Origin of the sequence: Yersinia ruckeri ATCC 29473, assembly GCF_000754815.1 — a bacterium.
GTDB classification, from domain to species: domain Bacteria; phylum Pseudomonadota; class Gammaproteobacteria; order Enterobacterales; family Enterobacteriaceae; genus Yersinia; species Yersinia ruckeri.
Genome location: NZ_KN150747.1, coordinates 741326 through 798996 on the forward strand (window position 1 = coordinate 741326; position 57671 = coordinate 798996).

Sequence of the window (57671 nt, forward strand, 5' to 3'; positions counted from 1 at the left end):
TCTCAATCACAGGCTAACAGGATACAATTAACGCATTCGTTTCATTATCCTTAAGCCTAGAAGAGCGCCGCTATGAAAAATGTAAATCCTAGTCAAACCGCTGCCTGGAAAGCGTTAGAACAACACTTTGAACAGATGAAAGAGGTGCAAATCCGCGATCTGTTTGCCAAGGACAAGCAGCGTTTTGAGAAATTCTCAGCAACTTTCGATGACCAAATGCTGGTGGATTTCTCAAAAAACCGCATTACCACTGAAACCATGGAAAAATTGCAGGCGCTGGCGAAAGAAACTGATCTGGCTGGTGCGATTAACTCAATGTTTTCCGGTGAAAAAATTAACCGAACCGAAGATCGCGCAGTATTGCACGTTGCTTTGCGTAACCGCAGTAACACCCCCATTCTGGTTGATGGTAAAGATGTCATGCCAGAAGTGAATGCGGTGCTGGCCAAGATGAAACAGTTCTGCGATCGCGTGATTGGCGGTGAGTGGAAAGGGTATACAGGCAAAGCTATTACCGATGTTGTGAACATTGGTATTGGTGGCTCAGATCTCGGCCCTTACATGGTGACGGAAGCACTGCGTCCGTACAAAAATCATCTGAATATGCATTTTGTTTCCAACGTTGACGGCACTCATATGGCCGAGGCGCTGAAACCGCTAAACCCGGAAACCACGTTGTTCCTGGTGGCGTCTAAGACCTTTACCACTCAAGAAACCATGACCAACGCCCACAGCGCCCGTGACTGGTTCCTGGCGACGGCGCAGGATGAAGCGCACGTGGCGAAACATTTCGCTGCACTGTCCACCAATAGTAAAGCCGTTGGCGAGTTTGGTATTGATACTGCGAATATGTTCGAGTTCTGGGATTGGGTCGGTGGACGTTATTCCCTGTGGTCGGCTATTGGCCTGTCGATCGCGCTGTCTGTCGGTTTCGATAACTTTGAGCAACTGCTGAGCGGCGCACATGCGATGGATCGCCACTTTGCCGAAACGCCAGCAGAGAAAAACCTGCCGGTTCTACTGGCGCTGATTGGTATCTGGTATAACAATTTCTTTGGCGCTGAAACTGAAGCTATTCTGCCATACGACCAATATATGCATCGTTTCCCAGCTTACTTCCAGCAGGGCAACATGGAATCCAACGGTAAATATGTTGATCGCAATGGTCATCCGGTTGACTATCAGACTGGCCCGATTATTTGGGGTGAGCCGGGCACCAATGGTCAGCATGCGTTCTATCAGCTGATTCATCAGGGGACGAAACTGGTTCCTTGTGATTTCATCGCGCCAGCAATTAGCCACAATCCATTGAGTGACCACCACGCCAAATTACTGTCTAACTTCTTTGCGCAAACAGAGGCTCTGGCCTTCGGTAAATCACTGGCTGAAGTGGAAGCTGAGTTCGCGGCGGCAGGTAAAACGGCTGAACAAGTGGCTCACGTAGCACCGTTTAAAGTATTTGAAGGCAATCGTCCAACTAACTCCATCTTGCTACGTGAAATTACACCGTTCAGCCTGGGGATGTTAATTGCTCTGTATGAGCATAAAATATTTACCCAGGGAGCCATTCTGAATATCTTCACCTTTGACCAATGGGGTGTCGAGTTGGGTAAACAACTGGCAAACCGTATCTTGCCAGAACTGGCTGATGACGCGGCAGTGACCAGTCATGACAGTTCTACCAATGCGTTGATTAATCGGTTCAAAAACTGGCGTTAAGTCAGGGGAGTTTGCACTCTCTGAATCATGATTATAATTGGCCTCTTACTGGTGTAAGGGGCCTTTTTTCGGTCTGAAAGTAGAAATTTCGTGATGACTTCAGGCTGTTTTTCCTTGTTTTGTGGGAGTCTCTATGGCTAAAAATTCGCGCTCGCAATGGATAGCAAAAAATCTACAACGATTATTAAATGTGGGCTTAATTGCTCTGGCTGCTATTCTGGTGGTCTTTCTGGTTAAAGAAACCTTTCATTTGGGGCAGGTTTTGTTTACCAATAATCAGGAAACCTCTTCCTACAAATTGATTGAAGGGATTGTGATTTACTTCCTTTACTTTGAGTTTATCGCCCTGATAGTGAAGTATTTCGAATCGGGTTATCACTTCCCGCTGCGCTATTTTATCTATATTGGTATTACCGCGATTATTCGACTGATTATTGTCGATCACGAAAATCCGATTGATACGCTGATTTATTCCGCTTCTATCCTACTGCTGGTGGTGACGTTATATCTGGCAAATACCGAACGTTTGAAACGCGAATAAAATAAAAAAGGCGGCCATAAAGGCCGCCGTAAAGACACATTACCAAGAGGCAAGACGAACAAAGTAAGCAGTGGCATGCTTTGTAACCTACAGGTGCAGTCCTCCGACACAGACATCTGCACCTGCAAAACGATTCCTGTTAACCTTTCACTCCACCGGCAGTCAAGCCGCCGACCAACCAGCGTTGTGCCAGCAGAAATACCGCGGTGATAGGAATGGCAGACAAAACGGCCGCCGCCGCGAAGTCGCCCCACAGGTAATTCTGTGGGTTGAGATATTGCTGCATTCCTACCGCCAGAGTGTAGCTATTGACATCCCGTAGCAGCAAGGAGGCTACCGGTACCTCGGTAATAGCCGCAATGAACGACAGGATAAACACCACCGCCAGAATGGGCACTGACAACGGCAGCAGTACCAAGCGGAAGGCTTGCCACGGCGTGGCTCCATCCAGTGCGGCGGCTTCTTCCAGTGAGTTATCGATGGTTTCGAAATAACCCTTGATGGTCCAAACGTGCAGGGCAATCCCACCCATATAGGCAAAGATGACACCACCATGGGTATTCAGGCCGATAAACGGCATGTATTGACCAAGGCGATCAAACAGGGCGTACAAGGCGACCAATGACAATACTGCCGGGAACATCTGGAAAATCAGCATGCTTTTCAGCAAGGTGCTTTTCCCTTTAAAGCGCATACGGGCAAAGGCGTAGGCGCAGGTAGTAGACAGGGAAACAATACCGATGGCGGTGATGACCGCGATTTTGATCGAGTTCCACAACCACAGCATGACCGGGAACGGCGGTGGTGTCACGCTGCCATCCGCGTGAGTCACGCTCATGCCGAGCGCCAGTTTCCAGTGCTCCCACGAGATCTGATCCGGAATCAGGCTACCCGTTGCAAAGTTGCCAGGCCGCAGTGAAATGGCAATCACCATCAGCAGCGGGAACATAATCAGCGCGATAAAGCACAGCATCAAGAAATGCGTGAGTAATAGACGCAAACGTTGGGATTTAGGTTTAACCATAGCCATCTGCCTCTCCTCCTTAGTCAAAATTCATTTTGCTGGCTTTCAAATTGAGGATTGCCAGGGCACCCACCAAGATGAAAATCAGCGTAGCAATCGCTGCTGCGAGGCCAAAGTCTTGTCCACCGCCGCCTTCAAAAGCAATGCGATAGGTATAGTTGACCAGTAAGTCGGTATATCCCGCAGGGGTGGTTGTGCCGATCATATCCGGCCCGCCGTTGGTTAATAACTGGATCAGTACGAAGTTGTTAAAGTTAAAGGCAAAGCTGGCAATCATCAGCGGTATTAACGGCTTAATCAGCAACGGGAAAGTGATCAGGAAGAAATTCTGGAAAGTGCCCGCGCCATCCATTGCCGATGCTTCATACAAATCGTCGGGAATCGCCTTCAGTAGTCCCATGCACAAGATCATCATGTAGGGATAACCCAACCAGGTATTGACGATTAAAATCATACTCTTGGCCGTCAGAGGATCGTTGAACCACTCCGGTTTGATACCAAAGATGTGATTTAACATCAGGTTGATTTCGCCAAAGCTTTGGTTGAATAATCCTTTGAAAATCAGGATAGAAATAAATGATGGCACCGCATAGGGCAGGATCAACATGACGCGGTAAATGGCTTTGCCTTTTAGCGCTTCCCATTGCACGACACAGGCCAGAACCATGCCTACGGCAACAGTAAAGGTTACGCTCAATACCGAGAAAATAATGGTCCAGATAAAGATGGAAATAAACGGCTTTTGAATGCCTTCATCGTGCAGTACTCGCAGGAAATTTTTCCAGCCAATGGTGACGGTAAAACCGGGGCTGAGTTTCTCGTTTTCCCACTGTCCATCAGCATTGACCGCCTGATAAAAACCGACATCGACATTGGGTCGATATTTAACGCCGGTCTGTTGATTAGTCAGTTCTTTGCCATCGGCGGCTAACAGATACAACGGGCTGGTACCGGCGAATTGGCGCAGTGAACTCATCCGCAGTTCACCGCCGTCTGGCAGTACGGCAACCAGTTGATTCAGCGCCTGTCGATTTTGGGTTATAACCCGCAGGGTTGCGCGTTCTGTCGAAATGTCAGCGCTGGCGGGTTCGAGCTTGATTTTTTGTCCTGCCAGCATATCAAAGCTGAAAGGCTCGGAAATAAGCGGTTGTGGGCTATCTGGCGCAGTGAGCTGTAAACGCCATTTATCACCATCAGGATAGAGACCGAAAGTGTAGGTTTTACCGGTCTGAAATTGGCGATCCATCAGGACTGACTGGGCGCGTTCAAATGTTAGCTGGTTAGTGCTGCTGTAGTTGGTAAAAGCAATGGCGATGGTGCAAATCAGCGGGAACAGGACAAACAGTCCCATACCGGCCACACCGGGATAAACGTAGCGCCAGGCGTAAGCACGGCGGTTGGCAAACACGTACAGCCCAAGACTAACCAGAATCAGCGTCACTATGGCAAAAAGGTATTCGCCTCGAGAATACATTAATACGATGAGATAACAGGTAAGCAGACTGAGTAGGCCGATCGCCAGCCATTTCAACGCTTCACTTTGCCACCAGGCGACTTTCTTTTTGCGTCCATAACTCTCGGTTTGGGATAACTGCATAACGGGTCCCTTTTGTGACTATTTTGGCTATTCTGTGGCAGCTACAGTACTGCAATCTGACGTGACTATTGGGTTGAGGGCACGGAATACCGTGCCCTTTCAACAGGCAGAACCGTTACTTGGTAATACGGGTTGCGGCATCGTTTAATGCCGCTTCCACGGTTTGGCGACCATTAATAGCGTTCAATACCGCACTACGAGTGGCATACCAGAATGCCGCCATTTGCGGGATATTTGGCATGATTTCGCCTTTGGTGGCGTTAGCCATGGTTGCGGCGATCTTCGGATCTTTCGCCAACTGCTCCTGGAAGGATTTCAGCGCCACGGCACCCAGCGGCTTGTCTTTATTCACGTCAGCCAAGCCTTGGTCGGTCAGCAGATAGTTTTCAAGGAATTCAGTGGCTAGCTCTTTATTTGGGCTGGCGGCATTGATACCGGCGCTTAATACGCCAACGAAAGGCTTGGATGGCTGGCCATTGAGGGTGGGTAGCAGCGTGACGCCGTAGTTGATTTTGCTCTTGTCGATATTTGACCAGGCCCACGGGCCGTTAATGGTCATCGCGGTCTGGCCTTTATTGAAAGCGGCTTCGGCGATGGAGTAATCCGTATCGGCGTTGATATGTTTGTTTTTCACCAGATCGACAATAAATTGCAGACCGGCTTTCGCCCCAGCGTTGTTGACGCCGACGTCTTTCACGTTATAAATGCCGTTTTCAACTTTAAAGGCATAACCGCCATCGGCAGCGATAACTGGCCAAGTAAAGTAGGGTTCTTGCAGGTTCCACATAATGGCGCTTTTGCCTTTGGCTCGTAGTTTTTTGTCCAGAGCCGGAATTTCTTCCCAGGTTTTTGGCGCGTCTTTGATAATGTCTTTGTTATAGATAAGCGACAAGGCTTCAACGGCGATTGGATAAGCAATCAACTTACCGTTGAAACGCACAGCATCCCAAGTGAACGGGAACAATTTGTCCTGGAACGCTTTAGATGGATGGATCTCGGCCAGTAAGCCGGATTGTGCATAGCCGCCGAAGCGATCATGAGCCCAGAAGATAATGTCAGGGCCATCGCCTGTTGCCGCAACTTGCGGGAATTTTTCTTCCAGTTTATCGGGGTGCTCAATGGTCACTTTAATACCGGTGTCTTTCTCGAATTTTTTTCCCACTTCGGCTAGGCCGTTATAGCCTTTATCACCATTGATCCAGATAACCAGTTTACCTTCTTCAATTTTGGCAAAAGCGGAGGAGGAGAGTACCAACGTTGTCAGCGCGGAAAGCGCTAAGACTCGAGCGGTCTTACCAACGCCGGACTTCATGAAACTGTGAGTCATAATCCAATCCTTTTATCCAATTTTGTGGGTATCGACTTTCGTGTGAATCAATAGCCGCTTAACGGGTAGCCGTGAATCACAATGTGAGGTGGCAGCGGCAGCGTAGTCATCATGTCGGTGCGCTGCAATTTCTGACGCTGCCATATTGGGTCACAATTGGACATAGTCTCATCCTCCCCCCCTCTACGCCCCCGAGCGGGTTATTGTGACTGGGTTAACACTGCGGCCTATTCTGTGGGGTTAGGCACAAAAATACTGGTCGAAATTTGTAAGCAGGATCACGAATTTGTCTTTCGGCTGGAACTTTCACTGGCACGGGTACCTCTCTCATCCTCCCATCTCCTCCCCCATAAAAAACATTGTTACGGATGATTACCAAACGGTGACACTCCCGCACTATCAGCAACATCAATTTTAACTCCAGTTTGCAGGGCCAGAATTATGTTGCCAGCGCGAGCCATTTCTTATCCACCGTGTTATCGGCTTCAACCGATCAGTTTCCGTGACGGAAACGGCGATGGTATGGGGAATAGCAGTATTGAAGCGCTGATTAATTTGCAGCCGTATACTCAGACGGCGACGCCGTCCGAGGCAACCTTGCTATTGGCTTGGCGGCACGGCGCGCAGAGAGAAAGTCATCAGAGTGCTGGGAGTCATCAATGGGTTATACCGGGTTTTGCTTCCGCCATTTTTCTTCAATCTGGTTCACATGAAAAAGCTGTTTGCGCAAGCAAAGGAGTGATGCATGGCTAACGTAACGCTAAAGGGCGTTGATAAGGCCTTTGGTGAGGTCGTGATTTCCAAAGACGTCAATTTGGAAATTGAAGACGGTGAGTTTGTGGTATTTGTCGGCCCATCAGGCTGCGGAAAATCAACGCTACTACGCATGATTGCAGGCCTTGAGGATATTACCGCGGGTGAGTTGCTGATCGGTGGGAAACGGATGAATGAAGTGCCGCCAGCCGAGCGTGGTATCGGCATGGTATTCCAATCCTATGCACTGTATCCCCATCTATCAGTGGCTGAAAATATGTCTTTCGGTCTGAAACTGGCTGGTGCCAAGAAAGCCGAAATCAATCAACGGGTCAATCAGGTGGCGGAAGTGCTGCAACTGGCTCACTTACTCGACCGTCGGCCAAAAGCGCTTTCCGGTGGGCAGCGTCAGCGGGTGGCCATTGGTCGTACGCTGGTGGCAGAACCGGATGTGTTCTTGCTGGATGAGCCGTTATCCAACCTGGATGCTGCCCTGCGGGTGCAGATGCGTATCGAAATTTCCCGCCTACACAAGCGCTTGCAACGCACCATGATTTACGTCACCCACGATCAGGTTGAAGCCATGACGCTGGCCGACAAAATTGTGGTGCTGGATGCCGGTAACGTGGCGCAAGTGGGCAAACCGCTGGAGCTTTATCACTACCCCGCCAACCGTTTTGTCGCCGGTTTTATCGGCTCGCCAAAAATGAATTTCTTACCGGTGAAGGTCACGTCGGTCGAACCTCGTCAGGTGCAAATCGAGCTGCCAAATCGTCAATTGGTCTGGCTACCGGTCGAAGGCGATCGCGTACAGGTCGGAGCCAACATGTCGTTGGGTATTCGGCCAGAGCATCTACTGCCGAGCAGCGAATCGGAAGTCACGCTGGAAGGCCCGATTCAGGTAGTCGAGCAATTGGGCAATGAAACACAGATTCATATCCAAATCCCTGCAATACGTCAGAACCTGGTTTACCGCCAGAACGACGTGGTGCTGGTAGAAGAAGGTGCAACATTCGCTATCGGTCTGCCGCCTTATCGCTGCCATTTGTTCCGTGAAGATGGAACCGCGTGTAAAAGGCTGCACCGAGAGCCTGGCGTTGACTGACTGTGAATGTAAAGCACGCACGCCGTTAGGCAAATAAAACAGGAGATTTTCTGATGACTACTCTGCGCAAGTTACCGATAGCACTGGCTGTTGCCGCTGGTGTCCTTTCAACCCAGGTTATGGCCGTAGATTTCCACGGTTATGCGCGCTCCGGTATCGGTTGGACTGGGAGCGGCGGTGAACAACAATGTTTCAAGGCGACGGGTGCTCAAAGTAAGTACCGTCTGGGTAACGAATGTGAAACCTATGCGGAAATTAAATTAGGCCAGGAGCTGTGGAAAGAAGGGGATAAAAGCTTCTATTTCGACACCAACGTAGCCTATTCCGTATCACAGCGTGATGATTGGGAATCGACCAATCCCGCTTTCCGCGAAGCTAACGTGCAGGGTAAAAATTTGATCGAATGGTTGCCTGGTTCCACCATGTGGGCCGGTAAACGTTTCTATCAACGTCATGATGTTCATATGATCGACTTCTACTACTGGGATATCTCTGGCCCGGGTGCCGGTCTGGAAAATATCGATCTGGGCTTCGGTAAGTTGTCTTTGGCTGCCACTCGTAACTCCGAAGCCGGTGGCTCCAGCGCCTGGATCGACAATCAGCGTAAAGATGCTGAGAAAACTATTAATGATGTATTCGACGTGCGTTTAGCCGGACTGGAAACTAACCCAGGTGGTACGCTTGAATTTGGTGTGGACTACGGTCGTGCCAATACGGCAGAAGGTTACGCATTGGCACAAGATGCCACCAAAGATGGTGTCTTGCTGACGGCGGAACATACTCAAAGTATGTTCGGCGGTTTCAATAAATTCGTGGTTCAGTATGCCACCGACTCAATGACTTCATGGAACAGTGGCCACTCACAGGGTTCTCTGGTGAATAACAACGGCAGTATGCTGCGTATTATTGACCACGGAGCCATTAATCTGGCCGAAAAATGGGACATGATGTATGTAGCCCTATATCAGGATACCAACTGGGATAATAAAAACGGTACCACTTGGTACAGTGTGGGTGTACGTCCAATGTACAAATGGACGCCTATCATGAGTACCTTACTGGAAGCAGGCTACGATAACGTGAAATCCCAACGTACTGGCGACCGTAATGGCCAATACAAACTGACTCTGGCTCAACAGTGGCAGGCCGGGGACAGCATCTGGTCTCGTCCTGCTATCCGTGTCTTCGCAACTTATGCCAACTGGGATGAGAAGTGGGGCTACGACAACGTCAAAGGCAGCTCAGATCTCGGTCTGGCGCAGAACGGCAGCATCGGAACGGATAGCCGTGGTAAAAACAATGAAGTGACCTTTGGCGCGCAATTCGAAGCCTGGTGGTAACAGCAGTGACACAGCCGTCCTTCGGGACGGCTGTTTTGTTTTGATGAAGTGGGCTGCGGCTCACTTCATACAAATATAAAGCGATATTTGGGTTAACTTTGCCGACCTTGCCTGTGCTGAGTTAGCCCTGACGCTCAATGTATGAGGGTATAACAATGAAAAAGAATCTGTTGTCATTCTGCTTGTCGCTGGCCTTGGGGTTAACTGCACCGCTGGTCGTGCAGGCCGCCTCAACGATTTCTCCCGCCAACGTTTCGGTTGCACCGAGCATTAACCCATCAGCATTACAAAGCTTACCGTGGCAACCACTGGTGCCTCCCGCCACTCAGGACATTAAACTGACCAGTGCCAGCCCACATATTTCTCAAGGCGAGATAGAAGGTGCCGTCGCGGCCTTTACTCTGCCTGCCGATCGCGGCTCAATGGAAATCACCCTCAGTAGCCAAGTTATCAATAATCAACTTTATTCCCCAAGCGTGTTGGTATTGGACGAGCAAATGCGTCCGGCGGCTTACTATCCGTCCAGTTATTTTACCTATGAAAAAGCGGGTATCATGAGTTTCGACCGCCTTGAAGGGGTGCTGAAACTGACGCCAGCGCTGGGTCAAAAACAGATCTATCTGCTGGTCTACACCACTAAACAAGATCTGACAAAAACCACCCAATTGATCGACCCGGCAAAAGCCTATGCTCAGGGGGTGGGTAACGCTGTACCAAATATTCCCGATCCGATCGCGCGGCATTCACCGACTGGTATGCTGAAAATCAAAGCTACCGCAGAGCAAAGTATGGGTAACATTATGATTGGTTTCACCCAGCCAGCCGCGCCAGCACCGGTCATCGTCGGTAATACCCAAGCTGTCAACACCGCGCCAGCACCCACCAACAAACCGGTAGAACCGATGCTCAATGACACTGAAAGCTATTTCAATCAGGCGATTAAAGAAGCAATAAACGCCGGTGATGTAGATAAGGCACTAAAACTGCTAAATGAAGCAGAGAAACTGGGCTCTACCTCAGCCCGTAAAACTTTTATTGGTAGTGTAAAAGGCAAGGGCTAGATACCCAGCGCTGCCGAATATGGCTGGATGATTGGTGCGCCGTGGCGCACCTTTTTTCATTGTGATCAAGGAATGGTATCTGCGCTTTGTTATTCTGGACTTACGCCGCGCGCGCTATTGTCATGTACACTCCGTTGTCTGCCCAGACTGACTTTGCGCGATACCTTATTAGAGCGGATAGCCCCCAGTTTTTTTGATTTTTCATGGAATAATCTCTGCTAAATTAAATTAATTTCTCTTATCTATTCCACTGATGTGACACAGTTAACTCGCAATTGTGGTTATGAGCATCAGATGCGACCTGACGTGTCACCAAAGGTGAATTCTGCGCTACAATAGCGGCTTATTTACCAATTACGGGGAGACAAAATGTATTCCCGCCGGGAGCGAGCCGAATGTCAGACGGCGAGGCATCAATTCTAAAACCTATTCAATGGCGTTCTATTGAGCAGCCGGGTCTCCACGCAGACGTCGCCGAGTGGCTGATGGAACTGGGCTCGATGACCCGTCGTTTTGAGCAGCATTGCCAGCGAGTACATATCGAACCCCAGCAGGAACGTTTTATTACTCGCGATGAGTTGGGCGAAGAGGCTGAGCACCTGCCGGTCAGTGAGCGCTATTGGCTACGTGAGGTTATTCTGTGTGGTGATGGACAACCTTGGCTACTGGGGCGGACGGTGGTGCCTGAAGAAACACTTTCGGGCGCCGATCGGGCACTGGTTGATTTGGGTACCGTCCCTTTGGGGCGCTATTTATTCAGTGGCGATGCTTTGACACGGGACTATATTCAAACCGGTTTGCAGGGAAAACTGTGGGCGCGCCGCTCACTGTTACGCTTGTCGGGAAAACCGTTACTACTGACTGAGGTTTTTTTGCCAGCATCACCGTTATATCAGTGACCTCTGGTTTGATGTTGGCTGGATAGTTGGGAGACAAATAAATTGAAGGGAAGTATTTCTCAAAGTAAATGGCATGCTTATTGCCGTTTGATGCGAATTGATAAACCCATTGGTTCGCTGCTGTTGCTGTGGCCAACATTGTGGGCATTATGGCTGGCAGGGCGCGGTATTCCTGATATCAAAATATTGATTGTTTTTGTGTTGGGCGTTTTTATGATGCGAGCAGCAGGCTGTGTGATAAATGATTTTGCTGACCGTAAGATTGATGGTCATGTAAAACGCACCGCTTCGCGTCCATTACCTAGCGGAATCATCAGTGAGAAAGAAAGCAAAATTTTATTTGCCGTATTGGTACTGATTTCTTTCGGTCTGGTTTTAACGTTAAACAGTATGACGATTTGGTTGTCATTAGCAGGGTTGGCGCTGGCTTGGGTTTATCCGTTTATGAAGCGTGTAACCCATTTGCCACAGGTGGTATTAGGTGCGGCGTTTGGCTGGTCAATTCCAATGGGTTTTGCCGCCGTTAGCGAAAGTCTGCCTGTAGTGTGCTGGTTATTGTTGCTGGCCAATATTTGCTGGACGGTCGCTTACGATACGTTATATGCCATGGTTGATCGGGATGACGATTTGCGTATTGGTGTAAAATCGACGGCGATTCTGTTTGGCCAATATGACCGGCTAATCGTTGGATTGTTGCAACTGGCTACGTTGGTATTGATGGCGGTTATAGGCTATCTGATGCATCTTGGTGGCGCATTTTATTGGTCAGTTTTACTGGCTGGTGCGTTGTTTATTCACCAGCAGAAAATGATCGCCAAACGCCAGCGTGAGCCATGTTTCCAGGCATTCCTGAATAATAACTATGTGGGTTTGGTTTTATTCCTGGGGATATTACTGAGCTACTGGTAATCAAATATCGCGGTGATAAATTTGCCAGCGATCAATAAAAAAGGCCAGAATCTGGCCTTTTTTGTCGCTATGCTCTGGTCATTATACCGGTTGATCCGGTGCCGGTAATTGATGACTGGTTTCGGCAGGCATGCTGACACTTTCAATCGTTAGCTTGACCTCTGGTGTCATCAGGTTACTGAGCATATTGTAAACTTCCAGTGTATGTTCCTGAACCGCATCGCCAATATCGTTGATATAACCTTCTTCCCGCAGCGTGGCAACCAGCGTTGAGAATACTGCCTTATCGAAGAACTCCGGTGCGTTAATACCATGCAAGACCGACAAACGCTGCGCCATGATTCGGCTTTCTTTCTCAAGAGCCCCCCGATTGATACTGGGGTTCGCACTTAGCAGAGACAAAGTAATCGCATAGCGTTGTAGGGTTTCACGTACACCGGCGGCTAGCAACTGTAATGGGCGAATACGTGCCGGGTTCAGCACCAGCTCAGTACCTTTATCGCAAATCAGCTGCTGGCGAGCCAATTCGTTAATCAGCGTATCCAGCGTTGCCCCAAGTTCTTCCTTGGTATAATGCAGGAATAGCTCGGCTTTAAGCATAGGATAAATCATACCAACCTGGCGTAGCAGTTCGGGACGGCTAATACGGCGGTGGTACATCACCATGCTGGCAATCAACGATGGCAGGATCAATAAGTGCTGAATATTGTTGCGGTAATAAGTCATCAGCACTGCCTGCTCACGAGGTAGGATAATGATATCGCCGATATTGTCTTTTTCTACCTCGAACTTATTCATTTTCAACGCGTGATTCAGCAACTCTTCCGGCGTTTTATCCGGAACCGTGACATCCTTGGCATAAGGCACATTGCGCAACAGTTGCAGATAGCAATCGAGTTGCTCCAATAGTTGCTCACGGGTCAGTGAACGCTGACGGGAAGCCAGCAACGCGGTAGAACATAAGTTCATGGCGTTGGCTGCCGCAGCATTATTGATGCGAACCATGATCTTGCCCGCGAGATCGTTTACCGCTGGCGTCAGCCAGCTTGGGCGCTGGGCTTCAATCGGGTCGATAGCATCGCGCCATTCCGGCACATTGCTGTTGAGATAAGTCGTCAATGGTAAAGGTTCGCCAAAGTTGACGTAGCCCTGACCAAGGTTACGCAGCTTACGCAGCCCACGCAGCATCTGCATCAGGCTTTCTTTTTCTTTGGTCGCTCCACGTAATTCCTTGGCGTAAGTCCCTACCTCCATGACGTGTTCATAACCGATATAGATCGGCACCAGCGTAATAGGGCGAGAGCCGCCGCGTAACATCGCTTGAATCGTCATCGACAAAGTACCGGTTTTCGGCTCTAACAGACGACCGGTACGAGAGCGACCACCTTCCACAAAATACTCGACGGAATAGCCGCGGGTGAATAGTTCACCGAGGTATTCGCGGAATACAGTAGAATAAAGCTTATTGCCCTTGAAGGTCCGACGGATAAAGAATGCGCCCAAGCGGCGGAAAATCGGCCCGGCAGGCCAGAAATTCAGGTTAATACCGGCGGCAATATGCGGCGGCACCAAACCTTGGTGATACAGGACGTAAGACAGCAACAAATAGTCCATGTGACTGCGATGGCAAGGCACATAAACGATTTCGTGGCCATCTTGCGCCAATTTGCGCACCCGCTCGGCATTATGAACATTGATACCCTGATATAAGCGGTTCCACGTCCAGCTCAATACCCGATCGGACAAACGCACGGCTTCATAAGAAAAGTTGGCCGCAATTTCTTCCATCAGATTGATAGCGTTTTGTTGGGCTTTCTCATGAGAAATTTTCTTGGTGCGAGCTTCATCGGCTACGGCTTTCTCAATGGCTTTCGAGGACAGCAGCTTTTTAAATAGTTCCTGACGCACCGGCAGACTTGGGCCAACTGCGGCAAGACGCTGGCGGGAGAAGTGCATGCGTGCCACTCTCGCCAACTTATGGGCGATGGTTTTATCCGTACCGTGTTCGCTGGCCATCCGGCGTAATGAAACCGTCGTGGAGAAACGCACGAAGCTATCGCGACCCAGCCACAGAACGGCAAAAAATTTCTGTATGCCATTAAGTACGCGCAGGTGCGGTGTACCATGGCCTTCACGACCGGGAGAACGACCAAACATCACGGATACCGGCAGCATCTGAATATCCAAATCAGGATTATTACTATGCAGATCCAGATAGTCGTGGAATAACTTTACTGACTCCTGCTTTGGAGCGTAATAGCGAAACACCCGCGGGCCATTATCAATAAAGACATGGCTTGGCAGTTGTACGCCGTCAATCTCCAAGGGAACCAATGGATCCGGCAGATCTTGCGCCAGACACTGCGCTCGCATTGTCAGCAAATCAGCCTTAGAGTTATAAGGTAAAACATACAGAATAGGACGTGAAGGATCCAAACCCAGTTCAGTCACGGGATCTGCAGGAATTACCTTGCTTTTTACCAACAATTTAAGTGGTAAATTCAGTAACTTATAATATATTTTACGCCAACCTGACATAACAACGTGAAGCCTCTTGTTAGCAATTCGTCGCAAGGATACCAGAAACTCGTTTTGAGATCTGTGGTGATCAGACTGATGAAAGCAGTGAAACTATGATCAATCTAATAAAAAGGTATATAACTCATGTCTAATCAATCAACTGGACTAACCCGGATCTATAAAGCGGCGGGTTACTCTGCGAAAGGTTTGGCCGCAGCATGGAAAAATGAAGCGGCTTTCCGCCAGGAAACCGTAGCGGCACTTATTGCTATTATACTGGCCTTCTGGCTGGATGTGGGAGCGATAGAGCGTATTTTATTGATCGGTTCCGTCGTGTTGGTGGTGATTGTCGAAGTGATCAACAGCGCAATTGAGGCGGTGGTAGACCGTATTGGCAGCGAATGGCACGAATTATCCGGTCGAGCAAAAGATATGGGCTCCGCAGCGGTTCTACTCACGCTTCTCCTGGCTGCGTTTGTCTGGGGTTCAGTGCTGTGGCAGCACTGGAATTTGGCATAGTTCAGGGAAAGAGCAAATAGTGGTGAAGAATAATACAGCCATTAATCCCTGTTTTTATTCACTCTTTGGTTCCCAAGAGCAGTTTGGCTGTATATACTCACAGCTAAACTGTATAAACAAACAGGGGGCGGAATGAAAGCACTTACTACCAGACAGCAACAGGTCTATGACTTGGTTCGCGATCACATTTCGCAAACCGGCATGCCACCGACACGTGCCGAGATCGCACAGCGTTTGGGGTTCCGCTCTCCTAATGCTGCGGAAGAGCATCTGAAAGCTCTGGCACGCAAAGGGGTTATCGAAATTATTTCCGGTGCATCACGCGGTATTCGTCTGTTAATGGAAGACGAAGAAGGACTGCCGTTGATTGGTCGGGTTGCCGCAGGTGAGCCTTTGCTGGCACAGCAACATATTGAAGGGCATTACAAAGTCGATCCGTCACTGTTCAAGCCAAATGCAGATTTTTTGTTACGGGTTAACGGTATGTCCATGAGAGACATCGGGATTCTGGATGGCGATCTATTAGCCGTACACAAAACTCAGGATGTACGAAACGGCCAGGTTGTTGTGGCACGCATTGACGATGAAGTTACGGTTAAGAGATTGAAGAAACAGGGTAATATTGTTCAGTTATTGCCTGAAAATAGTGAGTTTCAGCCGATTGTTGTCGATTTGCGTGAGCAAAGTTTCACCATTGAAGGTTTGGCTGTTGGCGTCATTCGTAACGGTGACTGGATTTAACCCTTGCCGCATCGCACTTGTCTGGTGATTTGTATCGGATTGCCCCAAGATGGCAGTACCGACCACTACGGCCTTATCGCTTCATTTCTGTCAGTACAAAAGAAACCAGCATAGATACCACACGGCTCCTTACCGGTGCTGCGTGGTATACGCATCAATATGCGGGAAAAATTAAATATTGGTGTGAAATGGGTCTACACACGGTGTTTTTTGCTTAAACCTTACCATTATCTTACCAATCAAGTTATCTGCCGGCTGCTATCGCTGCCAAATTCTTACTCAATATCTCACGCCGTGAGACTGAGTTTTTCAGCCACTATTTTCTTTTAGAAACTACACTGTGGTCATGATCGCAATGTTCATGGTTTTCGCAGGCTTCAACTTCTCCACATATCGCGCACAGACCATGAGCTTCCACGACGCTGTGACGCAGCGCAAAACCCGATTGTTCTGCCAATAATTCCAAGGCTTCTTCAATTCCTACTGTTGTTTTTTCCGTTACCAGACCACAGGAATCGCAGATAAACAGTGCGGAAGTATGTAGCGGCTCTTCAAAATGATGGCAGAGTACATAACTGTTAGCCGACTCAACTTTATGGATAAATCCCTGTTCCAGAAGAAAATCTAACGCACGGTAGACGGTCGGAGGCTTGGCTTGCGGCTCGGAAACCCGCAATAGATCGAGCAAATCATAGGCGCTGATGGCACCCGGTTGCTGCGCCATTAGACGCAAAACCTCTAACCGTTGCGGAGTCAGCCGAACATTTCGTTGTTTGCACAGGTTCTCGGCCTGAACAAGCAGCTTTTCTTGGTTGATTGCATTCATGGTCATCGTCCCACAACATTATAATTTGCGTGATTTTACCATATCTCGGAGCGATCACCGAGATAGGCCGTGAGTGACCTCCGTCGCGGTCACATTTCCAGTTCCCGCCAAATGGTCAGTCATTAGCTATTGCGGTTGAATGCGGCTTCTGGGTTCTATGGTATAATCGCGGCTTCAGCCCTCTGATGATTGGCTACGCAACCAAAGCAGCGGGAAATTGACCTATTAATAACCGATGAAACTCACCGCACATGCACGAAAATCAGACTGTATCCAACGCCGAAACGGGTAAGCCAAATTTCCCCCTTCAACGCTTCTCCGTCGCGCCGATGCTCGATTGGACGGATCGCCATTGTCGCTACTTCCACCGTTTGTTGACTAAAGAAGCGTTGCTTTATACCGAAATGGTCACTACGGGGGCGATTATCCACGGTAAAGCTGATTATCTGGCTTACAGTGAGCAGGATCATCCGGTGGCGCTGCAACTGGGGGGCAGCGATCCTCAGGCATTGGCGCATTGTGCCAAACTGGCAGAACAGCGTGGCTACAACGAAATCAATCTGAATGTGGGTTGTCCTTCCGATCGGGTACAAAATGGTCGCTTTGGTGCTTGTTTGATGGGGGAGGCGGATTTAGTTGCTGACTGTGTTAAAGCGATGCGTGATGTGGTTTCCATTCCTGTAACGGTGAAAACCCGGATTGGCATTGACGATCAAGATAGCTACGAATTCTTGTGTGAGTTTGTACAAAAGGTCGCTGAACAAGGTGGCTGCGATATGTTTACCATCCATGCCCGCAAAGCCTGGTTATCTGGTCTCAGCCCAAAAGAAAACCGCGAAGTGCCTCCGCTGGATTATCCACGGGTTTATCAGCTAAAACGTGACTTCCCAGCGCTGACAATGGCTATTAACGGCGGCGTCAAAACGTTGGAAGAAGCTAAAGAACACTTGAAATACCTTGATGGCGTGATGATGGGCCGTGAGGCATATCAGAACCCGAGCATTTTGACTCAGGTGGATCGTGAGCTGTTTGACCCACAAGCGGTGGTAACGGATAGCGTAGCGGCCATTGAAGCACTTTATCCTTACATTGAACAAGAGCTGTCCCGTGGTGCCTATTTAGGCCATATCACCCGCCATATTTTAGGTATATTCCAGGGAATTCCCGGTGCGCGTCAATGGCGTCGTTATTTAAGTGAAAATGCTCATAAACCGGGAGCCGGGGTTTCAGTGGTTGAAAAAGCGTTATCATTGGTGAAATCGCCTCAGTATAATTCACTATAAGTTAGTCAAAGTCACCAGGCCCGTGATGTGATTTAACGGGCTAAAAATCATATTTCCCATTTAATTCAAATGATTAATTATTATCTATAACTTGGCACGCTTCTTGTAATATCCAAGCATCATTCCTCAGTATTCTGGGTAATAACAAATTTTGGGAGCCAACCATGTTAGAGATTTTATTTGTTATCGGTTTTTTTATCATGTTAATGGTAACCGGTATTTCCTTGCTGGGGATTCTGGGAGCCTTGCTGGTCGCGGTTGCTTTTATGATGGTCGGTGGGTTATTTGTGATGATGATTAAATTGTTGCCTTGGCTGATTTTAGCCATTGTTGTGGTATGGATTTGGCGTTCAATGCAAAAACCGACTATTCGACGTTATTAAAAAATACACGTATTTTTATTGTGATTGAAAAAGAAACAAATAATATAAATAACAAAGTGTTATAGATGCATTCTATTTGGGTAATAACAGGTTATTGATGCAATAAAAGATAAACAAGGAAAATGTTTTGCGGTTGAGATCACAGCCTGAAACATTAGTCTGAATATTTGATGGGAAGAGATATTTTTTACCTGAGTGGGCTGTTAGGATGCTGTTGAATTGATATCACTGCTTTCATCTCCGGTGGGAATAAAAATAGTGGCATAAGCCGCACACCTTTCCGACGGAATATCCTGCTGTACCCCTACACTGTTGTAGTCAAAGCGTTATAAAAATGGGTTCCTGAAACGGAACCCATTTTTATTGGCGTCAGCGTAAAGCGTTATCAGCTGCCGGGGATGAATAAACTGGAGCCGGTTGTTTTTCGACTTTCCAGAGTCTGGTGTGCTCGTTTGGCTTCACTAAGAGGAAACTGCTGGGCGGCAGACACATCGACATTAATGGCGCCGCTGGCGATAAGTGAGAATAATTCGCTGCTGGCTTGTTCCAGCTCTTGCCGGTTGCTCACATACCAATTTAGCGATGGGCGAGTGACATAAAGCCCGCCTTTTTGATTAAGAATGCCTAAATCCACGCCGGTAACTGGCCCAGAAGCATTGCCAAAACTGACTAATAATCCGCGTTTTTTCAGACAACTCAATGAATCATTCCAAGTACTTTTTCCGACAGAATCATACACAACGTTCACTTTTTCACCTTGAGTCAATGCTGCAACCCGTTGGGTAATATCTTCTTTGTTGTAATTGATCGTCGCCCATGCGCCAGCGGCTTTGGCTAGCGTCGCTTTTTCATCTGAACCAACAGTACCGATTAATTTTGCACCCAGTGCTTTTGCCCATTGGCAGGCAATCAGCCCTACACCACCGGCTGCGGCGTGGAATAAAAAGATTTCGCCTGGCTTGATTTCATAGGTTTGGCGCAGCAGATAATGCACGGTTAGCCCTTTCAGAAAAGAGGCGGCTCCTTGCTGAAAAGAGATGTTATCCGGTAGCAGGGCTATTTTTTCGGCTGGCACATTGTGAATTTCACTGTATGCACCGAGGGCCGATTGGGCGTAAACCACGCGGTCCCCGACCTTCAATGAAGTGACGGCAGAACCCACTTTCTTGATCACACCAGCACCCTCGGTTCCTAGGCCGCTAGGCAACTGAGTGGGTGGATAGAGGCCGCTGCGAATGTAGGTATCAATATAGTTGATGCCGATGGCCTTATTTTCCACCTGCACTTCATTTTCTTCCGGATCATTTGGTGAAAAATCAACGTATTGCAAAACATCTGGGCTACCGGTTGTGGCAAATTGGATGCGCTTGGCCATGTGAAATCCTCATGATAGAAGTCATTTCACCCTACAGGGTTCGTGCTGGCGTATCCACTTTTAAAGCTTGGGATTAATCCGGGTACGCGACAGCTAATTCAACGGGTATATAATTACTCCCTGCCTATCATCGCGTATACTGGGTCGCTATATTTTCTATTTCGCAACTAGGTAAAGAACACTCTTCATGGCAGGAAAAAAACCAACCAACAATATGACAGTGCCACGAGACCGCCAGATGGAAGGGCTGAAACTCCCGCCTCATTCGCTGGAGGCAGAGCAGTCCGTGTTGGGCGGTTTGATGCTGGATAACGAACGCTGGGACAACGTTTCCGAACGTGTAACCAGTAACGATTTCTTCAGCCGCCCTCATCGTCGGATCTTTACTGAAATGCAGCGCTTGTTGGAAATGAGCAAGCCGATCGACTTGATCACGCTGTCTGAATCGCTGGAGCAGAAAGGAGATCTGGAGTCGGTAGGCGGCTTTGCCTATCTGGCCGAACTGTCAAAAAATACGCCAAGTGCGGCCAATATCGGTGCTTATGCCGATATTGTTCGTGAGCGGGCGGTTGTCCGAGAAATGATCTCAGTCGCTAACGAAATCGCCGACGCCGGTTATGATCCTCAGGGGCGTACCAGTGAAGATCTGCTGGATCTGGCGGAGTCTAAGGTTTTCCAAATTGCAGAAAACCGCGTCAATAAAGACGAAGGGCCAAAAAGTATCGATCGGATTCTGGAAGATACCGTTGCTCGTATAGAACAGCTCTATCAAAGTCCACATGATGGTGTGACTGGTGTGTCTACCGGCTATCAGGATCTGGATAAGAAAACGGCTGGTTTGCAGAAGTCGGATTTGATCATCGTGGCGGCGCGTCCGTCGATGGGTAAAACCACTTTTGCTATGAACCTGTGCGAAAACGCCGCGATGATGCAGGATAAACCGGTACTGATTTTCAGCCTTGAAATGCCCGGCAACCAGATCATGATGCGTATGTTGGCATCCCTTTCTCGCGTCGATCAGACTCGCATTCGTACTGGTCAGTTGGACGATGAGGATTGGGCGCGCATTTCCAGCACCATGGGTATTCTGCTGGAAAAACGCAATATGTATATTGATGATTCCTCCGGTCTGACACCGACAGAAGTCCGTTCCCGTGCGCGACGTATTTACCGTGAAAATGGCGGACTGAGTCTGATCATGATCGATTACCTGCAATTGATGCGGGTACCGGCGTTATCCGACAACCGAACGCTGGAGATTGCCGAAATTTCTCGCTCGCTCAAGGCGTTGGCGAAAGAATTACAGGTACCCGTCGTTGCATTGTCCCAGCTTAACCGAAGCCTAGAGCAGCGCGCGGATAAACGACCGGTTAACTCCGACTTACGTGAGTCAGGCTCGATTGAGCAGGATGCCGACTTGATCATGTTTATTTATCGCGATGAGGTTTATCACGAGAACAGCGACATGAAGGGCATTGCAGAAATCATTTTGGGTAAACAGCGTAATGGCCCTATCGGCTCGGTACGTCTGACTTTCAACGGTCAATGGTCGCGCTTTGATAACTATGCTGGCCCGCAATACGACGACGAATAGCAAGATATTATTAACTAAGGACGAGAAATGAAAGCGGCAACCGCAGTAATCGACCGCCGCGCTCTGCGACATAATTTGCAACAGGTTCGGCGTCTTGCGCCACAAAGCCGCCTGATTGCTGTTGTGAAAGCAAACGCTTATGGCCACGGGCTGTTAGAAACAGCGCATACATTACAAGATGCTGATTGCTATGGTGTCGCCCGTATCGGAGAAGCGTTGATGCTTCGCTCCGGTGGAATAGTCAAACCTATCCTGTTACTGGAGGGGTTCTTTTCTGCCGAAGATTTACCGGTGCTAGTGGTCAATCATATTGAAACAGCGGTACACAGTATTGAGCAATTGGAAGCCTTGGAACAGGCCGATTTGCCGTATCCGATTAATGTTTGGATGAAACTCGATACAGGTATGCATCGTCTGGGTGTGCGTCCAGATGAGGCCGAGGCTTTTTATCAGCGCCTGAGCGCCTGCCATAATGTGGTGCAACCGATTAATATCATGAGCCATTTTAGTCAGGCTGATGAGCCGGAAGTCTCTGCTACCAGGCAGCAGATTGAATGTTTTGATACCTTTGTGGCGGATAAACCAGGTAAGCAGTCGATCGCTGCATCCGGTGGTATCTTGCTATGGCCCGACTCTCATCGTGATTGGGTGCGTCCGGGCATTGTGCTGTATGGCGTTTCTCCTATTGAACAAAAGAACGGTGCTGATTTTGGTCTACAACCGGGGATGACGCTGAAGTCCAGCTTGATTGCGGTACGAAAACATAAAGCCGGTGAGCCAGTGGGTTACGGTGGCACCTGGGTTAGCCAGCGTGATACCCGCTTGGGCGTGGTGGCAATGGGTTATGGTGATGGTTACCCACGCAGTGCGCCATCAGGCACGCCGGTATGGTTGAATGGCCGCGAAGTTCCGATTGTTGGCCGAGTTTCCATGGACATGATTTCTGTCGATCTGGGACCTGATTCTAGTGATAGGGTGGGTGACGAGGTCGAACTGTGGGGCGCTGATTTGCCGGTAGAAAAAGTGGCTATCGCGACGGGTATTAGCGCTTATGAATTGATTACTAAGCTAACTCCCCGCGTATCAATGGAATATATCGGCGAATAATAACTCTCGACTTACATCCATTATATTAATGAAGGGCGCGGCACAATATGATGTCGCGCTTTTTTATTGCCCCGCCTCTTGTGGGTATCCTACATTCTTTTTATTTTCATAATCGTGCGAGATTGGGAATAAAGGATTTATATAAAATCAATAAAAACAAAGAGTAAAGCATTTCCTCTGTTTCGGTAAATCCCTGTGCGAATGGGTAGCCGGAAAGGTCGGGTTAATGCTATTTTGATAGAACCTAACCAAGGAGAGTCATGCCGTGTTCCAGAATGTTGATGCCTATGCCGGAGATCCCATCCTTTCGCTGATGGAAAGTTTTAAAGCGGATACCAGAAAGCGTAAGGTTAACCTGAGCATTGGGCTGTATTACGATGCGCAGGGTGTGATCCCGCAAATGCGCGCTGTCGCCGCAGCGGAAACTCAAATGAATGCTCAGGTGCAAGCGGCGTCAGTTTATTTGCCGATGGAGGGTTTGCAGGCATATCGTTCAGCGGTTCAGCAATTGTTGTTTGGCCAAAATCACGCCATGCTAGAGCAACAGCGAATTGCTACCATTCAAACTGTCGGCGGCTCTGGCGCACTGAAAGTGGGGGCTGACTTCCTGCATTATTATTTCCCGGATTCTCAAGTGTGGGTCAGTGATCCAACCTGGGAAAACCATATTGCGATTTTCAGCGGTGCGGGTTTTAAGGTGAATACTTATCCGTACTTCGATAACAAGAAACTGGGTGTTAATTTCAGCGAAATGCTGGCGACGTTGCAGCAGCTACCGGCAAAAAGCATTGTGTTGTTACATCCGTGTTGCCATAACCCGACCGGATCGGATCTGACTAACGATCAGTGGGATCAGATTATTTGGACTGCTAAAGATCGTGAGTTGATCCCCTTCCTTGATATCGCCTATCAGGGATTTGGTGCTGGTCTGAATGAGGATGCTTATGCTATTCGTCAAATGGCGGCGGCAGGATTACCATGTTTGGTCAGTAATTCGTTTTCTAAAATTTTCTCGCTATATGGCGAGCGAGTTGGCGGTTTATCCGTGGTGTGTGAGAGTGAAGAGGCTGCTGATCGCGTTTTGGGGCAGTTGAAAGCGACAGTACGTCGTAATTATTCCAGCCCACCAAACTTTGGTGCTCAGGTGGTAGCCAAGGTGTTGAATGATGACGAGCTTGGCGCGATCTGGCGTGAAGAAGTCGAGCAAATGCGTACTCGAATCCTGGCGATGCGCACCAGCTTGGTCGCCGCGCTGAAAGTGGCACTGCCAGAGCGTAATTTTGACTATTTGCTGACTCAACGTGGCATGTTCAGCTATACCGGATTCAGTGCCGAGCAAGTGGATCGTCTACGAGAAGAATTCGGTGTTTACCTGATTGCCAGTGGACGTATGTGTATGGCGGGTGTTAATCACCAAAATGTTCAGCAGGTTGCCGAGGCGTTTGCCGCGGTGCAGTAAAGCGATTTACTGTTAAAACGCATCAGGGGCGATAGCAATATCGCTCCTTTTTTATTGATATTTATTATGATTAATTGGCATCTATAATGTGCAGCTTGTAGCAGTATGATTAAAGAATATACTCATTAGAGGCATCATCAATCATGTCAGGACTCTCTATCGTTCACAGTAAATCCTAGAGCATTACTGCATGATTAGAAGGCCAGAACGCGTAATTGAGCGATTTCTGGCGACTATTCCGAGGAAGTTGGTCTTTGGGATAGTCGGTTTTATGGCCGAATGTAGCCAGATGACAGGAGATAAGCGAATGAATAATTCGGCATTACTCGAATACTGTATGTCTAAACCAGGGGCTGAGCAAAGCGACCACGAAGAGTGGCAGGCTAATCAAATCAAGGTCGGTGATGTGATGTTTGCTATGGTGAGTGAAGTGCAGGGACGTCCGGCTATTTCATTGAAAAGCAGCCCGGAATTGGCCGAGCAACTGCGCGATAAACATCCGGAAATCGTGGCGAGTGACCACTTGAATAAAGCGCACTGGAACACGGTGTTTCTGGATGGTACGTTACCGAACTCTCAATTTTATGCGTTGATCGATCGTTCTTATCAATTGGTTTTGCAGGGGCTATCGGAGCAGATTCGCCAAGAACTGCGAGCATGATCGTGGATGTGAAATAAATTGGAGGCGATGTATTATCGCCCCCAATAACCTATGACTTGCGCGCCAGCAGCGGTTTTAGAAATCGCGCTGTGTGGGACGCCGCGCACTCGGCGACGGTTTCTGGCGTGCCTGATACCAAAATCTCGCCACCGCCACTACCGCCTTCTGGGCCGAGATCGACAATCCAGTCCGCGGTTTTAATTACGTCCAGATTATGCTCAATCACGACAATGGTGTTGCCCTGATCCCGTAACTGATGGAGTACCGCCAACAATTGCTGAATATCGGCAAAATGCAGACCGGTTGTGGGTTCATCCAGAATATACAGTGTTTGACCGGTGCCACGTTTGGACAGCTCGCGAGACAGTTTCACTCGCTGGGCTTCACCGCCAGACAGCGTTGTCGCGGATTGACCGAGACAAATATAGGATAAGCCCACGTCAATCAACGTTTGCAGTTTCCGCGCCAATGCTGGCACCGCATCGAAGAACTCACGTGCTTCTTCAATCGTCATTTCCAGTACTTCGTGAATATTTTTGCCTTTGTATTTCACTTCCAGCGTTTCACGGTTATAGCGTTTGCCTTTGCACTGATCACAAGGGACGTAAATATCTGGCAGGAAATGCATTTCTACCTTGATTACGCCGTCGCCTTGACATGCTTCGCAACGCCCGCCTTTAACGTTAAAGCTGAATCGGCCTGGATTGTATCCGCGGGTGCGTGATTCTGGCACGCCAGCAAATAACTCACGGACTGGCGTAAAAATACCGGTATAGGTCGCTGGGTTAGAACGCGGCGTACGTCCAATCGGGCTCTGGTCTATATCGATGACTTTATCGAAATGTTCCAGTCCCTGAATATCACGGTACGCTGCGGGTTCCGTAATGGTGGCACCATTCAGTTGACGCTGAGCAATGGAATATAAAGTGTCATTAATCAGCGTTGATTTACCCGAACCGGACACGCCGGTAATACAGGTAAATAAACCAATCGGTAATGTTAGTGTGACATCTTTCAGATTGTTGCCTGTTGCGCCGATCAGTTTTAGCACTTTATTCGGATCACCAGGCACCCGTTGGGCAGGAATCGCAATTTCCCGTTTCCCGCTGAGGAACTGGCCGGTCAGTGAGTCAGGTGCGGCCATAATGTCATCGACTGTCCCTTCGGCAACTACGTGTCCACCGTGAACGCCAGCTCCGGGGCCGATATCAATGACATGGTCTGCCGCCCGAATAGCATCTTCATCATGCTCAACCACAATCACGGTATTACCCAGATTACGCAGGTGAATCAGGGTTTCCAACAAACGCTCGTTATCCCGCTGATGTAAACCGATTGAGGGTTCATCCAAGACATACATCACACCGACCAGACCGGCACCAATCTGGCTGGCCAGACGAATACGCTGGGCTTCGCCGCCGGAAAGTGTATCCGCGGAGCGCGATAGAGAAAGGTAATTCAGGCCTACGTTGACTAAAAACTTCAGGCGGTCGCCGATTTCTTTCAGCACTTTTTCTGCTATTTGGGCGCGTTGGCCGCTCAGTTTCATATTCTGGAAGAAGGTCAGAGCGTGGCCGATGCTCAACTCGGAAATTTCCGGCAGCGTAGTATTTTCCACAAATACATAACGGGCTTCTTTGCGCAGGCGTGTCCCGTGGCAGGAGGTGCAGGAACGGTTGCTGATAAATTTCGCCAGCTCTTCACGTACGGCACTGGATTCTGTTTCTTTATAACGCCGTTCCATATTGTGTAGTACGCCTTCAAACGGATGACGGCGTACCGTGGTGTCACCACGGTCATTGATATATTTAAATTCGATGGTCTCTTTACCTGAGCCGTATAAAACCGCTTTTTGCGTTTCGCTACCCAGGGTATTGAACGGTGCTTCGATATCGAATTTATAGTGTTCAGCCAATGAACGTAGCATCTGGAAATAATAGAAATTACGGCGATCCCAGCCGCGGATGGCACCGCCAGCTAGTGACAACTCGGGGTTTTGCAGCACCCGATCCGGATCGAAGAATTGCTGTACACCCAGCCCATCACAGGTCGGGCAGGCACCGGCTGGGTTGTTAAAGGAGAACAGGCGTGGTTCCAGTTCGCTCATACTGTAGCCGCAAATTGGACAGGCAAAATTGGCGGAGAACAGCAACTCTTCAGCTTTTGGGTCGTCCATATCAGCGACCACGGCGGTACCACCGGATAACTCCAGCGCGGTTTCAAAAGATTCAGCCAGGCGCTGCGCCAGATCCTCCCGCACTTTAAAGCGATCCACGACGACTTCAATGGTGTGCTTCTTTTGTAGCTCCAGTTTGGGCGGATCGGAGAGATCGCAGACTTCACCGTCAATGCGAGCACGGATATAACCCTGAGTCGCCAGGTTTTCCAGCGTTTTGGTATGTTCGCCTTTACGATCTTGTACCACCGGTGCCAACAGCATCAAGCGGCGACCTTCCGGCTGAGCCATCACGTTATCAACCATCTGGCTGACGGTCTGTGCTGCCAGAGGGACATCGTGATCGGGACAGCGAGGTTCCCCAACGCGGGCAAACAGCAGACGTAGATAATCGTGAATTTCGGTAATGGTGCCGACGGTAGAACGCGGGTTATGGGAGGTTGATTTTTGCTCAATAGAAATCGCTGGAGACAGACCTTCGATATGGTCAACGTCCGGTTTTTCCATTAACGATAGAAATTGGCGTGCATAGGCGGAAAGAGACTCAACATAACGGCGCTGGCCCTCGGCATATAAAGTATCAAAAGCCAGTGAAGATTTACCAGAGCCGGACAGGCCGGTGACAACAATCAGTTTGTCGCGCGGGATAATCAGGTTGATATTCTTGAGATTATGGGTGCGAGCGCCCCGAACTTCGATATTATCCATGCAAATATTTCCCGGATTAAACTGAGCCTCTCACCGTGTCTTCATGACGTTGCCCACTATAAAAAGGACACTTTGCAACGCCAAAAAAGGGACACAGCCAGTACGAAACGGATAATTATGACACAAAAAAACCTGAATGGATATCCAGTGTCTGAGTGCAATCAAGGCCGTTATTGCGATAAATATGCAATGTATTTCGCAGTTATGATCAGTTGTGCCGTTTGGCGGTTAGCGTGTTAAACTTACTCGTTTATACTGTACAAAATTTATTTCATCAGGAGAGTTCACATGGCCAGCAGAGGCGTAAACAAAGTGATTTTGGTCGGGAATTTGGGCCAAGACCCGGAAGTCCGCTACATGCCGAACGGTGGGGCAGTTGCCAACATCACATTGGCCACTTCCGAAAGCTGGCGTGATAAGCAAACCGGCGAGCAGAAAGAAAAAACCGAATGGCACCGCGTAGTGTTGTTCGGCAAGCTGGCAGAAGTCGCGGGTGAATATCTGCGTAAAGGTTCTCAGGTTTATATCGAAGGCGCACTGCAAACCCGGAAATGGCAGGATCAAAGTGGCCAGGAACGTTACACCACCGAAGTGGTTGTTAACGTGGGTGGTACCATGCAAATGCTGGGTGGTCGTCAAGGCGGCGGTGCTCCAGCGGGTGGTACACCAGCGGGTTCCAATGATGGTGCGCAAGGCGGTTGGGGTCAGCCTCAGCAACCTCAGGGTAGCAATCAGTTCAGCGGTGGCCAGACTTCACGTCCAGCACAGCCTGCACCCGCGCCACAGCAGCAAGGCGGCAATGAGCCACCAATGGACTTCGACGACGACATTCCGTTCTGATCCGCATCATTTAACAATAGAAATCAATCAAACCCAGTGTAATAGCTGGGTTTTTTACATTCAGCACTTATCATAAATTTATTGCGGCTATTTTTTTATATTACCTATTCAGACGCACAATCATGACTTCTACTAAGCCAGTAGGGAAATGTGGGAGAATATTGCTTGAACGGCTGTCGGTATATTCTCTGGATAAAGCGTTATTGATGATTCGACTATAATCAATTTTCTACCGTTGTAATTCGCACTGTTACTGACTCTCTGGAGCCTGACTATGGTCATTGTTCACCATCTGAATAACTCACGCTCTCAACGCATTTTATGGTTGTTGGAAGAGCTACAAGTTCCCTATGACCTAAAATGCTATCAGCGTGATAGTGGCAATCTGTTGGCTCCACCAGAGCTAAAAAAAATACATCCGTTGGGAAAGGCTCCGGTTATCACCGATGGGGATCTGACCCTGGCGGAGTCTGGAGCCATCATTGAGTATTTGCAGGAAACCTATGATGCACAGGGTGAATTCAAGCCGACAGACCATTATTCTCGTCAACAATATCGTTATTGGATGCATTATGCTGAAGGTTCGCTAATGCCATTATTAGTGATGAAACTGATTTTTAGTCGTTTAGGTTATTCGCCAATGCCATGGGTATTGCGGCCAGTGGCTGGAGCCATTGGTAAAGGTGTGCAGAAAACCTATCTGGATAAGCAAATTACCACGCATCTTGATTATCTTGAGCTGCATTTGAGTAAGAATACATGGTTTGCTGGCAGCGATTTCAGCGCAGCAGATGTGCAAATGAGCTTCCCGATCGAAGCGGTCAATGCTGGAAAAGGGCTAATGCCGTATCCAAAGTTGAAAGATTTTCTTGCCCGCAGTCATAGTCGTCCGGCTTATCAGCGGGCGGTGGAAAGGGGCGGTAAATTTGAACTGATCCGTTAAAGCATCGCAATAAAATCCTTCTCCGACGGCTATATCATTTTTCCGCCGAGGGTTATTGGCGACGGAAAAGTTATTTTTTCCGTCATTCGTCCCCTTTCTCTGTTCCTCCCATTTTTCCTATATCACATCAATAACCCCTTTTTAGTAACCAAAAAGTTGCGGTATCGAGATGATATCACGCGCACATTTCCGCGAAGAATGATTTATTGTCATAAAATGCATTAAATATCGTCATTTGGTGTTGATTAGTCACTATGGAAGGCTAGATAATCGTTTGCCTTGAATAAATTTCACTTTTTGATCGGTTATGCGCGCGGCCAGCTAATCGTTTGCTTTTCTTCCCGTCGGAACGTTAATGGGAAATGGGCGCGACGGATGCTCAGTAATGAAAACGGTTTAAGCGGATCGTGCGCAGGCTATTTGATGACACACAGGGGACATAACCATGTCTAGCACCAATTCTCACGCGAACGATGCGGTTAAGCCGAAGGGCGCGCTTGATGCATTTTTTAAACTGAGTGAACGCGGCAGTAATGTACGTCAGGAAGTTCTGGCCGGGTTGACAACCTTTTTAGCCATGGTTTATTCGGTTATTGTGGTGCCGAGCATGTTAGGCAAAGCCGGTTTTCCTCCAACAGCAGTATTTGTTGCAACCTGTTTGGTCGCTGGTCTGGGTTCATTACTGATGGGCTTGTGGGCTAATTTGCCGATGGCGATTGGCTGTGCTATTTCCTTGACGGCTTTTACCGCATTCAGTCTGGTTTTAGGTCAACACATCAGTATTCCCGTAGCATTAGGCGCGGTATTCCTGATGGGTGTGCTGTTTACCATTATTTCTGTCACCGGTATCCGCTCATGGATTTTACGTAACCTACCAATGGGCGTAGCTCACGGCACTGGTATTGGTATCGGTTTGTTCCTACTGCTGATCGCTGCCAACGGTGTCGGTCTGGTTATCAAAAACCCACTGGAAGGTCTACCCGTCGCACTGGGTGCTTTTACCTCTTTTCCTGTCATCATGACATTGCTGGGTCTGGCGGTGATCTTCGGTCTGGAAAAACTGCGAGTACCGGGTGGTATTCTGCTGGTGATTATTGCTATCTCGGTTATTGGCCTCATTTTTGACCCGGCGGTGACCTATCAAGGTTTGTTTGCTATGCCGAGCTTGGCTGATGCCAATGGCAACTCACTGATTTTCAGTTTGGATATTATGGGGGCCTTACAGCCAGTGGTGTTGCCAAGCGTATTGGCTTTGGTGATGACGGCGGTATTTGATGCTACGGGTACTATTCGTGCTGTCGCTGGGCAGGCTAATCTGCTGGATAAAGACGGCCAGATTATCAGTGGCGGCAAAGCCCTGACGACTGACTCTGTCAGCAGCATTTTTGCCGGTTTGGTCGGTGCTGCACCCGCCGCCGTGTACATCGAATCGGCAGCGGGTACGGCAGCAGGCGGTAAAACCGGTCTGACCGCAACGGTAGTCGGCATTCTGTTCCTGCTGATTCTTTTCCTGTCCCCACTGTCTTATCTGGTTCCTGCCTATGCAACGGCTCCTGCGCTGATGTATGTCGGTTTATTGATGCTGAGCAATGTGTCAAAACTGGATTTCAACGATTTCGTTGATGCGATGTCCGGTTTACTTTGTGCTGTATTTATCGTGCTGACCTGCAATATCGTGACCGGTATTATGCTGGGCTTTAGCTCTCTGGTTATTGGCCGTATCTTCTCCGGTGAATGGCGTAAGCTGAACGTCGGCACTGTGATGATTGCGTTGGCATTAGTCGCCTTTTATGCCGGTGGGTGGGCGATCTGATTTAGTATGATAATCACTAGGCTAAGGAGGGGAGTTCGCCTCTCCTTAGCCTTATTATCATCCTGATGACCCGTTGTTTATGCTTTTCCTGCTATCAGTAACAGGTTTTTTCCCTGCGCGGAAAAAAGTGATCTACTATCACCTGGCAGGCCCCACTCTGAATGTGTGGGTGAGTTTAGAAGCTAAGTCGCGTTAGTCTAAGGAAAGCATGGAAATCTTTTTTACAATCCTCATCCTGATTCTGGTGGTGTCACTCTCAGGTGTAGTCACCCGGATGTTACCGTTTCAAATCCCTCTTCCTCTCATGCAGATTGTCTGTGGTGCTTTGCTTGCCTGGCCTCACTTTGGTTTGCATGTCAATTTTGATCCCGAGTTGTTTTTAGTGTTGTTTATTCCACCTTTGCTGTTTGCCGATGGTTGGAAAACCCCCACGCGAGAGTTTATCCATCATGGTCGCGAGATCTTTGGTCTGGCGTTGGCGCTGGTGCTGGTGACGATCATCGGAGTTGGCTACCTGATTTACTGGATGGTACCGGGAATCCCACTGGTAGCCGCATTCGCGCTGGCAGCGGTATTATCGCCAACCGATGCTGTAGCATTATCCGGCATTGTAGGGAAAGGGCGAATTCCGAAATCGATTATGGGTGTGCTGGAAGGCGAGGCGCTGATGAATGATGCGTCCGGTCTGGTTGCGTTGAAGTTTGCCATCGCTGTTGCCATGGGAACCATGGTATTTACCGTCTCTGGTGCAACATTAGAATTCCTGAAAGTGGCCATTGGCGGTTTGCTTGCCGGTGTGGCAGTGACTTGGCTATACAGTAAATCCTTGCGTCTGATGAGCCGTTGGAGCGGTGATGACCCGGCGACACAAATCGTTTTTCTGCTGTTGCTGCCGTTTGCTTCTTATCTGATCGCCGAACATATTGGTGTCTCTGGTATTTTGGCAGCGGTCGCCGCAGGGATGACCATTAGCCAATCTGGCGTGATCCGCAACGCGCCTCTGGCGATGCGGTTACGCGCTGATAGCGTTTGGTCGATGCTGGAGTTTGTCTTTAACGGCATGGTGTTTATCATGCTGGGCCTGCAATTGCCGAGTATTCTGGAAACCTCTATCGTACAGGCCGAGCTGGATCCAACTATCCAGACCTGGTACCTGTTTGCTGATGTTGTCATCATTTATGTCGCCTTACTGATGCTACGTTTTAGCTGGTTGTGGCTGATGAAACGCATCAGTAAACGCGTAATGAAAAAGCGGCCATTATTGTTTAGCACTTACACCACGCGCGAGCTGTGGGTTGCTTCCTTCGCCGGTGTGCGTGGGGCGATTACGCTGGCCGGTGTGTTATCGATTCCTTTATTACTCAGCGATGGCAGCGCTTTCCCATCCCGTTACCAACTGATATTTATTGCCACCGGAGTCATCCTATTCTCGTTAATGATGGGGGTTATCGCATTGCCGTTACTGCTGCGTGGCGTGGTAGTCGGTGATAATAGTGCTAGCCGTGAGGAAATTCGTTTTGCCAAGGCTGCAATGGCGGAAGTGGCAATTGTCAGCTTGAACAAGATGGAAGAGCGTTTGGCGGTCAGTGCGGAAGAGAATATTGATACTGATTTGCTGAAAGAAGTGAGTTCACGGGTGATTGGTACCCTACGACGGCGAACCGGTAGTAAAGATGAGATCGAAAATACTTTGCAGACCGAAAATCTGGAGCGTCGTTTCCGCTTAACGGCATTACGAGCCGAACGTGGTGAACTTTATCATTTGCGGGCAACGCAGAAGATAAGCAATGAAACCCTGCAAAAACTGTTGCACGATTTAGATTTGCTGGAAGCCCTATTGATCGAGAAAGAAGGCTGATAACCGGTTAGACGGGCGGAGCTATCGGGCTCCGCCTACTTATTCCCGTGAATGGAGCTGGTCGTTATTTCTCAGTAACGAGCCGTTTGGCCAAAATTCTCTGCAACGGGCAATCCACGCCTGAGCGCTGTGCGACAGATAACTTCCCTGACGCCAAATTAACCCCAATTGCCAAGGCATTAGCGGCTCCAGCGGTAGCCAGAGTAATGTGTTTTTGTCCAATTGCTGACAAATTGGCTCTGGCAAAATCGCGATGCCAATATTGGCTTGAACCATCGCCGCCAAAAAATCCCATTGTCCGCTACGTACCGCGATATTGGGGGAAAATCCGTGAGCGGTAAAAGCATCCATTAATTGACGATACAGAGCAAAATCCTCGTTATAAATCAGGATCGACTGGTCGGCTAATTCGGGAATACTGATAGTTGTGCGGTTGAGCCAAAAAATTGTGCGCGGTACCACGACACATAAGGGATGGTTGAACAGCGGTAGTGACGTCAGCGGTAAATCGACATCGGTAGGTAGAGCCGTCAGCGCCAAGTCCAGTTCACCAGATAAAACCGCCTGCTGAACGGTTAACCCGCCAAATTCGGCAATTCTAAGTTCCACTCCGGGATAACTCTGGCGAAACTCACCGATTAACGCCGCCATTTGCGTGCCGACCATCGGTGGAATCCCTAATCGCAAGCGGCCTTTTTTCAGTGAGCCAATGTCCTCCAGTTCGGCTTCCAATTGTTGGAACTGATCCAAAATCACCACACCGCGCTGATAAACCGCTTGGCCGCTATCGGTTAAATGCAGGCGACGGCCTTCGCGAATCAGCAAACTGCACTCCAGTTCATCTTCCAGATTGCGTAGCATTTTACTGATGGTCGGTTGGGTGACGAACAATTTCTCCGCCGCACGGGTAAAGCTTTGCTGACGTACGACTTCGACAAAATAGCGTAGGGTACGGATATCCATAAGTTTTCCCGCGAGTTAGCTGTTGGCGGTATGCACCACGAGCAAAAGTATGCCAACTTGGCATGATAAGCATAATTTTAATTCATTTCCGGCAAGTTTTCCGTGCCTCTATACTGCATGCTGTAAAATCTTTCCCATTGGGGTTCAGTGATGTTATTGGCGTTACGTAGTTTTTCGCCGGCCTTCCTTCAACGTATGCAAGTACCGGTTCAGGTAGTGCTATACGTTGGACTGTTTGTTATTTCCGAACAATTAGTGCGTGTATTCCATTTGCCGTTACCAGCGAATATCGTGGGGATGCTGCTGCTTTTGGCGTTGTTTGTCTTACGAATTATGCCAATGGGTTGGGTAAAAGCTGGCTCTCGTTGGTTATTGGCTGAAATGCTGCTGTTTTTTGTTCCTGCCGTCGTCGCCGTGGTGAATTATGCGCAATTACTGCTGGTAGATGGCTGGAAAATCTTTGCTGTTATTGCCGTGAGTACGACACTGACGCTGGCGGCGACAGCTTTGGTCGTCGATCGCGTATATCGTTTTGAAATCTGGCTACAGCGGCGCAAATCAGCTCATCATGAATAATTTTATTATCAGTATCCTTTGCTTTTTGCTGACACTGGGATTGTATTTTGCCAACAAAATACTTTATCGCCGCTGTCGCTCACTGTTATTGATGCCGCTGGTGCTGACACCGATGGTGCTGGTGTTACTGTTGGTGATGACGCCTATTTCTTATCAGGATTATATTGGTGAAACTCACTGGTTGCTGTGGTTATTAGGTCCTGCAACTATCGCTTTTGCCGTACCGGTATATGAGAATTTATCGATTATTCGTCGTCACTGGCTGTCTCTCAGCGCGGGTGTGATTACTGCTATTACTGTGGCAGTGGCAAGCTCAGTAGGGTTGGCAAAATTACTTACCTTATCGGAGGAAGTGCAGCGCAGTTTGGCGGTGCGCTCAATCACTACACCCTTTGCTCTGGAAGCTGCAAGGCAGTTGGGCGGACAGCCGGATCTGGTGGCGCTATTTGTGGTGATTACCGGCGTATTCGGTATGGCTGTCGGCGATTTACTGTTTCTACGGTTGTCGGTTCGTAGTGGTCTGGCCAAAGGTGCCGGGCTGGGTGCATCGTCTCATGGCGCGGGTACGGCAAAAGCTTATGAAATGGGGCCGCAAGAAGGTGTGGTCGCCAGTTTGGTGATGATGTTAGCGGGAATCATTACCGTAATTGGCGCACCACTGATAGGATATTTATTATGGTAAGCGATAGGATGAGCCGCCTAAACCCACATAGGCCAGTCTAGAAGAGGCCAGAACAGAGTAGGCGAGGATAGATTTATGCAGGACATTATTGACGGTTTTCTGAAGTTTCAACGGGAAGTGTTCCCGCAGCGCTCCGAGCTTTTCAAACGGTTAGCCGATACTCAACATCCCGGTGCACTGTTTGTGACCTGTTCTGATAGCCGGGTGGTTCCCGAATTGCTCACTCAGCGCGAACCGGGTGAGCTGTTTGTGATTCGTAACGCTGGTAATATCGTACCTTCATACGGCCCAGAGCCGGGCGGGGTTTCTGCCACGGTAGAATATGCGGTCGCGGTACTTGGGGTAACGGACGTGGTGATTTGTGGGCATTCGAATTGTGGTGCCATGAGTGCCATTGCCGAGTGTCAATGTTTGGATCATTTACCTGCGGTAGCCGCTTGGTTACGGCATGCGGATTCGGCCAAGTTGGTCAATGCCGCTCTCCCTCATGCGTCACCGAAGGATCGATTGAATTCGCTGGTTCGTGAGAATGTCATCGCGCAACTCGCCAATATTAAAACCCATCCGTCAGTTGCTTTGGCCTGTGCTCAGGGACGTTTGCGTTTACACGGTTGGGTCTATGATATCGAAACCGGTTCTATTGATGTGCTGGATGAACTCACCCGTACATTTTCGCCTTTGTCGGCCTATTCCGTGGTGAGTAAGCCCACCGAGTAAATACGGCAATGTGCCATTCTCAGATATTAAAAAATCGGTATCGCCGGTTTCAGGCTGTTTACACATCTTGAACTTGTGATTTCTGGTGGGGAAAACCGGTAGAAGAGTCAAGCGTCCGCGCCAGAGATAGCGCGGACAAGCCGACAAGGATGTATTAACGGCGTCTTGATGGTCTGCCGGTTTTCACCGTTGCGCGCACTGGGTTATTAATCTCAACCCGGTTATAGCCGGGTCTTTTGCCTTGATCCCAGTAAGATTAATACAGCGATGGCTCGCCCGGCGGACGGGTTTTAAAACGGCGATGTAGCCATAGATATTGCTCTGGAGCACGCATGATCTCTTTCTCCAGCACCTTATTCATATAGGCGGCAGCGGCTAACTCGTCGTCGATCGGGTAATCTTCCAGCGCAGGCTGGATCAGCAGGTTATAACCGCTGCCATCTTGTTTGCGTAATAATACCAACGGCAATAGCGCCGGTTTTGCCAAGCGTGCCAGCATAAATGTTCCGCTGGTGGTTGCTGCCTGATTAACGGCAAAGAAGGGGGCAAACACACTGCCACGCGGGCCGTAATCCTGATCTGGGGCAAACCAAACCGCTTCACCTTTCTTCAGCGCCTGCACCATACCGCGCAGATCTTTACGATCCAGCATCGCTTTATTGGAGCGCATACGTCCCCAGGTTTGTACAAACTGCATCGCTTTGTTGTTGTGCGGACGGTACATCGCCATCATGGGCTGGCATTGCCCCATCACGCGGCCACCTAGCTCGAGAGACATAAAGTGTACGCCAATAACCAGCACGCCACGGCCACCTTCCTGCGCCTTGTGCAGGTTATCTAACCCGGATACGGTAAACCAGCGCTTGATGCGGGAATCAGGCCAGAACCAGGCCATACCGGTTTCCATCAGCCCCATGCCGAGAGATTCAAAGTTACCCACGATGGTGCGTTCTAGCGTCTGTTTATCCATTTCAGGAAAGCACAATTGCAAATTGCGGCGGGCGATGGAAACCCGGCGTTTCAGAAAACGCATGGATGTGCGTCCCAGCCATACGCCAAGTTTTTGCAATAATGGATAGGGAAGTTGAACCAGCAGGAAAAGAACACCGAGGCCAAACCAGGTCAGCCAATAGCGAGGATGTAGCAGCGAAAGCTGGAATTTTTGGTTTTTTATCATGTTAACTCATTATTATGCGTTAGGCGCGAATGTGTAGCGCATAAGGACTTAACTCGATAGCGGTACAATATCGCAAGACAGCGATCATCGTTTTTACTCAACTGATAACTGACATAAATTTTACATTAAAAGCGGATATCGCGCGGTGTTTAGATTTCTATCGAAGGCAGTTGGCAGGCGTGACGCGGCTCTTGGCGCGAGTATATCATATATGCCATGAACGAAATAAACAGATTAGCCAAGAGTGGCCTGCTCCCGGTGGTTAGTGCACCCTGATGTTGGCAATATCCTCATATCGTTGATGAGACATGGCCAGCATTGCTACGTATGTATTTTTTGGGCTGGATAGGGGGGAATGTCTATCTAACAGTCTTCCTAGGCACTTTATTAAACAAACTGGGTTGTCTTTAATCATAGTGGTGGTTTATTAATCTAAATCAATAAGGGTTTTTATTGATGGCTAAATACTCTCCTTTTCAAAAGGAGATATGAAAAAATGATCTTGGCTAAGAAATGGTTATTACCTGTTTTGGCATTAGTTTTATTTTCAGTCCCCACCTTCGCCAAAGTCGCTAATTTATCTGATGATCAGGTAAAACAGATGATTATCGACGAGTCGATAGAATCATATCCTGGTCGTTGTCCATGTCCTTTTAACTCGGCTAAAAATGGAAGTCGTTGTGGGCAACGTAGTGCGTGGAGCCGACCCGGTGGTTATTCGCCTATTTGCTACAAAAAAGAAGTGACGCAGGCAATGGTTGCCGAATGGCGTAAATCTAACCCAGTTTAAGGCATACACTTTTTAGTCGATAAATGGTAAGTCAGGCCGTGTAATGCGGCTTTTTGATTACAGATATATGGAATGGGTAGCGCACATTAACCACGAATAAGTCGATCGCAATGGCGGTCTTTGTTAGCCGGTATCAGGCTTCGTCGGCGATTTCGTCGGATAACTCATAATAAAAAAGGCGTTCTCCGTGTGGAGTACGCCTTTTTAAACAACACCATAACTGACTAGTATCAGTTCATGCCGTATTTTTTCAATTTCTTACGTAGCGTACCGCGGTTGATACCCATCATCAGGGCAGCACGGGTTTGGTTGCCACGGGTGTATTGCATCACCATGTCCAACAATGGCTGTTCAACTTCAGCCAGTACCAACTCATACAGGTCACTTACATCTTGACCATTCAGTTGAGCAAAATAGTTCTTCAGTGCTTGTTTAACCGAATCACGCAAAGGCTTTTGAGTCACCTGATCTTGTGAGTTTACGGTTGCAACGGTCAGTACGTCAGAATTTACGCGTTGTTCGAACATAGTTCTGTCAGCTCTTTTTTCTGTTTACGCAAGATTTTCGAAATATGCCTCCAACGCCTCCAGCTGTTCGCTGGCATCCTCAATGGCGTTGAATGTGCGCCGAAACTGGTCGTTTGGGGCGTGCTCCTGTAGATACCAGGATACGTGCTTACGTGCTATACGAAATCCCTTGCCTGGACCATAAAAGTCGTGCAATTCCCGTATATGCCCGTTTAACAAACGCTGCACTTCGCCAAGTGGCATCGGTGGCAGCAGTTCCCCTGTGTCCAGATAATGCTGGATTTCCCGGAAGATCCAGGGTCTCCCCTGAGCGGCACGGCCTATCATCAGGGCGTCAGCCCCAGTGTAATCAAGTACCGCTCTGGCTTTATGCGGGTCAGTTATGTCGCCATTCGCGATAATCGGAATGGAAACATGCTGCTTAACTGCCCGAATGCTGTCGTACTCCGCTTCACCATTAAACAGGCAAGCACGGGTTCGGCCATGAATTGTCAGGGCTTGTATACCACAACTTTCGGCCAATTGGGCAATCTCTATACAGTTACGGTGTTCCGGAGCCCAACCAGTCCGAATTTTCAGCGTGACAGGCACATCTACCGCATTAACCACTGCGGAGAGGATCTGTTTAACCAGATCGGGATACTGCAATAATGCAGATCCTGCCAGCTTACGGTTCACTTTCTTGGCCGGGCACCCCATGTTGATGTCTATGATTTGAGCACCGCCCGCCACATTAATTCTGGCGGCCGCAGCCATATCATCTGGATCGCAACCGGCGATCTGCACGGTACGAATACCGGGCTCATCGCTATGGACCATGCGTAGACGCGACTTATCCGTCCGCCACACCTCCGGATTGGAGGAGAGCATTTCGGATACAGCCATCCCAGCCCCCATCGCATGACATAAGGCTCTGAAGGGTCGGTCTGTAATACCGGCCATCGGGGCGGCAATCAGGCAATTTTTAAGCTGGAAGTGTCCAATGTGCATAGACAAAGAATGACCATACTGTGTCCGCAAGGGCGCGTATATTACGCATTTTTACGTTCAGATGAAAGGCCAAACTTTGAGCAGTGGGCTTGAAAATAGTAATAAGTAGCGCGCTAATTTTCCACTTAAAGATAATTATTTATTTTTTACAATGACTTAGTTAATTATGGTCATTTAGTGCTCTACAATATTTTCTGATAAACATCACAATTATTGACTGGAAAACTAATCGAATACGGATCGATAGTGCTGATTTTCTATGCAAATTCACAAAAAAGCATAGCAATACCCCTAAAAACCTTATGAGAAGGAACGTATTTTGGTGAAAAAAATAAAGGGCAGGATTAACGGTAATAAGCCGATGTTGGGGCTGGAGAACGCTCTCAGAGCGGTCAGAGCGAAAATAGGTAGTCAGTTATGGAATAGGGTGAATAACCCCGCCAGCGGCTTGTTGATGCTGTCGGCGGGGAGAAGCAAGGTAGGATTATTTTCTCACGCCAGTAATGCGGCACCATTCTTCTTTTTCAGCGACCGGATCCAGCGCAAATTTATCTTCATAAGCTTGAGCCACGTTGGCAGCCTGCGTGGCTAGTACGCCGGAAAGTCCGAGATGACCACCGACTTTCGGCAGAACGCTAATCAGCGGTGCCAATTCACGCAGTGGGCCTGCCAGAATATTGGCGACAACCACGTCGGCAGACAGGTCAGCCGGTTGGTCTTTGGACAGATACAGCTCTAGGCGCTCTGAAACGCCGTTACGCTGTGCGTTATCGCGGCTTGCCTGAATGGCCTGCGGATCGATATCGATGCCGATAGCGCGGCTGGCACCCAGTTTCAGGGCCGCAATAGCCAAAATGCCGGAACCACAGCCGAAATCGATGATGGTTTTCCCTTCCAAATCCAGCCCATCCAGCCATTGCAGGCACAGTGAGGTGGTTGGGTGAGTACCGGTACCGAAGGCCAGACCCGGATCCAGCATGACGTTAACGGCGGTTGGATCGGGAACATCGCGCCAGCTTGGGCAAATCCACAAACGCTCGCCGAAACGCATTGGGTGGAAGTTATCCATCCACTCGCGTTCCCAATCCTTGTCTTCCAGTTGCTCAATCTTGTGGACGAAGCCCTTGCCCAACTGTGGGTTGTATTCCAGCATGGCGATGACTTCTGCCATATCAGTTTCCGCGTCATACAGGCCGATCACGTCGGTATCGCCCCACAGACGTGTTTCGCCCGGCAGCGGTTCAAATACTGGATTGTCGTGGGTATCCTGGAAGGTCACGGAAACGGCACCGCTCTCGACCAATACATCCCCAAGGGACTCGGCCTGATTACCGGAGGTATTTAATTTTAATTGGATCCAAGGCATAACTTTTCTCTTCCAAAACCGATCGTCCACTTGCGTTTTCGGATCGGTTTTTATCAATAGGGTTTTGGTCAATAATACTCGTAAATAGCGAATTATTCAGCGCCGACAGTGATGGGGTGTCGTGACCGCGCTCGGTCGCCAAACTGATTACCGATATAAAATGCCAGCAAGTTAAGCGCAAGAGACGGCACGATCGGGTGCAATCCGCCGATCTTTATGTCGAAGCTGGCCAGTAGCGTATAGCATACCGCACCGACAATCATTGAGCTAAGGGCTCCGTGCGCATTGGCACGCTCCCAATACAGTCCCAAGACTAATGGCCAGAGGAAAACCGCTTCCAGACCGCCAAAAGCCAACAGATTCAGCCAGATAATCATTTCAGGTGGACGCCATGCGGCCAAAAGCAGCAGCAGGCCGAGAACCAACGTCGATAGGCTGGAAATACGCGCCAGTTTTCGTTCATTTTTGATCTGTTCAGGTCGGAAATTCAGATACAAGTCTTTGACGATCGTCGCAGAAGACTGTAGCAACTGGGCATTAATGGTAGACATAATCGCTGCCATCGGCGCAGCCAAGAAGATCCCAGCGGCAAAAGGCGGTAACACGGTGATCATTAACGTCGGAATCACCTGATCGGGCACCTTGAGATCCGGCAGGATAGCTCGGCCCAATGCGCCAGCCAAATGCATGCCAAGCATCAGAATAGCGACCACAATGGTGCCCAGAATGATGCCTCGATGCACGGCTTTACTGTCACGATAAGAAATGCAACGCACTGCGGTATGTGGCAGGCCAATTACGCCAAAACACACCAGAATCCAGAAAGAAGCCATAAATGGTAAATCGAGAATCCCGTCGCCACCCTGTGGGGAAACTAATGCAGGATCAATGTGTTGCAGCGTATCTACCGCTTTGTGTAAACCACCGGCGGCGTGGACTACGGCGATCAGCAACAAAATGGTGCCAACCAGCATGACCAGTCCTTGCAAAGCATCGTTCAGTACGCTGGCACGGAAGCCACCAAATGCGGTATACAGCGCGATACTGACACCAAATATCAGCAGGCCGGTATCATAAGGGACGCCAGCTGCCGTTTCCAATAAACGTGCGCCACCGATGAATTGCACCGTCATGGCACCCACAAAGGCCACCAGCAGACTGAGGCTTGCCAGCCATACCAATAGGCGGCTTTGGTAGCGGGCATACAGCATGTCATTCAAGGTGACGGCATTATAGCGTCGAGCCAAAATCGCAAATTTTTTCCCCAGTACGCCCAACGATAACCAGACTGCCGGGAGCTGAATCATGGCCAACAATACCCAGCCAAGTCCGTATTTGTAGGCGGCACCAGGCCCACCAATAAATGAACTGGCACTGATATAGGTAGCGGTCAGGGTCATTGCCAGAACAAATCCACCCATCGAACGGTTGCCGATAAAGTATTCGTTTAGGAAATTGCCGGTTCGTCGCCGAGTATAAGCGTAAATGGAAAGGCCAAAGACCAATACCAGATAGGCGACTAATGGCAGGACGACATCAGTTTGCATCACTGTCCTCCAGCGGGATATCGCGGAATATAAAGCGAACCATCAGCCAGCACAGCACAATAAATAGCAGTGGCAGAGCCAGACAGGCCATTTCGAACCAGGCGGGAAGCCCAGTGATACCCGGCGTATCGCCAGGAAAATAAGCGCACAACAACCAGCCAGCCAGATAGGCTAGCGTCAGGCCAAAGGCCCAGCGAGCTTCTTTGTGGGCTTGAACAAATCTCGTGTCCATTCATTCTCCCGTTAATCTTGACGGTTCTGAGTTTAACAAGGGTAGGGGATTTTACGGCAAGTACAGCGTTTGACTAGCCCTGTTGCCCGTAAAATAAAAAAGGCCGGTATTAACCGGCCTTAACATGAGGCGAAATAAAATCAGGTTTCCTGCAACCCGAGTTTTTTCTCCAGATAGTGGATATTAGTCCCACCGTGCTGGAAGTTTTCGTCATTCATAATACGTTGTTGCAATTCAACGTTGGTTTTGATGCCATCGATGATCAGTTCAGCCAACGCATTTTTCATGCGGGAAATCGCCACATCACGGTTTTCGCCGTAAGTGATCAATTTGCCGATCATGGAGTCATAGTACGGAGGTACGGTGTAGCCTGCGTAGATATGGGATTCCCAGCGAACACCGAAACCGCCTGGCGCATGGAAGCGGGTAATTTTACCCGGACTTGGCAGGAAGGTATTCGGATCTTCGGCATTGATGCGGCATTCGATCGCATGACCATGCACCTTCACTTCATCCTGTTTGATGGAGAGCGGCTGGCCAGCAGCAATGCGCAGTTGTTCTTTGATCAGATCCACGCCGGTGATCATTTCTGTTACCGGGTGCTCAACCTGAATACGGGTATTCATTTCAATGAAATAGAACTCGCCGTTTTCGTACAGGAACTCGAAAGTACCCGCACCGCGATAGCCGATCTCCATGCAGGCTTTGGCACAGCGCTCGCCGATATAACGGCGCATGTCGCTGGTGATGCCTGGTGCAGGTGCTTCTTCAACCACTTTTTGGTGACGACGCTGCATTGAGCAGTCACGTTCAGCCAGATAAATGGCGTTACCCTGACCGTCAGCCAAAATCTGAATTTCGATATGGCGGGGGTTCTCAAGGTATTTTTCCATGTAAACCATGTCGTTATTGAAAGCCGCTTTGGCTTCCGCACGGGTCATGTTAATGGATTCTTCCAGATCTTTGTCATGACGCACAACGCGCATGCCACGACCACCACCGCCACCGGACGCTTTGATGATCACCGGATAACCGATGCGTTTGGCGAAGGCTTTATTTTGCGTAGTGTCGTCGTCCAGCGGGCCGTCAGAGCCCGGAACACAAGGTACACCGGCTTTCTTCATGGCGTTGATTGCGGAAACCTTGTCACCCATCAGGCGAATGGTTTCGGCACGAGGACCAATAAAGATAAAGCCTGAACGCTCTACCTGTTCGGCAAAGTCTGCGTTCTCGGACAGGAAACCATAACCAGGGTGAATAGCCACCGCGCCGGTGATTTCCGCTGCCGAAATAATTGCAGGGATGTTCAGATAACTTTTGGCTGAAGCTGCCGGACCGATACATACGGTTTCGTCAGCCAACAGGACATGTTTCAGATCACGATCCGCAGAGGAGTGAACGGCTACGGTTTTGATGCCCAGCTCTTTACAAGCTCGCAGAATACGTAACGCAATCTCACCGCGGTTAGCGATAACGATTTTATCAAGCATGGAACGCCTCGTTATTCGATGACGACAAGAGGCTCGTCGAATTCAACCGGTTGACCGTTCTCAACCAGAATGGCTTTGATGGTACCGGATTTATCTGCCTCGATTTGGTTCATCATTTTCATCGCTTCAACGATGCAAAGGGTATCACCAGCAGACACTTTCTGACCTACTTCGATGAAAGCTTTAGCATCAGGGCTCGGGGTGCGGTAGAAAGTACCGACCATTGGGGAGCGCACGATGTGACCCGTGATAGCGGCTGGTGCCGCGACTTCGGCAACGGGTGCTGGTGCAACGGCGGTTGCCAGAGCTGGCTGCTGTGGAGCGGCAAAAGCATACGGCTGTTGCATCATCGGGTAGTTTGGTGCAGCTGTAGCACGACTGATACGTACTGACTCTTCACCTTCCGAGATTTCCAATTCGGAAATACCAGATTCTTCTACCAGTTCGATCAGTTTCTTGATTTTACGAATATCCATGAGTGTGATTCCGTACTCTTTTGCGTTGCAATTAATTGGATTTTGACAAGCGGTTAACCGCTGCCTGTAAAGCAAAGTTATAGCCGTCTGCGCCGAGTCCGCAGATCACGCCAACCGCAATATCGGAGAGATATGAATGGTGGCGGAAAGGTTCCCGGGCATGCACATTAGACAGATGGATCTCGATAAACGGGATCTGTACGCCTAACAACGCATCACGCAAAGCCACACTGGTGTGTGTGAACGCTGCGGGGTTAATCAGGATAAAATCGCTGTTCCCCCGCGCCTGATGAATTTTGTCTATCAGCGCATGTTCTGCATTGGATTGCAGATGGGATAATGCGACACCCAAGCCCTGAGCCTGTGTCTCCAGCCCGCTGACAATCTCTGCCAGTGTGGTGTAACCGTATTTTTCCGGTTCACGTGTGCCAAGCAGATTCAGATTCGGACCATTCAGAAGCAAAATGTGAAACTTATCCGCCATTGTGCTGGTATCTCCGGCAATTAGTTCATCATCGTCAAAAATAACCCGATGTCACCGATTTGTCACCTTTTTACGATGAAATTACCATCACGATTAGATCTAAGGTGGAGCATTATAATGATATCGTAGCAATTAGCAGCTAAATACTGGTCTTATCAGCGAAGATATTCAATAAGAATGATGACTAATGATGTTAAGTCTAATGGATTATATGGGATAGAACACAGATAAGTCCGACCTTTTAGCGACACCATTGGCGAAATTTTTTATAACGCAGTGCTAACAATATAACGGCTGCGATGGCATAAATTATCGGCAGTGGTGACAAGGTTTTGACCGACCAAAGATAATGAATCGGCGCAAGGATGGCGATAAGATAAACAAGATTATGCAATTTTTGCCAGTTGGCTCCCATTTTCCGCTGTGCCCACTGGGTGGATGTTACTGCCAATGCTAACAGTAGCAACCAACTGATGATACCGAGCGTTAAATAAGGTCGAGTGACCAGTTCCAGCCCCAGTAAGCCGAGATTGGACAGCCCCAGCTCCAGTACCGAGTAGCTCACCAGATGCAGCGTTCCCCAAGCAAAACACGCTAGTCCAAGCAGGCGGCGACAGCGAATCAGTAGCGGTTGCTTAGCATAACGCGCCAGTGGTGTGACAAGCAGCGTTGCCAGCAACAGTTTCAGTGTCATCCGTCCAGTAAAATGTTGAATATCTTTGGCCGGATCGGCACTAAACCAGCCCTGATTTACCGATAAAATCAGCCAGAAAAAGGGCAATAAAGCGGCTAGCCAGATTGCTACTTTTAGCCACTTAATCTGTTTCACACTCAAACGCATCAGAAATTCTCCCGCAAATCCATTCCGCGATAAAGGGACGCGACTTGATCGGCATAGCCGTTAAACAGCAGCGTCGGCTGGCGTTTAACATCCAGAATCCCCCCCGAGCCAATGAAGCGCTCTGTCGCCTGTGACCAACGCGGGTGATTAACATTCGGGTTTACATTGGCATAGAAACCGTATTCGTTCGGCGCACTTAAATTCCAGGTAGTGGGCGGTTGCTCGCGAGTTAAGCGGATATGGACAATGGATTTTATCCCTTTAAAACCGTATTTCCACGGCGTGATAAGGCGCAGTGGCGCACCGTTTTGCGGTGGTAGAGTTTTGCCATAAACGCCCAGCGTCATAAAAGCCAGTGGGTGCATCGCTTCATCCAAACGTAATCCTTCAACATAAGGGTATTTCAAACCACCGCCCGTAAAGCGATCCTTCTGCCCCGGCATTTGATCGGGATCGTACAATGTCTGGAATGCGGCGAAACGCGCATTACTGGTGGGTTCAACCAGTTTCAGTAGTTTCCCCAGCTCAAAGCCAATCCAGGGGACGACCATTGACCAAGCTTCCACACAGCGCATGCGATAAATGCGTTCTTCTAGCGGGAAACGTTTGATCAAATCGTCAATATTCAAGGTCATAGGCTTGGCAACTTCACCGTCAATACGAATCTGCCAGTCTGCCGTTTTCAGAGCACCTGCATTGGCCGCAGGATCGGCCTTATCCAGACCGAACTCATAGAAATTGTTGTAACCAATAACTTTCTCCTCCGGCGTCAACGGCAGATCCGGACGATAGTCGCTCGGTTTGGTAAAGATTAAAGGTTTGCCTTCCGGTGCCTTTGGTTGATCTTTACCTTTAAACCAACTGAGTAGATCGGCTTTGGCTGAAGTGGGTAATGCCAGACTGGCAGCGGTAATGCCCAGCGCCTTTAACACGTTACGACGTTGATAAAAGACGCTTTCTGGGGTGACGTCGGATTCGGTTAATTTATGTTTTTTACTCATGGAATACTCCGTCGGGTAGTGGACGTCATACTGACCGTAATAGAGTAAATCATGGTCGGACACGATGATAAATGCGAGGGGTTAGACGAAAATATGAAATTTCCGAGGTAGGGCGAACGAAATATCCGCCCTAAGCAAGAGTGCTATGTTAACGCACTAATCGCGAACTTTGACCAGCGTGCGGCCCGTCACTTGATTATTGATTAATTCGGCGGCGACAGCTGCTGCCTGCTCCAGCGTAATTTCTCGTCCAGCCTGTTGGTAAAAGCTTTCCGGCAAAATGTCCAGTAGGCGCTGCCAGGCAATACGACGGCGATCTTGTGGCGTCATGACGGAGTCAATACCTTGTAAACGCACATTGCGCAGGATAAAAGGCATCACGGTGGTGGGTAGCGTATAACCCCCGGCCAAACCACAGGCAGCAACCGTGCCGTTGTAATTCATTTGTGCGAGGATTTTTGCTAATAAAGTATCGCCGACGGTATCAATTGCACCGGCCCAGAGCTGTTTCTCCAACGGACGGGAAGCGTCGCTGAAATCACTGCGTGGCAGGATGCGTTTTGCACCTAATGCCATCAGATAATCGTAATTGGTTTCCCGACCACTGATCGCGGCAACTTGATAACCGAGCGCGGCAAGTAGCGCGATTGCCGTGCTACCCACGCCACCACTGGCACCGGTGACGACAATTTCACCACTTTCCGGCGTGATACCGCTATCTTCCAGCGCCATCACACATAACATGGCCGTAAACCCCGCAGTGCCGATAATCATTGCCTTGCGCGCCTCCAAACCAGCAGGTAGCGGCACCAGCCAGTCGCCACTGACGCGAGCCTGCTCTGCCAAGCCACCCCAATGATTTTCGCCTACTCCCCAGCCGGTTAATAACACGGATTGACCAATATGAAAGCGAGGATCTTCGCTACAGTGAACCGTTCCCGCAAAATCGATGCCTGGTACCATCGGGAACTGGCGGATAATTTTACCTTTGCCGGTAATCGCCAGCGCGTCCTTGTAATTCAGACTGGACCAACTGATATCAACCGTGACTTCACCATCAGGCAGTTGTGTCGACGATATCTGTTTGACGTTGGCCTGAGTTTTCCCATCGTGCTGTTCAAGTAGCAATGCGCGCATTGAGGCTCCTTAATAAAGTGCCGTTAAAAATCATCGGTAGAAATGAGTATTAATCAGGTTGGGTGAATATAGCGCTAACATCAAGTGAAGAGACTGACCAGGAACAAATTTGGTCTTGATGCTGGTATCAATGACTATGCTTTATTTTGGGATAAGGATCTTACAACGGCTGGGAAATGCGTAAATATTGTATTTTTGTCGTATCAGGCATTAAAAAAGCAGCGGTTGTAGTCGATTTTGTCATATAGTACCGGCCCCAAAGGAATGAGGAAGATTTTCCATTTAACTGCGGTAGGCAAGGCTGAGGGATGCGATTTACAACCAAACTTTCTGCGTTTATGGCGTTACTGGTCGTACTGGCCATGTGTCTAATGTTGCTAGGGAGCACGTTTAGTTTTTTCTACTTATGTCAGAAAAAAATGGAGCATCGCCTTCAGACTATTGTGACGGCCTACGACCAATCCTTACTCACTGAACCACCGGAAGTCCCGCGAGCCTGGCTGCCGTTGATGATGAGGGCTATTGGCGTTATTGAAATCAGTGTAGAAAATGCCCACCACCAATTTTATCATCTGGCACTTCCTCCGACTTACACTTCCTGGGATAACAATAGCAGTTACCGCGAACTTTCCATCCCTCTATTGCAGCAGCCCGGCGGCGTAATGCGCCTGACTTATATTGATCCACTAACCAGCTACACCCGCTCGATGTATGCCGCAGTTATTTTGTCTCTGGCGGTGGGGGTTATTGCCATCATTATGTTTCTGAGTTTTCGCTGGCTGCGGGAACAAACGGCCGGAGAGGAGCAACTCGAACAGCGAGCGCGGAGAATTCTCCAAGGCGAGCGTGAGAATGTGATGCGCAGTGAAAATCACGAGTGGCCACCCTATGCCAGCCATGCTCTTGATCACTTATTGATAGATCTGGCTGAGATGCGCGAAGAACGCAGCCAATTGGACACACTGATTCGTTCTTATGCCGCACAAGACGCAAAAACCGGCCTGAATAACGCTTTGTTTTTTGATAATCAGCTGACGACACAGTTGGAGGAGCCGGGTGCTCATGGCGTGGTGATGATGGTACGGCTGCCTGACTTCGATGCTTTGAATGAGCAGTATGGGGAAACTCAGGTACAGGAATTGATGCACTCGATGGTCAATTTACTTTCGACCTTTGTTGACCGCTATCTATCCGCGTTATTGGCGCACTACACCAACAGCGATTTTGCCATTTTGCTGCCGCATAAAACCCTGAAAGAGGCCGATGTGATGGCGGCGCAGTTGGTTCATCTGGCTGGAGCCATGCCAGTACTGCCAATCATAGATCGTGATGCATTACTCAATATTGGCATTGTGGCTTACCGTCATGGGCAAACGGCGGAGCAAATTATGGATAATGCTGGACAAGCCACGAAAAATGCGGCGTTGTATGGCGGCAATAGTTGGTATGTGTATGACCATCAGGTACCGGAGAAAGGTCGCGGTAGCGTTAAGTGGCGGACGCTACTTGAACAAACGCTGGTTAATGGCGGCCCGCGCCTTTACCAAAAACCGGTTATTACCTGCGACGGAAAGATTCATCACCGTGAAATTATCAGCCGGATATTTGATGGTGAACAGGAGTTGATTGCGGCGGAATTTACGCCTCTGGTGCGCTTACTGGGATTGTCTGAGCGCTATGATCGGCAAAAAATCAGTCGGATAATTCCTTTATTAGCGTTATGGCCAAACGAAACCCTGGCATTTTCCGTTAGCGTTGATTCATTATTACAACGACCTTTCCAGCGTTGGTTGCGGGATACAATATTACAGTGCCGAAAAAGTTATCGTCAGCGCATTATCTTTGAGCTGGCAGAGGCTGACGTATGTCACCATATTGATCGGCTGCGACCTGTTATCCGTTTGTTACTCGGATTAGGTTGTCGATTGATGGTTTCTCAGGCGGGATTGACGGTGGTCAGCACGACTTATATCAAGACCCTGCGAGTTGAAATGATCAAATTGCACCCAGGATTGGTTAGAGGTATTGATACACGCTTTGAAAATCAGCTATTTGTGAAAAGTCTTACTGGTGCCTGTGCCGGTACGAATGTTAAAGTTTTTGCTGCGGAAGTGGTCACCAGGGAAGAATGGGAAACGTTGCGACAGAAAGGGGTTTATGGTGGACAGGGTCACTTTTTTGCTGCGCCGACGTTTTTAAACCTCGAGCAGAAAAAATATTCGTAACCAAGCCATGTTTAGCCTGATCGTTGAGCAAAAATTAACGTAGAATGTCCCAGCCATTTCCGCAGACCGTTGGTAGGTACTCACTTTCGACGGTAATCAGGTCAAATGTTAGATTTTATGTGCTGTGTTACGCCGTTCGATGCATCGACTGAAGGGGATTTTTAGTCTTTTTTCAAGGGCTTCAGGTCATATATCGTTTTCAGCGAAACTTGATATGGATAACGTAGCCACTTTTTCACCGAAGTAGGACGTTTTTGCGCCTTGTCGCTGCTTCGTGTGGTTGGTAAAGTAGGCGGATTTTATTTTCCGCCCCCAGCTTGCAGGATTATCCTTTCGTTATGTTTAAGAAATTTCGTGGCATGTTTTCCAACGACTTGTCCATCGACTTGGGTACCGCCAATACCCTGATTTATGTAAAAGGACAAGGCATCGTACTGAATGAACCCTCGGTGGTTGCTATTCGCCAGGATCGTGCCGGTTCCCCCAAAAGTGTTGCAGCTGTGGGTCATGATGCCAAACAGATGCTGGGGCGTACCCCTGGTAATATCGCCGCGATCCGTCCGATGAAAGACGGCGTTATCGCCGATTTCTTCGTGACTGAGAAAATGCTTCAGCACTTTATCAAGCAGGTTCATAGCAACAGCTTTATGCGCCCAAGTCCGCGTGTATTGGTGTGTGTGCCAGTCGGTGCTACTCAGGTTGAACGTCGTGCAATTCGCGAATCCGCTCAGGGTGCTGGTGCTCGTGAAGTCTTCCTGATTGAAGAGCCGATGGCCGCTGCAATTGGTGCGGGTCTGCCTGTTTCCGAAGCAACGGGTTCTATGGTTGTGGATATCGGTGGCGGAACCACGGAAGTGGCGGTGATCTCACTGAATGGTGTGGTTTACTCTTCTTCTGTTCGCATTGGTGGTGACCGCTTTGATGAAGCGATCATTAATTATGTGCGTCGTAACTATGGTTCATTGATCGGTGAAGCAACGGCTGAACGTATCAAACACAGCATTGGCTCGGCTTATCCGGGTGATGAAGTGTTGGAAATCGAAGTTCGTGGACGTAATCTGGCTGAAGGTGTGCCACGGGGCTTTACTCTGAACTCCAATGAAATTCTGGAAGCTTTGCAGGAGCCACTGACCGGTATCGTTAGCGCGGTGATGGTTGCCCTGGAACAGTGTCCACCAGAATTGGCCTCCGATATCTCCGAACGCGGCATGGTGTTAACCGGCGGCGGCGCATTGCTGCGTAATCTGGATCGTTTGTTGATGGAAGAAACAGGCATTCCGGTTGTGGTTGCAGAAGATCCGCTGACCTGTGTAGCTCGCGGTGGTGGTAAAGCGTTGGAAATGATCGACATGCATGGCGGCGATTTGTTCAGCGAAGAATAATAGTCAGCCACAAAAGGAGGGCTGGATCAGATGAAAGTATTGCCTCATCAGATTTAGTGCCTCCTTTTTGTTGTCGAGGAATACGCATAATTTATGAAGCCGATTTTTAGCCGGGGTCCATCCCTGCAACTACGACTTTTCTTTGCCGTTCTTGCAGCCATAGCGCTGGTTATAGCCGATAGCCGGCTTGGTACGTTTGTTAAAATTCGTACCTATATGGACACCGCAGTCAGCCCTTTCTATTTTCTGGCCAATGGGCCACGTAAAGTTTTAGACGGTATTTCTGAAACCCTTGCTACACGCCAACAGCTTGAGCTGGAAAATCGCGCGTTACGTCAGGAACTGCTGCTTAAAAATACGGATTTGCAATTGCTTGGCCAGTTTAAGCAGGAAAACTCGCGTTTACGCGAACTGCTGGGTTCTCCGCTGCGCCAGGACGAACAAAAAATGGTGACGCAGGTCATATCTAGCGGCACCGATCCTTATAGCGATCAAGTTGTGATCGATAAAGGCACCGACAATGGCGTATACGAAGGCCAGCCGGTAATCAGTGATAAAGGCGTAGTCGGACAAGTGGTTGCAGTCAGCAAATTTACCAGCCGTGTATTGCTGATATGCGATGCGTCCCATGCTTTGCCGATCCAGGTTTTGCGCAATGATATCCGGGTGATTGCTGCCGGTAGCGGCTGTACAGATGACTTATTGCTCGAACATTTGCCAAGCAATACCGACATTCGTGTTGGTGATGTATTGGTCACGTCAGGTTTGGGTGGTCGATTCCCGGAAGGTTATCCGGTTGCGGTGGTTTCTTCGGTCAAAGTTGATAATCAGCGCGCCTATACCGTTATTCAGGCTCGGCCAATGGCGGAATTACAGCGTCTACGTTATCTGCTGTTGTTGTGGGGAGCGGATCGCAATGGTGTTTTGCCGTTGCCACCGAATGAAGTGCAACGAGTTGCTAATGAGCGTCTGATGCAGATGATGCCTCAGGTATTGCCGAGTGCCAGTGATATGGTCGGGCCGCCAGCGCCAGCTAATCTGACTCCAGCAGTGATACCTGCGCCAGCACCGCAAGCCGGAGTAACACCATGAATCGCTATAGTAGTCATGGGCGCTGGGTTATCTGGCTATCATTTCTGATTGCGATGGTGCTGCAAGTGATGCCGTGGCCGAAAGAGATCTATATGTTCCGCCCGTCATGGGTGACCTTGATACTGATCTACTGGGTGATGGCGTTACCTCATCGGGTCAATGTGGGCAGCGGTTTTATTCTCGGTCTGATTCTGGATCTGATTTTAGGTTCTACCCTCGGCGTGCGTGCGTTGGCATTAAGTCTCATTGCTTACCTTGTGGCCTTTAAATTCCAGTTGTTCCGCAATATGGCGCTGTGGCAGCAGGCATTAATTGTCATGCTGTTATCGCTGACCATGGACGTGGTGGTGTTCTGGTCAGAATTTTTAGTCATTAATGTCTCGTTCCGGCCTGAAGTTTTCTGGGGAAGTTTTGTCAACGGTATTTTGTGGCCGTGGCTATTCCTATTAATGCGTAAAATTCGCCGTAAGTTCGCAGTGCAATAAGGATTTTTTCAATGACAGCCCTTTATCTGGCCTCTGGCTCCCCTCGTCGGCGTGAATTACTTGCGTTACTCGATCTACCGTTTGAAATTTTACGGACGAATGTCGAGGAGCAGCGTAATCAGGGAGAAGCTGTGGAGGCCTACGTTCGGCGTTTGGCGGAAGATAAGGCACGGGCTGGTGTAGCGGTTGCCGGTCGGGATTTACCGGTGCTAGGTGCCGATACCATTGTGGTGCTTAACGGAGAGGTTTTGGAAAAACCGCAGGATGAAGCACATGCAGCACAAATGCTGAGTGCATTATCCGGACGGCAGCATCAGGTGATGACAGCGGTTGCATTCGCAGACAAACAGAACCTGTTATGCACTATGGTTGTGACAGATGTGACATTCCGCGTGTTATCCCAACAAGAAATCAGTGACTATATTGCTACCGGTGAACCGATGGACAAAGCGGGCGCTTACGGTATTCAGGGCAAGGGGGGGTGTTTCGTCAGGACGATTAACGGAAGTTATCATGCCGTAGTCGGTCTGCCGTTGGTAGAAACCCATGAACTACTGAGTCATTTTTTCGCGCTACGTGATGTGAGAGGAATACATGACAGCTGAATTACTGGTCAATATAACACCGTCTGAAACGCGGGTTGCCTACATCGACGGTGGCATCCTGCAAGAGATTCACATCGAGCGTGAAGCCAAAAGAGGTATTGTCGGCAATATTTATAAAGGACGCGTTAGCCGGGTATTGCCGGGAATGCAGGCGGCTTTTGTCGATATTGGTCTGGATAAGGCGGCCTTTCTTCACGCCTCCGATATTATGCCCCACACCGAATGTGTCGCCGGGGACGAACAAAAGAATTTCAATGTTCGTGATATAGCCGAACTGGTGCGCCAGGGGCAGGATCTTATGGTTCAGGTGGTTAAAGATCCGCTGGGTACCAAGGGTGCCCGTTTGACCACCGATATCACGCTACCTTCCCGCTATCTGGTGCTGATGCCCGGAGCTGCGCATGTTGGCGTATCTCAGCGAATTGAAAGCGAAGCGGAACGTGAGCGGTTAAAAAATACCGTGGCGAGCTATTGCGATGAGCAGGGTGGTTTCATTATCCGTACTGCTGCGGAAGGGATTGGCGCAGAAGAATTATCGGCAGACGCTGCTTTTCTTAAGCGTCTGTGGGCTAAAGTACAGTTGCGTAAAAAACGCGATAAAACCAAGTGTAAACTGTACGGTGAAATGGCGTTGGCGCAGCGTATTTTGCGCGATTTTGCCGGAGCTGCACTGGATCGCATCCGCGTTGACTCCCGCCTGACTTATGAACAGTTGGTCGAGTTCACCAAAGAATATATTCCGGAAATGACCAATAAGCTGGAGCACTACTCTGGCAAGCAGCCTATTTTCGATCTGTATGACGTAGAAAACGAAATTCAGCGCTCACTGGAGCGCAAGGTTGAATTGAAATCAGGTGGCTATCTGATTATCGATCAAACCGAAGCCATGACTACCATCGACATCAACACCGGCGCATTTGTCGGCCATCGCAATCTTGATGAAACCATTTTCAATACTAATATTGAAGCGACTCAGGCTATTGCTCGCCAATTGCGTATGCGTAACCTCGGCGGCATTATAATTATCGACTTTATTGATATGAGTAATGAAGAGCATCGACGCCGTGTATTACACTCTCTAGAGCAGGCACTCAGTAAAGATCGGGTAAAAACCAGTATTAACGGTTTCTCTCAACTAGGATTAGTCGAGATGACCCGTAAGCGTACTCGTGAAAGTATCGAGCATGTGCTCTGTAACGATTGCCCTACTTGCCATGGTCGCGGCACAGTAAAGTCAGTAGAAACAGTATGTTATGAGATTCTACGTGAAATTGTGCGGGTTCACCATGCTTATGACTCTGACCGATTCCTGGTCTATGCCTCCCCATCCGTGGGTGAAGCCTTAAAAAGCGAGGAATCTCATGCGCTGGCTGAAGTGGAAATCTTTGTCGGCAAACAGGTCAAAGTTCAAATCGAGCCGCTCTACAGCCAAGAGCAGTTTGACGTGGTGATGATGTAATACGTTTCCGCTGCGCTCAGTGTGGCGGGAATCAAGGAGAGATGAGTGAGGCGACTGCCCAGGATTTTGTTAGCGACAGGCGCCACAATGATTGTTGTGGTGGCATTGTTGGTGAGTGGGCTTCGCTTAATGCTGCCTCAACTCAATAATTATCGTCCGCAACTACAGGCTAAAATTCAGGCCATCAGCGGCATTCCGCTGGAAATTGGTTTTATTCAGGGAAGTTGGGAAACCTTCGGCCCGACGCTGGAAGTGCGGGATATTCACGCTCAACTGCCGGATGCCAAATGGCAAGTGCAGCGGATTACCTTGGCATTGGATATCTGGCAATCGTTGTTGCATGGGCGCTGGCAACTGCGCGATATGACTTTCTATCAGTTACAACTGGATTGGGATCGTCCTCTAATTCGACCAAGTGATGACAGCAGTCACTTTGAGTCCAGCCGATTCACCGATATCTTTCTACGTCAGCTCGATCATTTCGATCTGCGTAGCAGCCGCATTTCTTTCCTGACGCCTTCTGGTTCCCGCGCTGAGCTGGAAATTCCCCAATTAACCTGGCTGAACTCGCGTAATCGTCACCGTGCCGAAGGGCAAATCAGTTTATCGACCATCAATGGACAGCACGGTGTGGTGCAGGTTCGGGTAGATTTGCAGGACGATCAGGGTATTCTGAATAACGGTACGGTCTATATGCAGGCCGATAATATTGACGTGAAGCCTTGGATCAGCCAGTGGGTACATAACAATACCGGTTTGGACAGCGCCGAATTCAGTTTAGCTGCCTGGCTCACTATTAAAAGTGGCGATATTTATCGCGGTAATCTACTACTCAAACAGGGGCAGGCCGCCTGGACTCACGCGAACCAGCCACATCAATTAGCCGTTGATCATCTGGTAGTTGATGTGCATCGACAGGGCAATGGCTGGCAAATTGACGCGCCGCAGCTAAACCTGACGACCGACGGTGAGCCTTGGCCTAAGGGCATGTTATCGGCATTGTGGTTACCAGAAAACAACCTACTTCTCGGGCCGGATCAATCGGAAGAATTACGTATTCGTGCCACTGATATCCAGTTGGAGCGTATTGGCCCATTATTGCCGACCATCTCGCTGTTCACGCCGAATTTATTGGCGCGCTGGGGCGATTTGAACCCGCATGGCCGCTTAAATACGTTGGCGTTGGATATTCCTCTTAAACAGCCGAAATTGACCCGCTTCCAGGCTAAATGGCAGGACGTTGGCTGGCAGCATTGGCAACTGCTACCGGGAGTGAATAATTTTGCTGGCGCACTGAGTGGCTCTGTTGAACAGGGGCGTTTGACGCTAAATCTGAATAACAGCACGCTGCCTTATGGCGATATGTTTGGTGCGCCGTTGGAAGTTAGCCGCGCACAAGGTGCTATTGATTGGCGTATCAACGATCAAGGCTGGGAATTGTGGAGCGATACGCTGGATGTCAAAGCCAAATCTTTGTGGGCTAACGGCAGTTTCCGTTATCAACAGCCGGATAAAGGGCAACCGTGGCTGAATATTCTGGCCGGTATTCGGCTGTATGACGCTGCTGATGCCTGGCGTTACTTCCCGCAACCGCTGATGGGGGAAGCTTTGGTTAAGTACCTGACTGAGGCGATTCAGGGCGGAACAGTGGATAACGCTACGTTGGTGTACAACGGCAATCCGCATCATTTCCCTTATACCCATAACGAAGGACAGTTCCAGGTATTTGTTCCATTGCGTGATGCGACTTTCCTATTCCAGCCAGACTGGCCTGCTCTGGAGCACTTGGCTATTGATCTGAACTTCCTCAATGAGGGGCTGTGGATGAATGCGCCTCGGGCGATGTTGGGCAATGTTACCGGCACTCATATCAGCGCCAATATTCCTGATTATTTAAAAGAGCGGCTATTTGTTGATGCACAGGTGGCTGGCAGCGGCGCGGATGTGCATCGCTATTTTATGGACACGCCACTGTATGACACGGTCGGTAGTGCGCTGGATGAGTTGCAGGTAGGCGGGGGAGTAAGTGGGCGCTTACATCTGGATATCCCTTTGGTTGAAGGCAATATTACCCATGCTACCGGTGAAGTGACGCTGAATAACAACAGTCTGTTGATCAAGCCGCTGCAAAGTCAGTTGGAAAACGTCAGCGGTAAGTTCCGCTTTAGCGATGGTAATCTGGTCAGTGATCTCCTGTCGGCAAGTTGGTTTGGTCAGCCGTTATCGGTGAACTTCACAACTGAAGAGCAAAAAGACAATTTTCTGGTCGGTGTTAACCTGCGTGGTGACTGGGCTCCAGCCCGTTTCTCTATGATTCCGGCCGATATCACTAAATTGCTGGCGGGT

General features: G+C 49.1%; 50 protein-coding genes and 1 pseudogene (1 of these 51 cut by a window edge). 31 read left to right on the forward strand and 20 right to left on the reverse strand.

Annotated features, from left to right (window positions below; translation table 11 throughout):
* Window positions 1–72 precede the first annotated feature (72 nt).
* Both pgi and psiE read left to right on the forward strand, forming a co-directional pair.
* Entirely contained in the window at window positions 73–1719 is a 1647-nt protein-coding gene (gene pgi, locus DJ39_RS03285) for a glucose-6-phosphate isomerase (protein ID WP_004719447.1), read from the forward strand.
* A gap of 133 nt (window positions 1720–1852) precedes the next feature.
* On the forward strand, window positions 1853–2260 hold the full coding sequence (gene psiE, locus DJ39_RS03290; protein ID WP_004719446.1) for a phosphate-starvation-inducible protein PsiE: 408 nt from the start codon (window positions 1853–1855) through the stop codon (window positions 2258–2260).
* 139 nt (window positions 2261–2399) lie between these two features.
* Here psiE and malG read toward each other — a convergent pair whose 3' ends face one another.
* From malG to malE, 3 genes are all read right to left on the reverse strand, one after another.
* On the reverse strand, window positions 2400–3290 hold the full coding sequence (gene malG / locus DJ39_RS03295; RefSeq protein WP_004719443.1) for a maltose ABC transporter permease MalG: 891 nt from the start codon (window positions 3288–3290) through the stop codon (window positions 2400–2402).
* 13 nt (window positions 3291–3303) lie between these two features.
* The gene (malF, locus tag DJ39_RS03300) at window positions 3304–4881 is read right to left on the reverse strand and encodes a maltose ABC transporter permease MalF (RefSeq protein ID WP_004719441.1); all 1578 of its coding nucleotides are present in this window, start codon (window positions 4879–4881) and stop codon (window positions 3304–3306) included.
* A gap of 115 nt (window positions 4882–4996) precedes the next feature.
* Window positions 4997–6208 carry a maltose/maltodextrin ABC transporter substrate-binding protein MalE gene (gene malE, locus DJ39_RS03305; RefSeq protein WP_038241260.1) on the reverse strand — a complete coding sequence of 404 codons (1212 nt, stop codon included), beginning with the start codon at window positions 6206–6208 and terminating at the stop codon, window positions 4997–4999.
* A 522-nt stretch (window positions 6209–6730) separates the two neighbouring features.
* On the opposite strand from malE, the pseudogene DJ39_RS03310 reads away from it, so the two are divergent.
* The 6 genes and pseudogenes from DJ39_RS03310 to ubiA all read left to right on the forward strand — a co-directional run bounded on the left by DJ39_RS03310 (window position 6731) and on the right by ubiA (window position 12275).
* A pseudogene (locus DJ39_RS03310) lies at window positions 6731–6950 on the forward strand (hypothetical protein).
* 3 nt (window positions 6951–6953) lie between these two features.
* Window positions 6954–8066 (forward strand): maltose/maltodextrin ABC transporter ATP-binding protein MalK, encoded by a 1113-nt coding sequence (gene malK / locus DJ39_RS03315; protein WP_038241255.1) that lies wholly within the window; start codon window positions 6954–6956, stop codon window positions 8064–8066.
* 53 nt (window positions 8067–8119) lie between these two features.
* Complete coding sequence (locus DJ39_RS03320) at window positions 8120–9406, forward strand: maltoporin (RefSeq protein WP_004719432.1); 1287 nt, start codon at window positions 8120–8122, stop codon at window positions 9404–9406.
* A gap of 155 nt (window positions 9407–9561) precedes the next feature.
* Window positions 9562–10467, forward strand: coding sequence for a maltose operon protein MalM (malM, locus tag DJ39_RS03325; protein WP_004719429.1), 906 nt, complete (start codon window positions 9562–9564; stop codon window positions 10465–10467).
* A gap of 395 nt (window positions 10468–10862) precedes the next feature.
* Complete coding sequence (gene ubiC, locus DJ39_RS03330; protein ID WP_004719425.1) at window positions 10863–11366, forward strand: chorismate lyase; 504 nt, start codon at window positions 10863–10865, stop codon at window positions 11364–11366.
* 42 nt (window positions 11367–11408) lie between these two features.
* Complete coding sequence (gene ubiA / locus DJ39_RS03335) at window positions 11409–12275, forward strand: 4-hydroxybenzoate octaprenyltransferase (protein WP_038241253.1); 867 nt, start codon at window positions 11409–11411, stop codon at window positions 12273–12275.
* An 81-nt stretch (window positions 12276–12356) separates the two neighbouring features.
* On the opposite strand, the gene plsB is transcribed toward ubiA, so the two are convergent.
* Window positions 12357–14813, reverse strand: coding sequence for a glycerol-3-phosphate 1-O-acyltransferase PlsB (plsB, locus tag DJ39_RS03340; protein ID WP_004719422.1), 2457 nt, complete (start codon window positions 14811–14813; stop codon window positions 12357–12359).
* Between the two features lie 126 nt (window positions 14814–14939).
* Between plsB and DJ39_RS03345 the strand changes: the two genes are divergently transcribed.
* Window positions 14940–15314, forward strand: a complete 375-nt coding sequence (locus DJ39_RS03345) for a diacylglycerol kinase (protein WP_004719419.1) — start codon at window positions 14940–14942, stop codon at window positions 15312–15314.
* Window positions 15315–15446: 132 nt separating this feature from the next.
* Window positions 15447–16055 (forward strand): transcriptional repressor LexA, encoded by a 609-nt coding sequence (gene lexA / locus DJ39_RS03350; RefSeq protein WP_004719416.1) that lies wholly within the window; start codon window positions 15447–15449, stop codon window positions 16053–16055.
* A gap of 316 nt (window positions 16056–16371) precedes the next feature.
* Here lexA and zur read toward each other — a convergent pair whose 3' ends face one another.
* Window positions 16372–16881 carry a zinc uptake transcriptional repressor Zur gene (zur, locus tag DJ39_RS03355; RefSeq protein WP_038241251.1) on the reverse strand — a complete coding sequence of 170 codons (510 nt, stop codon included), beginning with the start codon at window positions 16879–16881 and terminating at the stop codon, window positions 16372–16374.
* A 251-nt stretch (window positions 16882–17132) separates the two neighbouring features.
* On the opposite strand from zur, the gene dusA reads away from it, so the two are divergent.
* Both dusA and pspG read left to right on the forward strand, forming a co-directional pair.
* Window positions 17133–18164 carry a tRNA dihydrouridine(20/20a) synthase DusA gene (dusA, locus tag DJ39_RS03360; protein ID WP_004719413.1) on the forward strand — a complete coding sequence of 344 codons (1032 nt, stop codon included), beginning with the start codon at window positions 17133–17135 and terminating at the stop codon, window positions 18162–18164.
* Between the two features lie 164 nt (window positions 18165–18328).
* On the forward strand, window positions 18329–18547 hold the full coding sequence (gene pspG, locus DJ39_RS03365) for an envelope stress response protein PspG (RefSeq protein ID WP_004719412.1): 219 nt from the start codon (window positions 18329–18331) through the stop codon (window positions 18545–18547).
* A 385-nt stretch (window positions 18548–18932) separates the two neighbouring features.
* Here pspG and DJ39_RS03370 read toward each other — a convergent pair whose 3' ends face one another.
* Window positions 18933–19922, reverse strand: coding sequence for a quinone oxidoreductase (locus DJ39_RS03370; protein ID WP_004719409.1), 990 nt, complete (start codon window positions 19920–19922; stop codon window positions 18933–18935).
* A gap of 187 nt (window positions 19923–20109) precedes the next feature.
* On the opposite strand from DJ39_RS03370, the gene dnaB reads away from it, so the two are divergent.
* The 4 genes from dnaB to DJ39_RS03390 all read left to right on the forward strand — a co-directional run bounded on the left by dnaB (window position 20110) and on the right by DJ39_RS03390 (window position 24743).
* Window positions 20110–21516, forward strand: coding sequence for a replicative DNA helicase (dnaB, locus tag DJ39_RS03375; RefSeq protein WP_004719406.1), 1407 nt, complete (start codon window positions 20110–20112; stop codon window positions 21514–21516).
* 27 nt (window positions 21517–21543) lie between these two features.
* Entirely contained in the window at window positions 21544–22623 is a 1080-nt protein-coding gene (alr, locus tag DJ39_RS03380; RefSeq protein ID WP_004719403.1) for an alanine racemase, read from the forward strand.
* Between the two features lie 265 nt (window positions 22624–22888).
* Window positions 22889–24082 (forward strand): amino acid aminotransferase, encoded by a 1194-nt coding sequence (locus DJ39_RS03385; protein WP_004719402.1) that lies wholly within the window; start codon window positions 22889–22891, stop codon window positions 24080–24082.
* Window positions 24083–24389: 307 nt separating this feature from the next.
* A complete protein-coding gene (locus DJ39_RS03390; RefSeq protein WP_038241248.1) occupies window positions 24390–24743 on the forward strand; it encodes an MmcQ/YjbR family DNA-binding protein in 354 nt (117 codons plus the stop codon).
* A 49-nt stretch (window positions 24744–24792) separates the two neighbouring features.
* Here DJ39_RS03390 and uvrA read toward each other — a convergent pair whose 3' ends face one another.
* Window positions 24793–27627, reverse strand: a complete 2835-nt coding sequence (gene uvrA, locus DJ39_RS03395) for an excinuclease ABC subunit UvrA (RefSeq protein WP_004719397.1) — start codon at window positions 27625–27627, stop codon at window positions 24793–24795.
* Window positions 27628–27915: 288 nt separating this feature from the next.
* Between uvrA and ssb1 the strand changes: the two genes are divergently transcribed.
* The 4 genes from ssb1 to DJ39_RS03415 all read left to right on the forward strand — a co-directional run bounded on the left by ssb1 (window position 27916) and on the right by DJ39_RS03415 (window position 33081).
* Window positions 27916–28467, forward strand: coding sequence for a single-stranded DNA-binding protein SSB1 (gene ssb1 / locus DJ39_RS03400; protein ID WP_004719395.1), 552 nt, complete (start codon window positions 27916–27918; stop codon window positions 28465–28467).
* A gap of 274 nt (window positions 28468–28741) precedes the next feature.
* Complete coding sequence (locus tag DJ39_RS03405; RefSeq protein ID WP_004719393.1) at window positions 28742–29410, forward strand: glutathione S-transferase family protein; 669 nt, start codon at window positions 28742–28744, stop codon at window positions 29408–29410.
* A gap of 445 nt (window positions 29411–29855) precedes the next feature.
* Window positions 29856–31223, forward strand: a complete 1368-nt coding sequence (locus DJ39_RS03410; RefSeq protein ID WP_004719392.1) for an NCS2 family permease — start codon at window positions 29856–29858, stop codon at window positions 31221–31223.
* A 208-nt stretch (window positions 31224–31431) separates the two neighbouring features.
* Window positions 31432–33081: a Na+/H+ antiporter gene (locus tag DJ39_RS03415; RefSeq protein ID WP_038241247.1), complete on the forward strand. Its 1650-nt coding sequence runs from the start codon at window positions 31432–31434 to the stop codon at window positions 33079–33081.
* Window positions 33082–33120: 39 nt separating this feature from the next.
* Here DJ39_RS03415 and DJ39_RS03420 read toward each other — a convergent pair whose 3' ends face one another.
* Window positions 33121–34044: a LysR family transcriptional regulator gene (locus DJ39_RS03420; RefSeq protein ID WP_004719388.1), complete on the reverse strand. Its 924-nt coding sequence runs from the start codon at window positions 34042–34044 to the stop codon at window positions 33121–33123.
* 150 nt (window positions 34045–34194) lie between these two features.
* On the opposite strand from DJ39_RS03420, the gene DJ39_RS03425 reads away from it, so the two are divergent.
* The 3 genes from DJ39_RS03425 to DJ39_RS03435 all read left to right on the forward strand — a co-directional run bounded on the left by DJ39_RS03425 (window position 34195) and on the right by DJ39_RS03435 (window position 36019).
* The gene (locus DJ39_RS03425) at window positions 34195–34620 is read left to right on the forward strand and encodes a CidA/LrgA family protein (RefSeq protein WP_004719386.1); all 426 of its coding nucleotides are present in this window, start codon (window positions 34195–34197) and stop codon (window positions 34618–34620) included.
* Window positions 34613–35302, forward strand: coding sequence for an LrgB family protein (locus DJ39_RS03430; protein WP_038241245.1), 690 nt, complete (start codon window positions 34613–34615; stop codon window positions 35300–35302). Before DJ39_RS03425 ends, DJ39_RS03430 begins: the two co-directional genes overlap by 8 nt.
* 75 nt (window positions 35303–35377) lie before the next feature.
* The gene (locus DJ39_RS03435; RefSeq protein WP_004719383.1) at window positions 35378–36019 is read left to right on the forward strand and encodes a carbonic anhydrase; all 642 of its coding nucleotides are present in this window, start codon (window positions 35378–35380) and stop codon (window positions 36017–36019) included.
* A gap of 256 nt (window positions 36020–36275) precedes the next feature.
* Here the strand turns inward: DJ39_RS03435 and lpxP are convergent, their stop codons facing one another.
* On the reverse strand, window positions 36276–37196 hold the full coding sequence (lpxP, locus tag DJ39_RS03440; protein ID WP_004719381.1) for a kdo(2)-lipid IV(A) palmitoleoyltransferase: 921 nt from the start codon (window positions 37194–37196) through the stop codon (window positions 36276–36278).
* 496 nt (window positions 37197–37692) lie between these two features.
* On the opposite strand from lpxP, the gene DJ39_RS03445 reads away from it, so the two are divergent.
* Entirely contained in the window at window positions 37693–37986 is a 294-nt protein-coding gene (locus DJ39_RS03445; protein WP_004719379.1) for a hypothetical protein, read from the forward strand.
* A 230-nt stretch (window positions 37987–38216) separates the two neighbouring features.
* On the opposite strand, the gene fis is transcribed toward DJ39_RS03445, so the two are convergent.
* The 11 genes from fis to acuI form a co-directional block, all read right to left on the reverse strand.
* Entirely contained in the window at window positions 38217–38513 is a 297-nt protein-coding gene (gene fis / locus DJ39_RS03450; RefSeq protein WP_002210061.1) for a DNA-binding transcriptional regulator Fis, read from the reverse strand.
* Window positions 38514–38537: 24 nt separating this feature from the next.
* Window positions 38538–39503, reverse strand: coding sequence for a tRNA dihydrouridine synthase DusB (gene dusB, locus DJ39_RS03455; RefSeq protein ID WP_004719377.1), 966 nt, complete (start codon window positions 39501–39503; stop codon window positions 38538–38540).
* 484 nt (window positions 39504–39987) lie between these two features.
* Entirely contained in the window at window positions 39988–40869 is an 882-nt protein-coding gene (prmA, locus tag DJ39_RS03460; RefSeq protein ID WP_038251142.1) for a 50S ribosomal protein L11 methyltransferase, read from the reverse strand.
* A gap of 92 nt (window positions 40870–40961) precedes the next feature.
* Complete coding sequence (gene panF / locus DJ39_RS03465) at window positions 40962–42416, reverse strand: sodium/pantothenate symporter (RefSeq protein WP_038251143.1); 1455 nt, start codon at window positions 42414–42416, stop codon at window positions 40962–40964.
* Window positions 42406–42648, reverse strand: a complete 243-nt coding sequence (locus DJ39_RS03470; protein WP_004719370.1) for a YhdT family protein — start codon at window positions 42646–42648, stop codon at window positions 42406–42408. The genes panF and DJ39_RS03470 overlap by 11 nt, the downstream gene beginning before the upstream one ends.
* A 140-nt stretch (window positions 42649–42788) precedes the next feature.
* The gene (gene accC, locus DJ39_RS03475) at window positions 42789–44138 is read right to left on the reverse strand and encodes an acetyl-CoA carboxylase biotin carboxylase subunit (protein WP_004719368.1); all 1350 of its coding nucleotides are present in this window, start codon (window positions 44136–44138) and stop codon (window positions 42789–42791) included.
* Between the two features lie 11 nt (window positions 44139–44149).
* Entirely contained in the window at window positions 44150–44614 is a 465-nt protein-coding gene (accB, locus tag DJ39_RS03480; protein ID WP_004719367.1) for an acetyl-CoA carboxylase biotin carboxyl carrier protein, read from the reverse strand.
* 31 nt (window positions 44615–44645) lie between these two features.
* Window positions 44646–45098: a type II 3-dehydroquinate dehydratase gene (gene aroQ, locus DJ39_RS03485; RefSeq protein WP_004719365.1), complete on the reverse strand. Its 453-nt coding sequence runs from the start codon at window positions 45096–45098 to the stop codon at window positions 44646–44648.
* A 241-nt stretch (window positions 45099–45339) separates the two neighbouring features.
* On the reverse strand, window positions 45340–45939 hold the full coding sequence (msrQ, locus tag DJ39_RS03490) for a protein-methionine-sulfoxide reductase heme-binding subunit MsrQ (protein ID WP_038241233.1): 600 nt from the start codon (window positions 45937–45939) through the stop codon (window positions 45340–45342).
* On the reverse strand, window positions 45939–46940 hold the full coding sequence (gene msrP / locus DJ39_RS03495; protein WP_038241230.1) for a protein-methionine-sulfoxide reductase catalytic subunit MsrP: 1002 nt from the start codon (window positions 46938–46940) through the stop codon (window positions 45939–45941). The genes msrQ and msrP overlap by 1 nt, the downstream gene beginning before the upstream one ends.
* A 156-nt stretch (window positions 46941–47096) precedes the next feature.
* The gene (gene acuI / locus DJ39_RS03500) at window positions 47097–48077 is read right to left on the reverse strand and encodes an acrylyl-CoA reductase (NADPH) (protein WP_004719362.1); all 981 of its coding nucleotides are present in this window, start codon (window positions 48075–48077) and stop codon (window positions 47097–47099) included.
* Between the two features lie 308 nt (window positions 48078–48385).
* Here acuI and csrD point away from each other — a divergent pair, with 308 nt between their 5' ends.
* The 7 genes from csrD to yhdP form a co-directional block, all read left to right on the forward strand.
* Complete coding sequence (csrD, locus tag DJ39_RS03505) at window positions 48386–50302, forward strand: RNase E specificity factor CsrD (protein WP_004719360.1); 1917 nt, start codon at window positions 48386–48388, stop codon at window positions 50300–50302.
* A 338-nt stretch (window positions 50303–50640) separates the two neighbouring features.
* Entirely contained in the window at window positions 50641–51684 is a 1044-nt protein-coding gene (gene mreB / locus DJ39_RS03510; RefSeq protein ID WP_002228205.1) for a rod shape-determining protein MreB, read from the forward strand.
* A gap of 93 nt (window positions 51685–51777) precedes the next feature.
* Window positions 51778–52776, forward strand: coding sequence for a rod shape-determining protein MreC (mreC, locus tag DJ39_RS03515; protein ID WP_038241220.1), 999 nt, complete (start codon window positions 51778–51780; stop codon window positions 52774–52776).
* Complete coding sequence (gene mreD, locus DJ39_RS03520; RefSeq protein WP_038241218.1) at window positions 52773–53261, forward strand: rod shape-determining protein MreD; 489 nt, start codon at window positions 52773–52775, stop codon at window positions 53259–53261. The genes mreC and mreD overlap by 4 nt, the downstream gene beginning before the upstream one ends.
* Window positions 53262–53272: 11 nt before the next feature.
* Window positions 53273–53866, forward strand: a complete 594-nt coding sequence (locus DJ39_RS03525; protein WP_004719353.1) for a Maf family protein — start codon at window positions 53273–53275, stop codon at window positions 53864–53866.
* Complete coding sequence (gene rng, locus DJ39_RS03530) at window positions 53856–55325, forward strand: ribonuclease G (RefSeq protein ID WP_038241216.1); 1470 nt, start codon at window positions 53856–53858, stop codon at window positions 55323–55325. Before DJ39_RS03525 ends, rng begins: the two co-directional genes overlap by 11 nt.
* A 45-nt stretch (window positions 55326–55370) precedes the next feature.
* Window positions 55371–57671: the 5' portion of an AsmA2 domain-containing protein YhdP gene (gene yhdP / locus DJ39_RS03535; RefSeq protein WP_038251144.1), read on the forward strand. 1557 nt of this gene lie beyond the right edge of the window; only the first 2301 of its 3858 coding nucleotides appear in the window; the start codon lies at window positions 55371–55373; its stop codon lies beyond the right edge, outside the window.

Coding starts and splice junctions, on each gene's coding strand:
- msrP (WP_038241230.1), bottom strand. CDS start 46,940: ATGAGTAAAAAACATAAATTAACCGAATCCGACGTCACCCCAGAAAGC.
- DJ39_RS03525 (WP_004719353.1), top strand. CDS start 53,273: ATGACAGCCCTTTATCTGGCCTCTGGCTCCCCTCGTCGGCGTGAATTA.
- psiE (WP_004719446.1), top strand. CDS start 1,853: ATGGCTAAAAATTCGCGCTCGCAATGGATAGCAAAAAATCTACAACGA.
- msrQ (WP_038241233.1), bottom strand. CDS start 45,939: ATGCGTTTGAGTGTGAAACAGATTAAGTGGCTAAAAGTAGCAATCTGG.
- malM (WP_004719429.1), top strand. CDS start 9,562: ATGAAAAAGAATCTGTTGTCATTCTGCTTGTCGCTGGCCTTGGGGTTA.
- DJ39_RS03470 (WP_004719370.1), bottom strand. CDS start 42,648: ATGGACACGAGATTTGTTCAAGCCCACAAAGAAGCTCGCTGGGCCTTT.
- DJ39_RS03435 (WP_004719383.1), top strand. CDS start 35,378: ATGCAGGACATTATTGACGGTTTTCTGAAGTTTCAACGGGAAGTGTTC.
- accB (WP_004719367.1), bottom strand. CDS start 44,614: ATGGATATTCGTAAAATCAAGAAACTGATCGAACTGGTAGAAGAATCT.
- rng (WP_038241216.1), top strand. CDS start 53,856: ATGACAGCTGAATTACTGGTCAATATAACACCGTCTGAAACGCGGGTT.
- DJ39_RS03420 (WP_004719388.1), bottom strand. CDS start 34,044: ATGGATATCCGTACCCTACGCTATTTTGTCGAAGTCGTACGTCAGCAA.
- pgi (WP_004719447.1), top strand. CDS start 73: ATGAAAAATGTAAATCCTAGTCAAACCGCTGCCTGGAAAGCGTTAGAA.
- dusA (WP_004719413.1), top strand. CDS start 17,133: ATGCACGAAAATCAGACTGTATCCAACGCCGAAACGGGTAAGCCAAAT.
- csrD (WP_004719360.1), top strand. CDS start 48,386: ATGCGATTTACAACCAAACTTTCTGCGTTTATGGCGTTACTGGTCGTA.
- DJ39_RS03445 (WP_004719379.1), top strand. CDS start 37,693: ATGATCTTGGCTAAGAAATGGTTATTACCTGTTTTGGCATTAGTTTTA.
- malF (WP_004719441.1), bottom strand. CDS start 4,881: ATGCAGTTATCCCAAACCGAGAGTTATGGACGCAAAAAGAAAGTCGCC.
- mreB (WP_002228205.1), top strand. CDS start 50,641: ATGTTTAAGAAATTTCGTGGCATGTTTTCCAACGACTTGTCCATCGAC.
- uvrA (WP_004719397.1), bottom strand. CDS start 27,627: ATGGATAATATCGAAGTTCGGGGCGCTCGCACCCATAATCTCAAGAAT.
- fis (WP_002210061.1), bottom strand. CDS start 38,513: ATGTTCGAACAACGCGTAAATTCTGACGTACTGACCGTTGCAACCGTA.
- pspG (WP_004719412.1), top strand. CDS start 18,329: ATGTTAGAGATTTTATTTGTTATCGGTTTTTTTATCATGTTAATGGTA.
- ubiC (WP_004719425.1), top strand. CDS start 10,863: ATGTCAGACGGCGAGGCATCAATTCTAAAACCTATTCAATGGCGTTCT.
- DJ39_RS03425 (WP_004719386.1), top strand. CDS start 34,195: ATGTTATTGGCGTTACGTAGTTTTTCGCCGGCCTTCCTTCAACGTATG.
- ssb1 (WP_004719395.1), top strand. CDS start 27,916: ATGGCCAGCAGAGGCGTAAACAAAGTGATTTTGGTCGGGAATTTGGGC.
- DJ39_RS03415 (WP_038241247.1), top strand. CDS start 31,432: ATGGAAATCTTTTTTACAATCCTCATCCTGATTCTGGTGGTGTCACTC.
- DJ39_RS03430 (WP_038241245.1), top strand. CDS start 34,613: ATGAATAATTTTATTATCAGTATCCTTTGCTTTTTGCTGACACTGGGA.
- panF (WP_038251143.1), bottom strand. CDS start 42,416: ATGCAAACTGATGTCGTCCTGCCATTAGTCGCCTATCTGGTATTGGTC.
- dnaB (WP_004719406.1), top strand. CDS start 20,110: ATGGCAGGAAAAAAACCAACCAACAATATGACAGTGCCACGAGACCGC.
- DJ39_RS03370 (WP_004719409.1), bottom strand. CDS start 19,922: ATGGCCAAGCGCATCCAATTTGCCACAACCGGTAGCCCAGATGTTTTG.
- malG (WP_004719443.1), bottom strand. CDS start 3,290: ATGGCTATGGTTAAACCTAAATCCCAACGTTTGCGTCTATTACTCACG.
- lexA (WP_004719416.1), top strand. CDS start 15,447: ATGAAAGCACTTACTACCAGACAGCAACAGGTCTATGACTTGGTTCGC.
- zur (WP_038241251.1), bottom strand. CDS start 16,881: ATGAATGCAATCAACCAAGAAAAGCTGCTTGTTCAGGCCGAGAACCTG.
- prmA (WP_038251142.1), bottom strand. CDS start 40,869: ATGCCTTGGATCCAATTAAAATTAAATACCTCCGGTAATCAGGCCGAG.
- malE (WP_038241260.1), bottom strand. CDS start 6,208: ATGACTCACAGTTTCATGAAGTCCGGCGTTGGTAAGACCGCTCGAGTC.
- acuI (WP_004719362.1), bottom strand. CDS start 48,077: ATGCGCGCATTGCTACTTGAACAGCACGATGGGAAAACTCAGGCCAAC.
- DJ39_RS03320 (WP_004719432.1), top strand. CDS start 8,120: ATGACTACTCTGCGCAAGTTACCGATAGCACTGGCTGTTGCCGCTGGT.
- DJ39_RS03345 (WP_004719419.1), top strand. CDS start 14,940: ATGTCTAATCAATCAACTGGACTAACCCGGATCTATAAAGCGGCGGGT.
- accC (WP_004719368.1), bottom strand. CDS start 44,138: ATGCTTGATAAAATCGTTATCGCTAACCGCGGTGAGATTGCGTTACGT.
- mreD (WP_038241218.1), top strand. CDS start 52,773: ATGAATCGCTATAGTAGTCATGGGCGCTGGGTTATCTGGCTATCATTT.
- plsB (WP_004719422.1), bottom strand. CDS start 14,813: ATGTCAGGTTGGCGTAAAATATATTATAAGTTACTGAATTTACCACTT.
- DJ39_RS03405 (WP_004719393.1), top strand. CDS start 28,742: ATGGTCATTGTTCACCATCTGAATAACTCACGCTCTCAACGCATTTTA.
- aroQ (WP_004719365.1), bottom strand. CDS start 45,098: ATGGCGGATAAGTTTCACATTTTGCTTCTGAATGGTCCGAATCTGAAT.
- dusB (WP_004719377.1), bottom strand. CDS start 39,503: ATGCACATTGGACACTTCCAGCTTAAAAATTGCCTGATTGCCGCCCCG.
- lpxP (WP_004719381.1), bottom strand. CDS start 37,196: ATGATAAAAAACCAAAAATTCCAGCTTTCGCTGCTACATCCTCGCTAT.
- mreC (WP_038241220.1), top strand. CDS start 51,778: ATGAAGCCGATTTTTAGCCGGGGTCCATCCCTGCAACTACGACTTTTC.
- DJ39_RS03410 (WP_004719392.1), top strand. CDS start 29,856: ATGTCTAGCACCAATTCTCACGCGAACGATGCGGTTAAGCCGAAGGGC.
- alr (WP_004719403.1), top strand. CDS start 21,544: ATGAAAGCGGCAACCGCAGTAATCGACCGCCGCGCTCTGCGACATAAT.
- DJ39_RS03390 (WP_038241248.1), top strand. CDS start 24,390: ATGAATAATTCGGCATTACTCGAATACTGTATGTCTAAACCAGGGGCT.
- malK (WP_038241255.1), top strand. CDS start 6,954: ATGGCTAACGTAACGCTAAAGGGCGTTGATAAGGCCTTTGGTGAGGTC.